The sequence below is a fragment of the Gymnodinialimonas ceratoperidinii genome, assembly GCF_019297855.1.
GTDB lineage: Bacteria > Pseudomonadota > Alphaproteobacteria > Rhodobacterales > Rhodobacteraceae > Gymnodinialimonas > Gymnodinialimonas ceratoperidinii.
In genome coordinates this window covers 1,612,611-1,668,982 of record NZ_CP079194.1, presented here as the reverse complement: position 1 = coordinate 1,668,982, position 56,372 = coordinate 1,612,611, and the positions used below count along the sequence as shown (strand labels likewise).

General features: G+C 58.0%; 54 protein-coding genes and 2 tRNA genes (2 of these 56 cut by a window edge). 18 read left to right on the top strand and 38 right to left on the bottom strand.

Annotated features, from left to right (window positions below; genetic code table 11):
* Positions 1 to 2,015 carry the 5' portion of a hybrid sensor histidine kinase/response regulator gene (locus KYE46_RS08165; RefSeq protein ID WP_219004827.1) on the bottom strand. It extends 397 nt beyond the left edge of the window, so only the first 2,015 of its 2,412 coding nucleotides appear in the window; the start codon lies at positions 2,013 to 2,015; its stop codon lies beyond the left edge, outside the window.
* A 555-nt stretch (positions 2,016 to 2,570) separates the two neighbouring features.
* Here KYE46_RS08165 and KYE46_RS08160 point away from each other — a divergent pair.
* The 3 genes from KYE46_RS08160 (at position 2,571) to KYE46_RS08150 (ending at position 6,902) form a co-directional block, all read left to right on the top strand.
* Complete coding sequence (locus KYE46_RS08160) at positions 2,571 to 4,004, top strand: T6SS phospholipase effector Tle1-like catalytic domain-containing protein (protein WP_219004826.1); 1,434 nt, start codon at positions 2,571 to 2,573, stop codon at positions 4,002 to 4,004.
* Between the two features lie 96 nt (positions 4,005 to 4,100).
* Positions 4,101 to 6,116 carry a cell envelope integrity TolA family protein gene (locus tag KYE46_RS08155; RefSeq protein WP_219004825.1) on the top strand — a complete coding sequence of 672 codons (2,016 nt, stop codon included), beginning with the start codon at positions 4,101 to 4,103 and terminating at the stop codon, positions 6,114 to 6,116.
* 333 nt (positions 6,117 to 6,449) lie between these two features.
* Positions 6,450 to 6,902: a DUF2267 domain-containing protein gene (locus tag KYE46_RS08150; RefSeq protein ID WP_247716955.1), complete on the top strand. Its 453-nt coding sequence runs from the start codon at positions 6,450 to 6,452 to the stop codon at positions 6,900 to 6,902.
* A 42-nt stretch (positions 6,903 to 6,944) separates the two neighbouring features.
* On the opposite strand, the gene KYE46_RS08145 is transcribed toward KYE46_RS08150, so the two are convergent.
* Both KYE46_RS08145 and KYE46_RS08140 read right to left on the bottom strand, forming a co-directional pair.
* On the bottom strand, positions 6,945 to 7,262 hold the full coding sequence (locus KYE46_RS08145) for a hypothetical protein (protein WP_219004823.1): 318 nt from the start codon (positions 7,260 to 7,262) through the stop codon (positions 6,945 to 6,947).
* A 152-nt stretch (positions 7,263 to 7,414) separates the two neighbouring features.
* A complete protein-coding gene (locus KYE46_RS08140; protein ID WP_219004822.1) occupies positions 7,415 to 7,729 on the bottom strand; it encodes a hypothetical protein in 315 nt (104 codons plus the stop codon).
* A gap of 603 nt (positions 7,730 to 8,332) precedes the next feature.
* Between KYE46_RS08140 and KYE46_RS17590 the strand changes: the two genes are divergently transcribed.
* Positions 8,333 to 8,725, top strand: a complete 393-nt coding sequence (locus KYE46_RS17590; protein ID WP_428845083.1) for a GFA family protein — start codon at positions 8,333 to 8,335, stop codon at positions 8,723 to 8,725.
* 259 nt (positions 8,726 to 8,984) lie between these two features.
* Here KYE46_RS17590 and KYE46_RS08130 read toward each other — a convergent pair whose 3' ends face one another.
* Both KYE46_RS08130 and KYE46_RS08125 read right to left on the bottom strand, forming a co-directional pair.
* Positions 8,985 to 9,275, bottom strand: a complete 291-nt coding sequence (locus tag KYE46_RS08130; RefSeq protein ID WP_219004820.1) for a DUF1330 domain-containing protein — start codon at positions 9,273 to 9,275, stop codon at positions 8,985 to 8,987.
* A 113-nt stretch (positions 9,276 to 9,388) separates the two neighbouring features.
* Entirely contained in the window at positions 9,389 to 10,996 is a 1,608-nt protein-coding gene (locus KYE46_RS08125) for an AfsR/SARP family transcriptional regulator (protein ID WP_219004819.1), read from the bottom strand.
* A 156-nt stretch (positions 10,997 to 11,152) separates the two neighbouring features.
* Between KYE46_RS08125 and KYE46_RS08120 the strand changes: the two genes are divergently transcribed.
* From KYE46_RS08120 to KYE46_RS08110, 3 genes are all read left to right on the top strand, one after another.
* Positions 11,153 to 11,371, top strand: a complete 219-nt coding sequence (locus tag KYE46_RS08120) for a hypothetical protein (protein ID WP_219004818.1) — start codon at positions 11,153 to 11,155, stop codon at positions 11,369 to 11,371.
* Positions 11,372 to 11,722: 351 nt separating this feature from the next.
* Positions 11,723 to 12,526, top strand: a complete 804-nt coding sequence (locus KYE46_RS08115) for a class I SAM-dependent methyltransferase (protein WP_219004817.1) — start codon at positions 11,723 to 11,725, stop codon at positions 12,524 to 12,526.
* 4 nt (positions 12,527 to 12,530) lie between these two features.
* Positions 12,531 to 13,058, top strand: a complete 528-nt coding sequence (locus KYE46_RS08110) for a cupin domain-containing protein (RefSeq protein WP_219004816.1) — start codon at positions 12,531 to 12,533, stop codon at positions 13,056 to 13,058.
* A gap of 359 nt (positions 13,059 to 13,417) precedes the next feature.
* On the opposite strand, the gene KYE46_RS08105 is transcribed toward KYE46_RS08110, so the two are convergent.
* Together KYE46_RS08105 and KYE46_RS08100 are read right to left on the bottom strand one after the other, a co-directional pair.
* The gene (locus KYE46_RS08105; RefSeq protein ID WP_219004815.1) at positions 13,418 to 14,299 is read right to left on the bottom strand and encodes a DUF6615 family protein; all 882 of its coding nucleotides are present in this window, start codon (positions 14,297 to 14,299) and stop codon (positions 13,418 to 13,420) included.
* A gap of 302 nt (positions 14,300 to 14,601) precedes the next feature.
* Positions 14,602 to 15,267, bottom strand: a complete 666-nt coding sequence (locus KYE46_RS08100) for a hypothetical protein (RefSeq protein WP_219004814.1) — start codon at positions 15,265 to 15,267, stop codon at positions 14,602 to 14,604.
* 381 nt (positions 15,268 to 15,648) lie between these two features.
* Here KYE46_RS08100 and KYE46_RS08095 point away from each other — a divergent pair, with 381 nt between their 5' ends.
* Positions 15,649 to 16,884: a HEPN/Toprim-associated domain-containing protein gene (locus KYE46_RS08095; protein ID WP_283095217.1), complete on the top strand. Its 1,236-nt coding sequence runs from the start codon at positions 15,649 to 15,651 to the stop codon at positions 16,882 to 16,884.
* Between the two features lie 1,196 nt (positions 16,885 to 18,080).
* A complete protein-coding gene (locus tag KYE46_RS08090; RefSeq protein ID WP_219004812.1) occupies positions 18,081 to 19,088 on the top strand; it encodes a site-specific integrase in 1,008 nt (335 codons plus the stop codon).
* A gap of 126 nt (positions 19,089 to 19,214) precedes the next feature.
* Here the strand turns inward: KYE46_RS08090 and KYE46_RS08085 are convergent, their stop codons facing one another.
* The 7 genes from KYE46_RS08085 to KYE46_RS08055 form a co-directional block, all read right to left on the bottom strand.
* The gene (locus tag KYE46_RS08085) at positions 19,215 to 20,051 is read right to left on the bottom strand and encodes a sulfotransferase (protein ID WP_219004811.1); all 837 of its coding nucleotides are present in this window, start codon (positions 20,049 to 20,051) and stop codon (positions 19,215 to 19,217) included.
* Between the two features lie 61 nt (positions 20,052 to 20,112).
* The gene (locus KYE46_RS08080) at positions 20,113 to 21,507 is read right to left on the bottom strand and encodes a sulfotransferase family 2 domain-containing protein (protein ID WP_219004810.1); all 1,395 of its coding nucleotides are present in this window, start codon (positions 21,505 to 21,507) and stop codon (positions 20,113 to 20,115) included.
* Positions 21,508 to 22,233 carry a hypothetical protein gene (locus tag KYE46_RS08075; protein ID WP_219004809.1) on the bottom strand — a complete coding sequence of 242 codons (726 nt, stop codon included), beginning with the start codon at positions 22,231 to 22,233 and terminating at the stop codon, positions 21,508 to 21,510.
* 1,044 nt (positions 22,234 to 23,277) lie between these two features.
* Entirely contained in the window at positions 23,278 to 24,129 is an 852-nt protein-coding gene (locus KYE46_RS08070; RefSeq protein WP_219004808.1) for a replication-relaxation family protein, read from the bottom strand.
* 19 nt (positions 24,130 to 24,148) lie between these two features.
* Positions 24,149 to 26,149, bottom strand: coding sequence for a type IV secretory system conjugative DNA transfer family protein (locus KYE46_RS08065; RefSeq protein WP_219004807.1), 2,001 nt, complete (start codon positions 26,147 to 26,149; stop codon positions 24,149 to 24,151).
* Positions 26,150 to 26,232: 83 nt separating this feature from the next.
* Positions 26,233 to 26,592, bottom strand: a complete 360-nt coding sequence (locus KYE46_RS08060; RefSeq protein WP_219004806.1) for a hypothetical protein — start codon at positions 26,590 to 26,592, stop codon at positions 26,233 to 26,235.
* A gap of 176 nt (positions 26,593 to 26,768) precedes the next feature.
* Positions 26,769 to 27,446, bottom strand: coding sequence for a hypothetical protein (locus tag KYE46_RS08055; protein WP_219004805.1), 678 nt, complete (start codon positions 27,444 to 27,446; stop codon positions 26,769 to 26,771).
* 144 nt (positions 27,447 to 27,590) lie between these two features.
* Between KYE46_RS08055 and KYE46_RS08050 the strand changes: the two genes are divergently transcribed.
* On the top strand, positions 27,591 to 27,905 hold the full coding sequence (locus KYE46_RS08050; protein WP_219004803.1) for an H-NS histone family protein: 315 nt from the start codon (positions 27,591 to 27,593) through the stop codon (positions 27,903 to 27,905).
* 212 nt (positions 27,906 to 28,117) lie between these two features.
* Here the strand turns inward: KYE46_RS08050 and KYE46_RS08045 are convergent, their stop codons facing one another.
* The 3 genes from KYE46_RS08045 to KYE46_RS08035 form a co-directional block, all read right to left on the bottom strand.
* Positions 28,118 to 28,597, bottom strand: coding sequence for a hypothetical protein (locus KYE46_RS08045; protein WP_219004802.1), 480 nt, complete (start codon positions 28,595 to 28,597; stop codon positions 28,118 to 28,120).
* Entirely contained in the window at positions 28,587 to 28,916 is a 330-nt protein-coding gene (locus KYE46_RS08040) for a helix-turn-helix transcriptional regulator (protein WP_219004800.1), read from the bottom strand. The genes KYE46_RS08045 and KYE46_RS08040 overlap by 11 nt, the downstream gene beginning before the upstream one ends.
* Positions 28,917 to 29,314: 398 nt before the next feature.
* Positions 29,315 to 29,848 carry a DUF3768 domain-containing protein gene (locus KYE46_RS08035; RefSeq protein ID WP_219004799.1) on the bottom strand — a complete coding sequence of 178 codons (534 nt, stop codon included), beginning with the start codon at positions 29,846 to 29,848 and terminating at the stop codon, positions 29,315 to 29,317.
* Positions 29,849 to 30,105: 257 nt separating this feature from the next.
* Between KYE46_RS08035 and KYE46_RS08030 the strand changes: the two genes are divergently transcribed.
* The 3 genes from KYE46_RS08030 to KYE46_RS08020 are packed head-to-tail and all read left to right on the top strand — an operon-like array spanning position 30,106 to position 32,895.
* Positions 30,106 to 31,194 carry a type IV secretory system conjugative DNA transfer family protein gene (locus KYE46_RS08030; protein WP_247716954.1) on the top strand — a complete coding sequence of 363 codons (1,089 nt, stop codon included), beginning with the start codon at positions 30,106 to 30,108 and terminating at the stop codon, positions 31,192 to 31,194.
* A gap of 49 nt (positions 31,195 to 31,243) precedes the next feature.
* A complete protein-coding gene (locus tag KYE46_RS08025; RefSeq protein ID WP_219004795.1) occupies positions 31,244 to 31,390 on the top strand; it encodes a hypothetical protein in 147 nt (48 codons plus the stop codon).
* The gene (locus tag KYE46_RS08020; RefSeq protein ID WP_283095216.1) at positions 31,387 to 32,895 is read left to right on the top strand and encodes a recombinase family protein; all 1,509 of its coding nucleotides are present in this window, start codon (positions 31,387 to 31,389) and stop codon (positions 32,893 to 32,895) included. The genes KYE46_RS08025 and KYE46_RS08020 overlap by 4 nt, the downstream gene beginning before the upstream one ends.
* Positions 32,896 to 33,453: 558 nt before the next feature.
* Here KYE46_RS08020 and KYE46_RS08015 read toward each other — a convergent pair.
* A complete protein-coding gene (locus KYE46_RS08015; RefSeq protein ID WP_219004791.1) occupies positions 33,454 to 36,534 on the bottom strand; it encodes an AAA family ATPase in 3,081 nt (1,026 codons plus the stop codon).
* Positions 36,531 to 37,667 (bottom strand): exonuclease SbcCD subunit D, encoded by a 1,137-nt coding sequence (locus tag KYE46_RS08010; RefSeq protein ID WP_219004789.1) that lies wholly within the window; start codon positions 37,665 to 37,667, stop codon positions 36,531 to 36,533. Before KYE46_RS08010 ends, KYE46_RS08015 begins: the two co-directional genes overlap by 4 nt.
* A gap of 72 nt (positions 37,668 to 37,739) precedes the next feature.
* Here KYE46_RS08010 and KYE46_RS08005 point away from each other — a divergent pair, with 72 nt between their 5' ends.
* From KYE46_RS08005 to KYE46_RS07995, 3 genes are all read left to right on the top strand, one after another.
* Entirely contained in the window at positions 37,740 to 38,531 is a 792-nt protein-coding gene (locus KYE46_RS08005; protein WP_219004787.1) for a BrxR family transcriptional regulator, read from the top strand.
* A gap of 63 nt (positions 38,532 to 38,594) precedes the next feature.
* On the top strand, positions 38,595 to 39,704 hold the full coding sequence (locus tag KYE46_RS08000; protein WP_219004785.1) for a hypothetical protein: 1,110 nt from the start codon (positions 38,595 to 38,597) through the stop codon (positions 39,702 to 39,704).
* A gap of 137 nt (positions 39,705 to 39,841) precedes the next feature.
* Positions 39,842 to 42,049: a hypothetical protein gene (locus KYE46_RS07995; RefSeq protein ID WP_219004783.1), complete on the top strand. Its 2,208-nt coding sequence runs from the start codon at positions 39,842 to 39,844 to the stop codon at positions 42,047 to 42,049.
* Positions 42,050 to 42,230: 181 nt separating this feature from the next.
* On the opposite strand, the gene KYE46_RS07990 is transcribed toward KYE46_RS07995, so the two are convergent.
* The 4 genes from KYE46_RS07990 to KYE46_RS07975 form a co-directional block, all read right to left on the bottom strand.
* Positions 42,231 to 42,422 (bottom strand): helix-turn-helix transcriptional regulator, encoded by a 192-nt coding sequence (locus KYE46_RS07990; RefSeq protein ID WP_247716967.1) that lies wholly within the window; start codon positions 42,420 to 42,422, stop codon positions 42,231 to 42,233.
* A 186-nt stretch (positions 42,423 to 42,608) separates the two neighbouring features.
* Complete coding sequence (locus KYE46_RS07985; RefSeq protein WP_219004779.1) at positions 42,609 to 43,751, bottom strand: tyrosine-type recombinase/integrase; 1,143 nt, start codon at positions 43,749 to 43,751, stop codon at positions 42,609 to 42,611.
* Positions 43,752 to 43,910: 159 nt separating this feature from the next.
* A tRNA-Phe gene (locus KYE46_RS07980) sits at positions 43,911 to 43,985 on the bottom strand.
* Positions 43,986 to 44,087: 102 nt separating this feature from the next.
* A complete protein-coding gene (locus KYE46_RS07975) occupies positions 44,088 to 44,270 on the bottom strand; it encodes a DNA gyrase inhibitor YacG (RefSeq protein ID WP_219004777.1) in 183 nt (60 codons plus the stop codon).
* Between the two features lie 136 nt (positions 44,271 to 44,406).
* On the opposite strand from KYE46_RS07975, the gene KYE46_RS07970 reads away from it, so the two are divergent.
* The gene (locus KYE46_RS07970; RefSeq protein WP_219005065.1) at positions 44,407 to 45,687 is read left to right on the top strand and encodes a lytic murein transglycosylase; all 1,281 of its coding nucleotides are present in this window, start codon (positions 44,407 to 44,409) and stop codon (positions 45,685 to 45,687) included.
* Positions 45,688 to 45,698: 11 nt separating this feature from the next.
* Here KYE46_RS07970 and KYE46_RS07965 read toward each other — a convergent pair whose 3' ends face one another.
* The 15 genes from KYE46_RS07965 to KYE46_RS07895 all read right to left on the bottom strand — a co-directional run bounded on the left by KYE46_RS07965 (position 45,699) and on the right by KYE46_RS07895 (position 56,135).
* Positions 45,699 to 46,736 (bottom strand): ribonuclease E/G, encoded by a 1,038-nt coding sequence (locus KYE46_RS07965; RefSeq protein WP_219004775.1) that lies wholly within the window; start codon positions 46,734 to 46,736, stop codon positions 45,699 to 45,701.
* Positions 46,737 to 46,758: 22 nt separating this feature from the next.
* The gene (locus KYE46_RS07960; RefSeq protein ID WP_219004774.1) at positions 46,759 to 47,331 is read right to left on the bottom strand and encodes a Maf family protein; all 573 of its coding nucleotides are present in this window, start codon (positions 47,329 to 47,331) and stop codon (positions 46,759 to 46,761) included.
* A gap of 12 nt (positions 47,332 to 47,343) precedes the next feature.
* Complete coding sequence (locus KYE46_RS07955; RefSeq protein WP_219004772.1) at positions 47,344 to 47,892, bottom strand: hypothetical protein; 549 nt, start codon at positions 47,890 to 47,892, stop codon at positions 47,344 to 47,346.
* Between the two features lie 6 nt (positions 47,893 to 47,898).
* Positions 47,899 to 48,117, bottom strand: coding sequence for a translation initiation factor IF-1 (gene infA / locus KYE46_RS07950; RefSeq protein ID WP_011455993.1), 219 nt, complete (start codon positions 48,115 to 48,117; stop codon positions 47,899 to 47,901).
* Between the two features lie 69 nt (positions 48,118 to 48,186).
* Positions 48,187 to 49,077 (bottom strand): carbon-nitrogen hydrolase family protein, encoded by an 891-nt coding sequence (locus tag KYE46_RS07945; protein ID WP_219004770.1) that lies wholly within the window; start codon positions 49,075 to 49,077, stop codon positions 48,187 to 48,189.
* Positions 49,074 to 49,655, bottom strand: a complete 582-nt coding sequence (locus KYE46_RS07940) for a GNAT family N-acetyltransferase (RefSeq protein ID WP_219004768.1) — start codon at positions 49,653 to 49,655, stop codon at positions 49,074 to 49,076. Before KYE46_RS07940 ends, KYE46_RS07945 begins: the two co-directional genes overlap by 4 nt.
* The gene (locus KYE46_RS07935) at positions 49,652 to 50,053 is read right to left on the bottom strand and encodes a ketosteroid isomerase-related protein (RefSeq protein ID WP_219004766.1); all 402 of its coding nucleotides are present in this window, start codon (positions 50,051 to 50,053) and stop codon (positions 49,652 to 49,654) included. Before KYE46_RS07935 ends, KYE46_RS07940 begins: the two co-directional genes overlap by 4 nt.
* A 48-nt stretch (positions 50,054 to 50,101) precedes the next feature.
* Positions 50,102 to 51,034, bottom strand: coding sequence for a DMT family transporter (locus tag KYE46_RS07930; RefSeq protein ID WP_219004764.1), 933 nt, complete (start codon positions 51,032 to 51,034; stop codon positions 50,102 to 50,104).
* Position 51,035: 1 nt separating this feature from the next.
* On the bottom strand, positions 51,036 to 51,626 hold the full coding sequence (locus tag KYE46_RS07925; RefSeq protein WP_219004762.1) for a TetR/AcrR family transcriptional regulator: 591 nt from the start codon (positions 51,624 to 51,626) through the stop codon (positions 51,036 to 51,038).
* Positions 51,627 to 51,716: 90 nt separating this feature from the next.
* Entirely contained in the window at positions 51,717 to 52,175 is a 459-nt protein-coding gene (locus tag KYE46_RS07920) for an arsenate-mycothiol transferase ArsC (protein WP_219004760.1), read from the bottom strand.
* Between the two features lie 4 nt (positions 52,176 to 52,179).
* On the bottom strand, positions 52,180 to 52,653 hold the full coding sequence (locus KYE46_RS07915; RefSeq protein ID WP_219005064.1) for a UPF0262 family protein: 474 nt from the start codon (positions 52,651 to 52,653) through the stop codon (positions 52,180 to 52,182).
* A gap of 5 nt (positions 52,654 to 52,658) precedes the next feature.
* Positions 52,659 to 53,969: a histidinol dehydrogenase gene (gene hisD, locus KYE46_RS07910; protein WP_219004758.1), complete on the bottom strand. Its 1,311-nt coding sequence runs from the start codon at positions 53,967 to 53,969 to the stop codon at positions 52,659 to 52,661.
* 103 nt (positions 53,970 to 54,072) lie between these two features.
* Positions 54,073 to 54,537, bottom strand: coding sequence for a DUF2948 family protein (locus tag KYE46_RS07905; protein ID WP_219004756.1), 465 nt, complete (start codon positions 54,535 to 54,537; stop codon positions 54,073 to 54,075).
* The gene (gene murA, locus KYE46_RS07900; RefSeq protein WP_219004755.1) at positions 54,530 to 55,792 is read right to left on the bottom strand and encodes a UDP-N-acetylglucosamine 1-carboxyvinyltransferase; all 1,263 of its coding nucleotides are present in this window, start codon (positions 55,790 to 55,792) and stop codon (positions 54,530 to 54,532) included. The genes KYE46_RS07905 and murA overlap by 8 nt, the downstream gene beginning before the upstream one ends.
* Before the next feature lie 73 nt (positions 55,793 to 55,865).
* Positions 55,866 to 56,135, bottom strand: coding sequence for a hypothetical protein (locus tag KYE46_RS07895; protein ID WP_219005152.1), 270 nt, complete (start codon positions 56,133 to 56,135; stop codon positions 55,866 to 55,868).
* Between the two features lie 195 nt (positions 56,136 to 56,330).
* Between KYE46_RS07895 and KYE46_RS07890 the strand changes: the two genes are divergently transcribed.
* Positions 56,331 to 56,372 (top strand) — tRNA-Thr (locus tag KYE46_RS07890) (it continues 33 nt past the right edge of the window).

The following is a 56,372-nucleotide window of genomic DNA, read 5'->3' as shown; positions in this document are numbered from 1 at the left end:
GCGGTTTCCTCGGTCGATCCCGGAGGCATCTTCGCGGCGCGGCGCTCCAATACTTCGTGGATCTTGCGCGACAGGCGCTCACGCGAATAGGGCTTGCTGAGCAGTTCAACGCCGCCTTCAAGCCGTCCGGCGCGGATGATCTCGTTCTGCGTGTAGCCGGAGGTGAACAGCACCCCGATGTCAGGCAGCCGCTCTTTGGCAAGCTTGGCCAATTCCGGGCTTCGCAGGTTTCCGGGCATTACCACGTCGGTAAACAGCACATCGATCTTCACGCCGCTGTTGACGATGGCCAAGGCGTTATCCGCGTTCTCCGCGGTCAGGACCGAGTAGCCGAGGTCGCGCAATTGATCGACCGCCGTCTGGCGGACCGCGTCTTCATCCTCGACGACGAGCACGATCTCGCCGTTGCCCTTGGGCGCTTCGCCCTCGGAGGATGATTGCTCGACCTCTTCTTCCCGGTCCGTCTTGGGCAGGTAAACGCGGACGGTCGTGCCGTCCCCCTCCTCGCTCGCAATCTTCACGTGGCCGCCCGATTGCTGGATGAAACCATAGACCATGCTGAGGCCAAGGCCCGTGCCCTCCCCCGGTTCCTTCGTCGTGAAGAATGGATCGAACACGCGCTCGATGATGTCCGGGGAAATCCCGCTGCCCGTGTCGGTGATCGACAGCATGACATATTGCCCGGGCACCACGCGGGGATCTTGCTCGGCATAGCTCTCATCGAACGTGGCATTGGCCGCCTCGATGGTCAGCTTGCCGTGATGGGACATCGCATCGCGCGCGTTGATCGCGAGGTTGAGGATCACGGTCTCCATCTGGCTCGGATCGACGAGGCAATTCCACAGACCGCCCTCGATGATCGTCTCGATCTCGATGGCTTCACCCAAGGTCCGTCGCAGCATGTCGTCCATGCCATACAACAGACGCCCGACGTTCTTCGGCTTCGGCTCCAATGGCTGCTGGCGGCTGAACGCAAGAAGCTGCGCCGTCAGGTTGGCTCCGCGAGAGACGCCGATGATCGCGTTCTCGGCAAACCGTCGCTTGGGATCATCGCCGGGCATTTCCTTCAGGAGCAACTGCAGATTGCTCCCGATCACCTGCAGCAAGTTGTTGAAGTCATGGGCGACGCCGCCCGTCAGCTGACCCATGGCTTCAACCTTCTGGGACTGCACCAGACGCGCCTCGAGCCGATCGCGCTCCGCCATCGCCTCGTCGACGCGGGCCTTCAGGGCATTGCTGAATTCCTTCTCGGCGTTGCGCGCTCGCAGCTCATCGGAAATCTCGCGTACTTCGATGACGGTGCCCACGGTCTTTCCCGTCTCATCCTCCATCGGAGAAGCGGTGAAACCGACCGGGTAGAAGCTTCCGTCCTTGTGAACGAAGGTCTCCTCGCCCTGCACCTGATGGCCCTCGGGGAAGGCGCGGTCGATCTCGCATTCCTCGATCGGGAACGGCCGCCCGTCCGGGTGCGTGTGATGGATCACGTCGTGCAGAGGCCGCCCTTGGGTTTCCGCAAAGGTATAGCCCGTCAGGGCCTCTGCAGCCTTGTTCATGAAGACGCACTGCTGGCGTTCATCCATCATGAAAATCGACATGGTCGTGTTGCTCAGGATCGCATCCAGCCGGGACGAGGCCTTCGTCAGCGCGGCGGCCGTCGCCTTCTGCTTCGTGATGTCCTGGATCGCCGTGTAGAAGACCCGCTTGCCATCTGCCGAAATCAGCTGAAGATGCACCCAGACATCATAGCGAGAGCCGTCTTTGCGCTGGTGAACCGTCTCGAACTCCCGCTCCGTGCGCTCTCCCTTGAGCAAGGGTTCGGCCAGCGCGATGAATTCCTCCTTTGAGAATTCCACCTTGATGTCCCACGGCGTCATCTCGCGGAGTTCTTCCATGGAGAAGCCGAGGTTGTCTCGTGCGCCCTTGTTGACCAACGAAAACCTGAAGTCGTCCACGGAGAAGACGTAGACCTCGCTCACCGCGTCCTCGACGATGCGGCCCAACTGGTCGCTCGTCATGCTTTCAACGTTCCGCACTTCAATCCTCGCATTTCTTGAACCGAGACCGAGCCCAACGCTCCATCTCTGAATCACAGAGATGATTCAGTGTAGTACGCCGTTGGGACGCGACCAGCACAATCGACGCATTTTTAGGCAGCCAAGTCAAATATATGCGGCGTGAAGCGGAGAGGTTTGTAGAGCTGCGGAGGATGGGACGTGGGGCGCTTGGCCAAACGTGCAACAGTCTCGGCGACGGTGTGCAGCTTACCTGTAGGGAATGGTGCCCGGGGGCGGCACAGACACCACACATAAAACATTGATAATATGAGAATAAAAAATAAGATGGTTTACAGACCACCTTCTAGGCCACCGCTTCCGGCGTGCTAATTGGTTCCAGCCGTCACGCAGGCCATCAGACGCTCCAGCGCGATACAACGAAGAAAACGTTCGCTGCGCAATCAACATCAAGAGCTGCCCCAAATTGCAGAACGCAGACTTTTTGGGCCGTAAACGTTGACGCATTGCGCCGACTACTAGACGCTGGAACAAATCGCGAACTCGAGGCCAGCTATCATGCCCAAGAACATCCTAATCTTTTCCGATGGGACCGGCCAAATCGGTGGGCTACGACCCGACCAGCGGCTCTCGAACGTCTACAAAATGTATCGCGCGATGCGTCCCGGACCGTCATCCCCGATCGATCCGAAGGAACAGGTCTGTTTCTACGACGCTGGTCTTGGTGCGGGTGAGGTGGGAGGCCTCACGCTCCGGCGGGTTAGAAACATACTGTCGGCTGCGGTCGGTACTGGGATCGACGAAAACGTCATCGATTGTTACGAGAAGATCATCTCATACTACGAGCCCGGTGACCGCATCCTCCTCTTCGGGTTTTCAAGAGGCGCCTACACCGTCCGTGCCGTAGCGAACGTATTGAACCTCTGCGGTATACCGACAAAGATGCCGGATGGGTTGCCGGTTCCACGCTTTGGACCACGGCTGAGGAAGATCGCGAAAGATGCCGTAGACTTCGTGTATAACCATGGAAACGGCTACCCGCGCGGTCAGAAGCCCTATTATGAGCACCGCGAGGAGTTAGGTCGGCGGTTCCGGCAAAAGTATGGAAGCTTCGTGCCGGATGCGGAAGAAGACGTCCAGGGTAACGTGCAACCAACATTCATTGGTGTCTTCGACACAGTTGCGGCGCTCGGAAATGCCCAGGTCAGCCTTCTGGCCGGAATGGTGATCTTCGCCCTTTTTACCACTTTCGGCGCTGCGCTCTGGTTCTCTTGGCCCTGGTACGTCTGGCTCCCTCTCCTCGGCCTCCTTGGTCTGATCGGGTTCTGGTACGTGAAGCTGAAGTGGTCGCAGTGGAAGTACTTCTCTCCAGATGAGAAGAATCCGCTCAAGCTGACCCGTCTTTCCGACTGGCCCAAGATCTGGAAATTTGGCCACTACGCAAAGTGGAACCTAGATAACTATGACCAATGGCTGGATTCCGATGTAGGCCACGCCCGCCATGCTCTTGCGATAGACGAGCATCGCAAGAACTTCCCCCGTGTGAAGTGGGCGACGGTCGCGGAAGCGAAGAAGACCGAAGGCCGTGATCCGCTCTGGTTAAAACAGGTCTGGTTCGCAGGTTGTCACAGTGACGTTGGCGGCAGCTACCCCGAACCAGAGTCTCGTCTGAGCGACATCGCGCTCGGCTGGATGCTCGAGGAATTGAAAGCCTGTGTGCCAGATATCCAAGTGAACGACCACAAGCTCTATGTCATGCCCGACCCAATCGGAATGCAGCACGAGGAAACCTTCATGTTTGCATACGGCCCAATTCGGAGGCGGTGGCCGGTGGAGCCGCGCGAGGTGAACGCCGTCTTCTCTCTCCATCCATCAGTTATTGAACGCCTAGAAGCTGAGCAAGTCTCCCACGTCGGTGAGATGCGACCATACCGACCCGAACAACTCCGCAACCATCCCTCGGCGGAGTCATACTTTGATGACGGACAGTGATTAAATTAGCTGCCTTAAACGTGTGGGTTGGTGAGTCACGTAATTGCCGGTGTGTCTGGCCCTGAACGGAAATTCACCACGATCGACTGCGCTGCAATGCAGCGTCCCGAAAGCGGACCTCAGCGCGTTTTGCCGCCGGTTTTTTCCGGAGACGGCCTGAGTCTTGACGCATGTTCAATACTGCGACGTAATCCCGAAATGAGATCAGATCAAATTGAGAACGGCATCAAGCTGCTTGTGGGATTGGTGGGCTTTGCCGCCAAGCCCGGCTTTCTTGGCGCCTTTACAACTGCTCTGTCCTCCAGAGACCTTGCGAAGAAGATTATTGCCGATGCGCCGGCCGACATCAAACGACTGGCCGATCAGTTGACCGACAGCGCCCAAGAGGTCTTCGACGGCTTCAAACATGACCTGCCTCCGGATGCAGATCTGCTCTATGCTCAAATGGTGGAGTTTGGCCTTCCCACACCGCAACAGGTTGTGACCGAAAGAATGAATGCGGGAGATGTCACGGATGCAATGCTCGAACGTCTTACTCTTACCGAGCACGTCAAAGGACACATGCCGGGTCTGTTTCGCGATATCACCAAACCGACGCTCGAAAAGCTACTTGCAGACAGATCTTTCGCAGACAGTCTGACACCAGCCTACATGGCAGAAGTGCTGCAAGACCTGGAGCGCCAGGCGAAACTGATTCAAGATCTAGAGGCAAAATTCGGGTCTTTGGCAAAGGCATTGGACCACTTGTCGTCCGCCAAACGTGATCAGCTCGAACTACTGGCGGAACGCTTCCGGCTTGAGGATGTAAGGCAGAGCTCCAATGACGCCTTGATGGCAGTTCTGTCCGAAAAGGCCGAAGAACTGCGCAAGGCGCGCCTTATTTTCGCAAGCCTTGACCCGAAAGACGCCGCTTTGGCACGGCTCAAAGCTGAGGCAGATGCGGCCGCAGAAAGGCTCGATTTCGCTGCGGTGGAGTGGGCGTTGGCACAGGTGGATCAGGCACGAACCAAAGACGCCGAAGCCGCAAAACTCGCACGCGCCGAAAACGCGCTTTTGAATGAGGAAACCGCGCTTGCGGCGCGTCTGCTTGTGGCGGCGGCTGAGAGTTTCGGCGGAAAAGATCCCCTGGCGCCGGCAAGAAAACGTCTGGAATACCTGCCGGTCCTGCTCAACCATGGCGTACGCTTCGGCCTGCCCGCCCTAAAGGAGGCACGTGGGGTCGCCGAGAATGCCGCAGAGGCCTTCGCTGCAGACCTCAAAACCAGGCAAAGCACCGATCAGGAGCGCTATTTTCGCGCGCTCCATGCTCAGGCTCTAACGTTTCTCGGTATCGCCCAGTTCGAGATCGGACAGAAGGAAGATCATGAGACGGGCCGAACGGCCATGAACCAAGCGATTGACCACTATCGATCGGCGATCCACACCTTTGACGCGATCGGCCTAGACGGCGAGGCGGCCATCGCCCGCAACAACCTTGGCACGGCGCTACGCACCTTGGGCACACGCACCGACGGAGACGCGGGCACCGTGCTGCTGCATGAGGCGGAGCAGGTTCTGATTACCGCCTGCGGCCACAATGACATGCCGGAAAACATGGCCGTGCGTAAGAGCAATCTGGGCGTCACACAAACCGACTTGGCGATGCGATTTAGCGGGAAGATTGCGCTTGATAGGTTCAAGGAGGCGCATGCGACGCTTTCGGCGGCCATGGATCTTGAACGCGCATCGGGCCGAGACAGCAGCACGAGTTCGACAAACCTGCCCTTCGCGGTGGTGCGGATCGAACAGGGGAGGCGCACCTCTGGCATGACCGGTCGCGATTGGTTGACGGAGGCTTTGGGATTGCTCGAAAATGCCGAGGCGGCTCTTCCGCGCAAGAAGACCCCGCAACTCTGGGCTCTCGTTGCTTTCACGCGCGCGACGGCTTTGTATCACCGAGCGATGCACGACACGAGCGACAACCCATGTTCCGATCTTCTCGCCGCCCGCACCCATTTGACAGATGCTTTGTCAGAGTTCACCGAGGCGCGCGCTCCGTTTAATCGGAAACGGGCCATGCTTCGAGAAGACCAGATCACTGCTGCGCTTTTTGATGCTGGTTGCGTTGACTGAACACCGGCTGAGCGGTGGAGGCGATCAAGGGCTCGCCGATGCGATCGTTCGAGACGCAGGATGATGACGGCAGCAGCTGAAATCTCTTGGTAGACGCGGGGCGACGCCAATTTGTTCGAGATTGAATTCTGCGTTCGGCCCGCACCGGACATTGCCCCAACCTCACGTCGCCGCGCCGCAGCTTCCCCGAAGCGGACATTGGTTGAAGAGCATCTTAGTTAGTCGGATGGCGGTTCGCCGGACCTTTCTGCCTTTGGCTTCTTCGACAACCCTTGTGAACGTCGATAAGGTTTTCAGCGACAATGCAGACGAAGGATGGAGCTTCTAATGCCAATGCCCTGGACATATCGGCACGCCTCCAAGGAATGGCGCGCTTTCCTTGATGACGTGAAAGAGCGCATGTCCCTTGAGTCAGACAACATGGCTTACACAGCGGTTGATGCGGTATTTCAGGTTTTCAGGCGCCGCTTGAGCGCTCAAGAAGGTTTGCAATTCGCAAGTGTTTTGCCGAGCGTTCTTCGCGCAATTTTTGTTCAAAAATGGGATGTTACGCATCCTCGCGCGGCATCTGATGACCGAGAGACGCTCACTTCTGAGGTCAAAAATGTGCGTGTGAACCACAACTTAACGCCCGACAACGCGATTGAGGCTACGGCATGGGCGGTCCGGCGCTGCACTAACGGAAGAGACTTCGAAGGCGTTTTGGCCAAGCTACCAGTTGAAGCGCGCGCCTTTTGGCATGTCGACGTTGCTGATCCTGCCGAGCTGGAGCAGCGGATATTATAGGTATGTTGCAGCATCCGATAGGTTGGGCGCGAATAACTGCGCTCATGCTTCTTCTTCGCCATCGTCTTTGGTAGGGTTAGGTTCAGGCGGCACCGAGTTGACCACTTGAGGAGCCGGCGTTGTTCGAGGGGACTGGCGATGAATTATCCCTTCGGACAGCTCAGTGGCAAATTCAAACACAAAAGCGTTGGGCTGTTCCGCAGCATCGGCAACGAGCCGATTTGCCATTTTGAGAGCAATTTTCTGATCGAGATCTTCGATTGCTTGCACAATGTGCTCCAAGACAAATGCTTTGGCGGCGACCGCACATTCAAGCGTTTCCAGGCGCTCAAGCATGTCGCGATTTATCGTCGTCTCCATGGTCTTCTCCTGTGGGTTCACACTTAGAAAATTCGAGCTGCAATTGACTTGATAAAAATTGCGCGGTCAGTTGCTCTTCACATATGTCTCATAGTTACTATTAGACCGCGTATCGGTTGCCAAAACATCATGACGTCACCGCCTGGATCGGCCTATCGCAAGCCAACTGCGAGGCGAATTCTATTGCTTAAATCCCGTTGGACTTTGAAGCACATCGACGCTGCTAGCTCGCCAGTTGGCAACCGTTCCTTCTTCTCCATTTGGTGTCCCTCGAGTTCCAGTTCTGCCAGAATCGCCTGTGCAATTCCGGGGGTCCTGGCATCGAGGTGCTCGATGATTTTGACGATAGTGAATTCCAACGTTTCAACATGGACGAGCAGTTGGCCGATTTCGGCGCTTCCGGGTTCGACGCGATGAGCCTCGACCGACTTCGCAATATCAAGTAGCTTTTGGGCTTCTCCATTCACCCTTGGTCTCCTTTCGCGATCTCTAACTGAGAATTTAAGGGTAGCGCACGTCCTGGCGATTTCCAGCCTCTAGGGGGCTGAAGTTTGTGAGGCGTCGAACTTACGCATTACGATTTCTCCGAGTACACGAGGCCAACTACTTTAGCTGTTCTCGGTGTTCTCAGTTGTCGATGACAACTGCAGTGCGGCGTGTGCTGGAGCTCATTCTGGACATCCGGCCTGTTGCAGATCTCCCGCCCATGAAGACAACTTTCCCTATGCGTTGATTACGTTTTTCTGCGGGCGAGCCTGTCACTTTGAGCGGCTTGCGGTCCAACAAAAAAAACCGGTAAAGGTTGACCATCGGGCAATTCGCAGCACCAAAAACGTGAGCTCAAGGCTGTCGTTCTCCGTGTCGCACTAACTCAACAACTAGTCTATGAGCCTCGCGTAGCTCACGGCCCTAAGCGGTCATCCAGAGCGACCGACAGAGCTGCACCGCAGCTTCATCGATGCCGACATGCGCTGCGCCTGCGAACCCCTTCGAGGGCGGAAAGTCCGGAACGCGGACGGAGATGACATTGCGCAGACTTCATTGTATCCTTCTGAGGCGGAGGGATTTTTATGGCAATGCGCTTAATAGGCGGATGTAAATGTGGATTGGTTCGCTATCAAGGCACCCGTCTGGAAGCTCCCATGTTCCGATGCCACTGTCGTGATTGCCAGCAACTTACTGGCTCGGGGCATTCGGAGATGGTTCCCCTTGCGATCCAAGACTTCACGATAAGCGACACCTCCAAAACCTATGAAATGGTGGGGAAATCGGGTCTATCAACGTTCAGCGGTTTCTGTCCGAATTGCGGATCACAACTTACGCGCAACAGTCAGCGGATGAGTGATCGGATATATGTGCATGCTTCTTCTCTCGACGATCCCAGCATCTATAAGCCAAAAAAGTCAATCTATTCAGAGGCTGCTCAGGCGTGGGATGAAGCCGCGATCCTCAAGGAGCAATAAGGGCTCGTTCCCGACCTTCGCTGCGCCGCAGGGCCAAGCGCCTCGTCGCCCCTCGCGCTGCGTCGCTCTCGGCCCAGAGCCGCCATTCGGAAAGCCCGAAAATCGCATCTCGTATTGGCACTAAACCCGCCGTTCGGGCCAGTGCAGCACGCGACAAGTCGGGCCAGAACCCAGCAGCCGCTGGCAGTAGCAAAGAATGGTGTTAAGCGCCGAAAAGCCGTTATTCTATGCCTTTCAGAAGATGTTCATGTCTCAGGAGTCAAATCGAGCCGACAAGAATAGCATTTAGGGTCGATCCGGACCGCCGCAGGTTCGCGAGTGTCCTGAATTCTGTTGACGACCAGAACGCGTCTGCATGAGCCCGGTCGGGGAATTCGATGATGAAGGCGGCATCCGGAACCGGGGCGTCGCCCTCCAGGCGTGCCGGATCGCCGCCGCGCACTCGGAACTGGCAATCGTGGCGAGCGACGAGATCTGGGATCTTGGAAAAATACTCTTCCATCCAGTCACGGCTGTGAATTGTCATCTGGCCAACCACGAATGCGGACATACCGAACCTCCCTTGAACGGCGCGTAAGCGGATAATCCCCAAAGCGTCACCGCACCGGCACGCGAGGAAGCGAGCCCCTTACCTCAAGAGTAACGCAGAACGCGACCCCGCGGCTATTTTTCTGCAAGAAGCGTTTTGAAGTTACGTAGGACATCCAAGTAATCAGGATCATGTTTCCACGAGGGGAGGCCATCGAGCAGAATCTCTGTCGAAAGGCCGGGATGGGTGGCCAGCCACTTATGTCCGGCCTCAATTGCCCTGTCTCGCTCTCCCATCAGCCAAAGCGTTCCAAAAAGCATACGATACGCCCAATGTGCTTTGGGTGCCGCGCGCATGCCCTTCTCGATATGCGCGAGCGCCTCGTCGAGGCGTCCGATCGCGCGCTTCGCCGCAGAGCGGCCAAAGTCAATATTGAAGAGGAAAGGATCGAGCGGACTGAGATCCTCCGCACGGTCAAAATGACCCAGGGCCTCTTCCTGCCGGCCTCGATAGACCACAACCCATCCAAGGCGCAGCCAGCCCCATGCATTGTTCGGATCAAGATCAAGAGCCCTGCGCGCAAGGTCTTCAGAGGTTGCGAAATCCCGCAAGCCGAGTGCGGCTGTTGCACTGAGCGCCGTGATCGTCGCCGAATGGTCCTGAGCCAGCGGCAGCGCGCGCTCGAAGGCGGCGCGACTTGCAGCCCTGGCCCGCTCAGGTGTCAGCGACCACAGATAGCAGCATTCCTGCGCATGGCACCACGACTTCATCGCGAGTGCATGTGCTGCATCGGGATCCCGCCCAGTCGCCTGGTCAAGGAGCGCCAGTGCGCGGCGATTTTCATCGGGGTCATGGATCCAGAAGTGCGGCAAGGCCGTCAGCACGAGGTCATAGGCGCTGCGCACTTCGGGTGGTTGCCGACGCGCCCGCAGGATCTCGGCGGCACGAAGGTTCGGCGAAAGCTGCCCTGCAACATGGGTTGCGATGCGATCCTGCAGTTCGAACAGATCGTCCAGCCGATCATCGAACCGTTCGGCCCACCGCGTGTGTCCGTCTTCGCCATTGACCAACTGCACCGAGATACGCACGCGGTCGCCTGCCCGCTGCACCGATCCTTCCAGCAGGTATTGTACACCGAGCTGCCGCGCGATGTCGGGTAAAGCCGTGGGCGTCATCTGCAACATGAAGACCGATTGTCGCGCAATCACATCGAAATCCCGGCATCGGCTGAGCGCGCCGGTGATCTCTTCGACGATGCCGTCTGCGAACATGTCGGGCGCGGATGTGCCAATTTCTTGAAATCGCAAAACGGCCAGCGATGGCCGCTTTCCCTTGGCGGCCTTTTCTGGGCGCCCCAGAGTCGGTATTTTCCTTTGCCGCATGGCGCGTAGCCAGTCCTCGAAGGCTTCGGATGGTAGATCGAAGCCTTGCAGGAAGTCTCCCGGCCCGTCCGCGCACGCGACCGCATCGGGATCGAGCCAGACCCTATGCCTGTTGGCCGCGATCACGTCGCCCAGCGTTTTTCGCAGGACAGACAATTCCTGTCGCAGAGATGCGCGTGCCTGTGCCTCGCCCCGATCCGACCACAAGAGATCCGCAAGAGCCCCGCGTTCGGCGCGCATCCCCGGCTGACACGACAGGTAGGCAAGAAGCCCTTGCGCGCGCCGGCTGAGGCCATTCAGCACGTCGCCGCCACTCTCGGCACGAAAAGGACCTGTAAGATGCAGAACAAGCTGAGCCATTGCCGATCCGAATGTGTGATCTGCCGCATTTTACACTATGCGCGCGATTTTTGACGGAATTATTGCATTTTGGACGGCCCCTCGCAGCCCGAAATTGCGCTAAGTTTGCGGCGGCCGGCGAAGATGCCTCATCGAAACCTCAAGATGGAGACCCCGATGACCCGTAACTTCGTCGTAACCCACACCGAATTCCGTAACCCGATGCCGGCCCTTCTGCGCCGGATCGCTCGCCAACTTCGGATGCGAAAGGAGATTGAGACGCTGAAAAACCTTCCTTCCGACCGCTTGCAGGATCTGGGCATCTCGCCACGCACTGCGGCCAATCGCCGGAACAGCGGTGAGACTGGAAAGCTTCCGCCGACGCTTCTTTGGTGAGACGATTGAAATTAGAATAGGCATGACCTCATCGCATCTTGCTCTGGATGTGCCTGCAAGACGGTGCGGGCCACTAGTCCCGTATGGCTGCGCTGGTGGGGCCATAAACAAATGGCCACGCCGCGCGTCAGGAAAGTCTTCTTCGAAGGCCAAAGGTGCCTGCGCACCGAACGAAGGCTTCCAGCCCGGGCAGTCGGCACGTCGGGAACGGCCCATACCAAACGTTTAGACTGATCGCGACAAACGACCACTCCGGCTCCAAAGCTGACGTCAAAGCCACTTCATGCTATTGTCTTGCGAAAGGTGCTCAGCTTCACACGGGTGCCTTTATGAGCCAGGAGGCACTGCAAGATGTCCACCAACTCAGATTTCGACGCTTGGAGCGCGGGCCAAAGCTACGAGCACTACATGGGCCGCTGGAGCCGAATGGTCGCGAAAGAGTTCCTGACCTGGCTTGATCCCAAAAAATCGGCCGATTGGCTGGAAGTCGGCTGCGGGACAGGCGCTCTAACCTCCGTGATCTTGCAGGATTATGAGCCGAATTCGATCCTCGCCACCGACGCGTCCGACGACTTCATCGATCACGCACGCAAGACCATCGATGACCCTCGGGCAAGTTTCGAGCAGGCTACAGCTCAGGAACTGCCAACAAAGGATGCAAGTATCGATGTCGTCACGTCAGCGCTCGTCCTGAACTTCGTTCCGGATCGACGTGAGGGCCTGATTGAGATGCAGCGCGTTCTCAGACCGGGCGGCACCCTGTCTTTCTATGTCTGGGATTATCCAGGCGGCGGAATAGGTTTCATCGACGCTTTCTGGAAAGCTGCGGCCGCGCTCGATCAAAAGGCGGCCGAATTGGACGAAGGCGCGCGATTTCCCTTCTGTTCAGAACCGGGTCTGAGGCAACTGTGTGCCGACGCAGGTCTTCCAGACGCGGAAATCACCCCAATCGAAATCGTCACGGAGTTTACAGATTTCGAGGCATTCTGGAATCCATTCACCTTGGGGGCCGGCCCTGCACCCGGCTATTGCATGAGCCTTCCGAATGACCACCGCGCCGCCCTGAAGGCGCGCCTTGCAGAGACCCTCGATCAAGGTGGCCCCGTGCGATTGACCGCCCGGGCATGGGCAATGAAATCGGCTACGGAGGGCTGAGACCATGGTCCCGCCTTCCCGCGCCGTCAGCCATCTTTCGGCAGCGGCCGTCCAATCGCTGGAAGAAGCGCACATTCGACATCCGCTGAATCCTGCGTCGGACGTTTTCTTGAGACGCCTGGCGCCTATTTTCGGCTTGCAGCGCTTGGCCCTCTACGTTGCGCGTGTGCCGCCTCGCAAAGAGAGCTTTCTGTTTCACCGTCATGAACGGGATGAAGAGTTCTTGGTTATCCTGTCGGGTCGTGGGCACGCCGAGATCGGAGAAGACAAGATCGAGGTCGGTCCGGGTGATATCATGGCTTTCCCCGCGCCGCACGGTCCACCACACCATGTAACCAATCCGTTCGACGAAGATCTCATCTACCTGATGGGCGGTGAAAGTTCAGGCTTCGACATTGCGCACTTTCCGAGGATCAATAAGCAATTGGTCTTCTCGAGTTCGGATATTCAGTTGGTGGATGGCGAGGCGAGCGAGAAAATGTGCTTTGCTGATTGGCAGGTGCCGGCATCGACGGGCGACGTAAAGACGTGAGCTATGGCCGCTTTAGTCGTGAATATGGTGAGGAAAACCGAGCGCTTTTCCTTACCGCTCGACTCCCATTTCGGACCTTGGTTCGAAACGCAGCGAATGACGGCATTCCGCCCAGGTAGACAATCGGTGCGCACGCGCAGCGACGGTCCGCCCTTCGTGCGCCACTGCCGGCCCGAAGCGGACACTCAGACCCTACTTCAATGCCGCACTGCGGCTTCCCGAGACCGACCATTCACACATTGTGCAGCATTCTCGTTTGGTGAAAGTCAGCTGTGCGGACTTAGTGGACTTTCGCTGCATCTGCGCCATTGTCCGGATACGAGCAGCGTGTCTCAGTTGCCCCCCACTTTTCAAGCGTTCTAGATTTCTCTGCCTTCAAACTCCCTTACGTCAAAAATTAAACGCTTCGAGATTCTTCTAGTCCGATAGTCGTCTGTCTCTTCCGCGGTTCGGACACGGAAGACTTCATCAGGGTTTGCATCGATTAAGCCACTTCGGAATAATTTCCGTTCACCAAAGCCGTTCAGATAATCGATTGTCGGCAGATCTTCCGGCCTTTGACGTTGCTCGGTATCACTAAAAAAAATTCCAGTGCCGAAACCACTTGGTGGCGAGAGCTTAACAATAAGCCCACGCGATGACCCATTATAGGTCTCTTCGTCATATGAGATTCGAAGGTCATCATCGAAAGTTAAGAAATGCCATGGAAAGCAATCCTGTTCAATGTCCGACAACTTCTTAGGGGATTTATCCTTAACTTTGCGTGCGTCCACCATGAGGCAGCCGTACTCAGATACCCTCCGCAAGCTCCCCCCCTTCATCGGCGTGGCCCAAATCACGCGGTCTCTTTCTGAACAGTATATGCAATAAAATGCGTCTAAGTTGTAAGCTCTGGCATCATCCAATAGTAAATCGATTTGTTGAATCTTTTTATTTCCAACTTTGTGATTAATCCTCAATGCTCCATTTCTCTGAATGCGTTTCGCTTGAACACGCATAGAGTATTGGTACTTTTTTCCGATAAAAGTCCACTCCCAATCGGCTCCATTCTTGGATTCCTTAGCCTTCGAAAATGTCTCAACACTTATGATATCAGGATGCCGGCGCAAGAGTTCAAGCAGGTTGGTTTCAGTAATTGTTTCTTCACCGAAGCTGACTAGATAATTGGATTTGTGCGCGAAGTCGAGGTTGCGCGAAGTCGCGTCACCTAAATCCAAAAGTGAATGCAGCAAGTCTGTCATGCCAAATATTGCTCCCTACTAATTATGCGTATTGAATGTCGTGCGGCACCTTGGGCCGCTTTCTCGCATCAGCATATCGCTAACTATCGGCGGTTTGAAAAGGGTTACGACAGCCTAAGCAGACGTGCGCGAAACATGGAGCAACCTTCAATTGGGCTCGAAGCGGCTATTAGATTGATCGCAACATGTTCGCACAAGTCGCACTCGAACCGCGACGCGAACGGCCCATACCGGACATCTAACGCTTGATGTCGATGCTGCGGTGCGGTTCGCCGAACCGGACGTTCGCTGCAAGCGCGCCACTAGCCGGTGAATAGTTGCTGTAGAACAGCTTGAGCGATGTCCAAGGTGGGAAGTGCTAGCATGGCATATCCCCCGGCTCCAAACACAAGGGAAGATATCCTCGCAGGCCTATGGGTATGCATCATTCCAACCCACCATTCTCTTGCGAGAAAGCCTATATAGTCGCCATGCTTCGAGAACATGTGCACCCTGACGTCTGGCCGATAACCTGACACCACGGGCTTCCTCGGCCGCCGTTTGCCCAACACCATCCAAAAAGCGGCTGTTCGTTCAGTCCACGTTTCAGAGTGAACGTGCTCTTCCATCTGGACGAGTTCGTAGACGCTATACCGCTGCCTCACTAGTTCAGAAAACTCCAAGTCGTTTTTGGAGGCCTCCAATATTCCTGGACGAAACAACCTGTAGATTAGGAATGAGCAGAGCACAAAGAGGCTGCCGAAGAACACCAATCGAAGTTTCGTCAGACCGTCCAAAAAGAAAGGCGACCTGTCAGCTTCGCCAACGCCAGCTAAGGAATCGAAAGATGCCATTGCAGCGATCTCATCGTTAAACAGGATCAGGTAACCGGCTACAGGTATCAGCGCCACGACCCGCGTGAAGTCGTTGTTTGCAACACCCTTCACCGATTCCCAACGCACACCTTTCCAGTCTGTGCTCGTCTTCATCGGCAAGTCACCTCCGCAAAATTCTCCTCACTATACAACCCGATGCACCGAGCGCCATCTGAAACGAAGTCGGCCCAGAACGGCCGCTTGACCAAGGGAGACGCCGCTGTGGTGCCGCCCGTCAGACCGGCCGCTGCGTTCGCGAAGTTATTGGCGCAGTGTGTATCGGAACTGCTCCTACCCTTTGCACCGCAGTTTTGCTGCTTTGCGGTGTTTCATAGATCCGGTGAACGAAGGCCTCAGCGGAACCTGATAGCGGCCAGAGCTGGCATATTGCGATAGCAATCTCAGGGCGTCAGAGGTGGGCGCGCGCGATTGATCACCGCTACCCGTTCCATTTTTCACCTTCATCGCAGCTAGCTCACTGTGCTACTCAGCAGTATGGGTAGCTACTGCGAACTTAGGTTTGACGACCTCCATGTGGACTCTTGGAAGTCGAGTGTTCCTGATCACATGATTTCGTTATTCCAAGAGAATGAGCGGGACAAGTTCCCGAACAAGGATTACCCTGAGGAAGAGTGGACGACCACCATCTATAAGGCACGAAAAGAAGATGTACTTCTTAGACTTGAGCTAATGGGTGTAACGCTCGAGCGCGCAAAGGCGGTCTTTGAGCAATGGCGTTTGGAAGAGCTCGACATGTATACAGAGTGGCTCTCTGAAGGCAATGATTGGGCGACAGATACCAAAGAGGCACTCGAACAATTCACCATTAACGAATGGATGCGGCGTGTTCCGGCAGTCATCCGGGATCGATACAGCTCGGACAGAAAAAACGAACCTGAAGACGAAATTGAGCGGCGAATGCACAGCACCTCGTATGATGACGGATGGCTGTTTTTTGCGTGCGAAGATGTCAGGTTCGTCTACAGACTTATTCTTGAAGCCAGACCCGAAACTGAATGGATTTCACTCGATATATCTAACTTGCTTGACGGCGGCTATTACGACGAAGATGTGAAACTCATTTCCGAATCTCGCAAACCGGATGCTCTAGAGCGTTCCATCCTTGAACCAGTGGTCATTATGGCCGAGGGGAAGACAGACATCCGAGCACTTCAAGCATCACTGGAAGCACTTTACCCCAGTGTTGCAGAGCTGTTTTCTTTCTTTGACCACGACACCCTTAGTGTGGATGGTGGAGCAAACTTTCTGTCCAAGTTCTTGAAGGCATTTGCAGCTGCCCGCACACCGGTCAAGATTGTCGCGGTATTTGATAACGACGCTGCAGGACGTATGGAATTTCAGAGGTTAGAGCGGCTGACATTGCCATCCAACATCCGCGCGCTTTGTCTGCCAGAAATTGAATTTGCTCGCGCCTACCCAACGGTCGGCCCCCAAGGCACACATAAGATGGACATAAATGGAGATGCCGTTGGAATCGAACTTCTTATGGGCCAACACAATCTTTGTGACGGAGACGGTGAGCTATTTCCGATTAGGTGGACCCAATACTATTCAGGTTCAAAGTCATATCAAGGCGAAGTCTCCGACAAGGATGCGGTGCAAAAAGCCTTCTTCAAAGACATCGCCGCGCCTAGAGATAGTATGGCCGCGAGGAAAAAATTCCCTGAGTTAGATCTCTTGTGGCGGACCATTTTCGAGCGGCTGAATTGAAAGCCAGAAATCAACCGCGATGCAAAACTGCGTCTTCAATTTAATAGGATTTTTGGGCTGTCTGGAGGTTGTGGTTCCGCATTCGCATCAGTTGTGAAGTATCGTAGTCGTTTGTGAGAGCGACACGCGATATCTCCAAAAGCATTGCGCCTCTGGAATGACTGCTTATTGGTCTGCAGTCGTTGCATTTCCGACATGTGGCGAACGACCGCTTCCCGCCCCTTGTGTCGATCTGTGGGTAGAGCAGACGTTGGTGCACTTCGCAGCGAACGTCCACTCTCCGCCCTTTGCGTTGGCTGACGCAAACGGCTCTTTGACGCCATCCGGCAGGCCAAGGCCCTCGTCATCGCACGTCAATCCTGACAGACGTGCCCCTGCCAATAGCGATCCCACCGGGCCGCCCAGCCGCCCTCAACCATCGCGCAGTTGATATCGCCGTGACGTGGTGAGATGCACCACGCCGCAGTGCGGTTTCTGCCAGCAGAGCCGTCGGACAAGCATCGGAGCGTAGGGCCATCTACCAACACATGGCCGTGTTGCCCGACGCCTATTACTTCACCAAGTATGCATACCAGCACATCGCGCGCTGTGTACGGGTTGGCAGTCGTGCAGGGGCTATTAGAGTTACAGGTCCCATCCATCTCTCGGGTGTTTATTCCGGAAAGCCGAATCCGAGGCCCCTCCTCGCACCAAATGGGTCCGTCACCGTCCCATACATGTGTGGGAGTGCAGGCAAATTCCTCTCCCGCAGGAACGACGGGAACTGAAGCATCAACTGAGGCTCCGGTGACAAAAGAAGAAGAAATCACTGCTAGGAAGAATAGTTGGTTCAAAAGCTTCATTGTGATGCGTTACCCGTGACGGAAATGATGGAAGGTCAACTCTTGCTAAAGTCACCTTCGTTGCACAAGGTCAGATACCTTTCCTTAGTCACCGATCAGGTCCATCCCCGTCGCACAGACCAGGCGTTTGTCTGATACGCTCCGCTGGAGATGCGAACGCTCTGACCGCGAGGTCGGTTACGCCGTAGCGAGCTATGTATTCAAGCAAAGCTGCCTCGAGCCGCTCAATGCGAACAAGTAGATCTTCGTCTGCCATTGATACTCCACCCAAACATTTACTAAGCCTCCAGCTCAATAGTTAATAAGTGGTTAACATCGAGGGTATGATGCGGCTTTTTTATGGGGAGCATCATCATGGCCAAGGTATTTGACAGAGAAGTCGAGCGAGCAGAAGTTCTTACCCTGTTGTCCAGCCAATCAAAGCAGAAGCGTCAAGCCATCATTGACGAATATGAACGTCGATCTTTGGAGGCCTTCGCTCCTGAAACCCTTAGAAACTTACGGCAGATCAAAAAGTCGTTTGCACGCTGGTGTGAGGGACGCGCCTATGATCCGATGCCGCCAGTCGCGCCGGAAATCGTCGCCGAATATGTCGAGGCACTTGGCGGAAAACTCAGCGCCAACACAATCGCGACCCGCCTATGGGCCATCAGCGAGCACCATCGATCACTGTTCCTACCGTCTCCCTGTAGGCATAGATTAGTCGAGCTAGCCCTCAAGTCAGTAAAACGGAAGTATGGTGCTTACACCCGACAAGCGCCACCCCTGTCGAAAGCCGAGGTGCTTGGGGTAGTGTTGAAATTAGGTGTGAGCCGGCAGGAATTACGGGACAAAGCCCTAATCTGGGCGGCGTCAGATTCTTGGTGCCGAGTATCCGAGCTTGTGGCCTTTCAAGTGCGCGATATGGAGCGACAGGACGATGGATCGAGCTTGCTATTCGTGCGCCGGTCTAAAACCGATCCCTACGGCAAGGGCGACTACGCATTTTTGTCCAAAGGTGCCTCCCTCGCTGTCCTGGCATGGATCGAGGCCGCAGGTCTTAAGGCGGAGGATCCAATGTTTACAAAGTCTCAGCGTGGCGGAAAGCGAACACCACTTGCCGCTGCAACTGTCTCAAGGATCATCAAGCGCCGCTTTGATCGTAGTGATGTTTCCTCCCACAGTATGCGCGTAGGCGGCGTACACGATGCATTCAGATTGAACTGCAGTCTATCGTCGATCATGGTTGCTGGACGCTGGAGATCACCAGAGATGCCTGCACGATACGGACGACGAATTCTTGCTAGTCAGTCTGCAGCCGCCGAAGTCGCTAGGGCATTCGAGAGTGAAACAGTCCCGTTGACCGACGATGTTGCCGACTGAGGTCGCACTTCGTTCGCCAAACCTTAAATTTCTAAGGAAAGCACTCCAAACGCGACCAGCTGGTTAATCTTGACAGTCCCTTTGGTATGGCGATGAAGCCATCGGAGGGGGCGTATCAGGCTAAATTTAACACATGTCGTAAAATTCGCTTCCGAAGCGACCCTTGATGAAATCACACTGATCCCTAAATTTTTCGCCAAAGAAGTCTTCGACGTCCATGGGAACATTCATTTTGGGGGAAGCAAAAACTCGCTGTTCAGCATTTACGTAATCAAACTTCCCCACGCCTAGAAAACTTTCGACCGAACGAAGCAAGCCAATTGGGTTCTTTCGGAGCAATCCATACGGTAAAAGTAGTAGTGATCCCTCGTTAAAAGCCTGCGACCATCTAGGGATGTACTTCTGGTAGTCTCCACGCTCTGCAATCACAGGCGCATCAGCGAACTCCAACCAGTCATCCAAAGTTACAGGTTTAGCGCTCTGACGTGAAACATTCATCTTCAGTTGTGACACAGCCCTATCTATCGGATTCCGAATAATATAAATAACCTTTAAGTCTCGACCAAGAAACTTTTTGATAAATTCAATTCCCTCACGCGACACTTGACAATATTCTGGGGTTATATCCACTCCCATCTTAGTCTCAGGACACTTAGAGAAAATATGTTTGTACCATTGCCCGTTAAACATTGGTCTCTCTTGAATCCTATCAAGATAATCCGAGTTCTCTATCGACAGGACGTTCTTTTCTTGCCATCGCGCTCTAGTCTCTCGAACCCCCTTGCGAATATGCCACTCAGTCCATTTCCGATTACTCGGCACAAACTTATGATCGAAAAAATGGAGCTCCTTAAACGGTGGCACCCAGATTTCACTGTGCTGACCCAAGGTAGAGTGGAGCCATGACGTTCCAGCCTTCTGCGCCCCAATGCCAAGCAGCTTAGGAAGTTTAGCTTTCCCCATCCAGCGGACTCCATTGTGAGTTTTTCATGACCCTATAGCATACCTCGGCTCGGCAAACCATTTATCCGTCCGATGGGCTATCATTTGTCCCGGGTCCATCGGTCGGCTTGTCATTCAATGGAATGTTCTGACCATGCAGAGCCCACATGCGCGAAATGACGGTATTTTCTTCTACCACTCGTTCTATGATTTTACCCACAAAAGGAGCAGCGGTGCTATCTGATTCCACCGTAGAAGAGATTCTGTGCAAGAGGTTGTCGATCATATCACCGCCTTCGGCCCAATAGGAGATAACCCCATCAAACAAAACGCCACCTCGCGAGTAACGAACTCTCGGTGGCCATTTCATTGGTGGGCAAAACAATCTACGTTCAGTCTCCGCCAGCTTAATGAGGCCAGCAATAATCGAACCGTTCAATGCAAGTGCGCGATCTAACTCGGTTTTCCCAGTATCTACAAGCGTATCGCACACGGAAGTCAGCCACCTGAGATTAAGGTCTTCGGCCAACTCTGCGCCGTATTCCTCTATCAGTCTAAAAAAAAGTCTGCGAGCCTCTTCGCAATCTTTCTCACGTCGCAGAACTACTACTGTACATGCCATCAGATGAGAAAGGCGCATTCGTCCGGAAAATTCGTTCTCCAAGCGCTTAAAATGCTCAAGCAGGTCCTTTCGACGGCCGGGCCACGTTTTCTCCGGCTTGACCTCGATACGTTCATCAAGGAACGCCGCAAGGTCCACCTCCGGATCTGGCAGAACTTCCGAGCCTGAAAGTTCGCTCGCTTCAACGTTCTCGAAGTACACTCGCCACAAAATACGCAAAGGGTTTGGATCTTGCCGCACCATTATTGCCGACTCTGGTGCAGTTTGACGCTCATAATTCAGTCGGTAGAAATCAAGACTATAAAATTGCTCGAGGGCGGAGAGTTCTTCATTAGTCAAATCACCAACGACGAGACGGTTGGGGTTATTTGCTGTCACGCGGAGGTGCGGCAGCTCAACCGGCACACCGACGGATACAAGAAATTTTTCTGCATCAGATTTTAGGTTTTCGTAGCGCAACAAATCTGTTGCGGATGACAGACAGTGAAAGTCTGAAGTTTGAGGCCAAACATGGTGCTTGAAGTTCGCTACATCGTTCCGCTCCGTACGATCGTATGGAATACCTTCATCCACCAAAATTTTGAGAGCGTCAGCTACGGACAAATCAGGCAAACGCGGGATGCCGTAATAACCACCCGTGTCGGGCGCACCGAACTTGAACATATTAAAACCCGATAAAAATCGATCAACCGGGTTTCGCACAGCCGCGACAACATTTCGAGTGTTCCACGCTGCAGGAATTACACCCTGCGCCATAGACAGGGGGCTATCTCCCAAAGCACGACGGATAGACGTTCCGCCCGTCTTCGGGATATGTATAAAGGCAAGCCTGTTTTCTTCAAAGTAGAAAATCATCTATCCAGGCACGCCACTGAGCAATACACCCTTAAGCTGGCGAATTGCAGAAATATCTGACTCGTAAAGCTGCTCAAGGTATATATCAATATCCCTTTCCTGCCTGCTAGGTTGAGTAACTGGCGCAGCAATTCTCTCCTTACGAGAGAGCTTCTCAATTCGGAAAGCTTCATCTTCATCCAAATCGATTCCAAAAACATTAGAGACAATATGGATACTATCGAAGTTAGGGTATTCTATCGGCCAAACATCAATCACAGCATGAGGAACAGCTTGTCGGATCTTGTTTATGACATGAAGCCAAGATACAGAATCATCCCCGACATTAATGAAATCTCGCACCGGCCCGTAAGTCGACTGGGGGCGGATAAACAAAAAAATGGTAACCGGCAACCCAACAAATTTCTGCTGAATCTTTGACGGCGTCTTCCCAACGTTGTTATACAATCCAGATGTAGTGAACACCTTTGCAGGCGGGCAAAGCAGACCATGGCCCGATGTTACTACCCTACGAGTCTCCGGTGAAATAGAGAAATATTCAACGGGGCTGAATAAATGGCCCTCAAGTAAGCTTTTCTCATTAACAAAAGATCTCATTTCTTTTGCGCCAATGTACCGCACGCCATTTTTGCGGCTCGCCTCCGCCAGCACTTCTGATGCCTTCTTTAGTAGAGTTGGGAAGATTTCGTGCGCGCCAATGTGTAAGTGAAACTCGGGTGGTGCCATTTTATTTATACCGCTCGTCAAACTCCGGAAACCCGTGGTCTCCAATATTCTCATCTCCGTTAACGATTGAGCAAAGAAGCTCGGCCCTTTGAAGGGCTAAGGCCCGCGCCGCCTCGCACTTCATGTTCATCGCTAAATATGCGGCGTGACGATCCCGTTGAGTGGCTGGATCAAGCTTAGCCCAAAGCTCTTCAGCGTGAAGGAGCGCGCCTAGAAGCGGAGCGACGTCACTGACACAGCTTTCGACAATGTCGTCATCCAGGGCAACATTTTCGCAGCTAACTGCTATGCTCAACCCCTGTACCTGTACCGTGCTATCCATAAGTTAGTCCTTTAGGTTGTCTAGCTCCTGCGTGTTGTCCGTATGGTGGACTGCCCTTCTGACCAAGAGTTATTGTAACGGTCGTGATTGGTCCACAGGCTTCCATCCTTCAATAGCATGTGCATGCGCGACTGTAGTGAGTACGTGGATCCTGGGCGGCAACATACATGCTGACATCAGCAGTCTCCGCCAGAACGCCACACCAAGGTGTGACGCGTGCCTTATCCAAGCGTGCTTCTATCATGATAGCATTATGGAGGTTGCATCGTCGTCATCCGGTCGCCACTGTACGCTCATCATAGCCACGTATCTGACCCGTACCCTTGGTTGCGCCGTAGTGACTTACCTACAGTTCAACGCACTTCTACCGGTCATGGCCGTCACCCGCGGCAACGATGCCTCCGGTTTTTCGCGTTGTAGACAGGAGTTTCGCCGCGGAAGGCGCCAAGGCAGACATCGGGCCAGCCGGGCTGCAAGCTCTGATCGATACAACCTACACCACGCGCACGATCTAGGTAGACCGCAACCAGCGCTCACCTAGTTATTTGCTCGAAGAATCCATGCGCATCCGCTGTGCAGATACGATTGTCCGGCAGCGCCGGCAGCGGATCGGTGCATATGCGAGGTCCTAAGGCTCTCTATTTCACGCTTTCGGCGTCGCGGTTTTCAGATCATCGAAACGTCCAGTTTATGGCCGCAACAAACAACCGCTCTCCGCCGATTCAGGTCACTACCCGCAGCACTTGCCTCAGTCCGTCGTGTTCCTCTAATGCTGCTTTGCCCGATCCCAGTCTCGTTGAAACATATCGAGCCGCTAACATGCGCGTCGCATCTTTTAGCAATCGCGCAAAAGCGCCGCACCGTGCTTCGGTCCGATGTCCCCACAGTACTTGCACCGGAGCCTTCAAACCATAGTGCCGGTTTGGCAGCCCCAGCCGAAACGCCTCGTCGTATTGCGTCAGCGCTGATGCCCAGCTCTTCCGCGTGCTGGTACTGGCAATCGGCTCCGTCCCACGGTCCACTTCAACCATGAAGGCGCGGAAACGCCCGCCGTAATCGATGGCAAATAGCTGGTCCGGGATCAGCTTGCGGCGTCCCATCGGGATCGCAAGAGAGGTCCCTGCCCGCTTCAGGATCTCATGCGCCGGAATGTAGCGATAGCCGCCCTGCCTGGCCCTCAAGTCAATCTGAGCGGTGAACATCGCCGTGTCGTGCAGGTGCCACCAGTGGCCGGTTGGCCGCACGGTGTTTTCTTTTAGGCCTGCGTCTTTCAGAAACAGCTGCCCCTTTGGTGCCAGGTCATAAACGTAAGGCCTAAACTCCGCGCGTTCACAGGCGCGCTGTTGCTTGGGAAGGAAGAGTAGACCTGCCGCTCTGAGAGCCTGCAGTCGCCGCAGGGCGGTGTCTTTGCAGCGATGGGTGTCCTTGGTCATCTCATAAAGATGGACGGACGTCAGCGGTCCGTGGCGCTCAATGTGCTTCAGCCAACAAATGTCCCGCCCGTTTGGAGCAATATCCGCCCGAGGGCTGATGAAATGGAACGTGGCACGGCCAAGGGCATCGGTGTCAGGCATGCGGGAAGCATACGCCCCGTCACAACTCTGTCGAGGGTTTCAGAGGGTCGTCATCCGGTTTTTCTTCATCCTTTTCAGCACCTTCATCTTCTCGTGGCGAAACATCGCTACCCTTGGGCTCCCATGGTGCCGCATAGGCGTTCCGGCTGTATTCTCGGATGTCAGCCAGCATTTGCGCATCCGCGCGCTCCCTGCTCTCTAGGACGAAGAATGGGAATGAAAGCGGCACCGCTCGATTCGTCACGCCTCGGATCGAGGTGGCGAAGGTGCCTTTGGAAAGGCTGGTGATCAAATCCGGGGCGCAGCTCATAGTTCCGGACAACGTTCGCGCATCTCGCGCCGAAACACCGCCCGCCATCTTGATCGAGGTATTGGCCTCAAAGGCCTCCTGCAGGCCGTGGGTGAGTTGCCCGAGGTATTGGTGGGCCATGGTCATACCTACGCGATATTTGCGTGCCTGGCTTAGGATCACGCTAAGGGTTTCATCGAAATAATCCTGGGCTTCGTCGATGTAGACGTGAACGGGCAGACGGTCGCTATCCTTGAGCGTTGCCCGCTCCTGGGCCGCTTGCGCAATCAGCGCGATGAAGAATCGTCCGAAGATCTGCGTGCCCTGTTCCTTCAGCAGGGATTTCGCGGTGTTGATGAGGATCAGTTTGCCCGCGTTCATCTCCGCGAACATGTCGAACTTGGTTTTTGGGTTTGAGAACATCCGCTCGAAGGTTTGGTTCTCAAGCACACCATATAGCCGCCGAAGCACTTGAGACTTGGTCGACGCGAACTCCTTGCCATCGAATTCCGTCTCAAAGAAGCGTTTCGTCGATCCACCAAGTTGTGAGATTTCATCTTGGAACTGTGCAGTGCCTTTTGGCTCCAGCAAGTCGCGCAGGGTGTGTATGGACGCGCCGTCGATGTGGAACATGAGGCGCGTCACATAGCGGAAGACGACAGATTGCTTGGATGTCATGCCCGCCCCAAGCAGAGAGCCAAGAACGAAGTCATAGAGCTCGATGATGGAGTTGGTGAGGCGTTCCCGCTCTAGGGTGTTGTATCCCGCCAGACGCTCCTGTCCGGCCGAGAAAAGGTTCAGGCTCACCGGCCATTCGATGTCCTCCGGATCGATCAGCACGATCCGCTCTGGCGGCAGGCCGGAATGCTTGAGGATGGTTTTGATCAAATCGCCCTGGCTGTCGATCACCACAGCAGAGCGATCACCGGAAGCGATGTGGGGCAGATCCTGCACGATCAAGTATTGCAGCGTCTGGGTTTTGCCATGACCGCTGCCGGCCACCATGTGAAGGTGCTCAAAGCGTCGCTGGTCTGGGATCGTGAACGGCGTTCGCAGCGAGAACAGCTCCAGGAGCGGCGTGCCGTTAAGATACGTTTGCAGAACATCTTCGCCTTTGTGGTGCCGTGGGAAGATCGGATTACCGGACCGCGTCGTGGATTGCAGGTTATCGTTCAACTGCGCCTGTATGGACCGGAAGAGCGGGTAGGAGTTGTCTTCAAAGAATGGGGCAACGACTGCTTCTACGGAAGCTCCAAGCGGATCGAGGAACTGCGTGATCTCGACCAGCACGTCGCCATCCAGCGGAGGCGCGGCCTGCGCAATCGGGGCCAGGCTGCGAGAGATCATATCAAGAGCCGCTTTGGCCATCCCACGGTCATGACGAACCTGTCCCAAGCGGGCGAGTTGATCGCGATAGCGTCCTCCTTCAAGCGTGTTGCAAAGCGCCGGTGGCGGAGGGATCTCAGGGCTCAGCCCTTCGCTTGCATAGATGGCGCGGCCATGCTGCAGAAGCTGGACCTTCAGCGCACTTGGGGTGCTCGTAGGCCAGTGTTTGGAAAGGGCTCGGTCGATGTCCGCCTCGCTTAGCGTGACATGGCCGTCCAGCGCGTGGTTGTAAAGAAGCTCCGTCTCGGCACGAGCCAGTTTTTCCGCCCGTGCCGGACTGTCGCGCCAGAGGCGGAAACCGATGTATGCCGGGACGCCAAACAGCGCGATGGGCGTGAGGATCATAGCCGCTAAAATGAAACAGGCAATGATCGCAGACGTGATTAGTATAGCACCCTCGAGACTGTTCCCGAACGATCGTCCAGCCATCAGAACTCCACCACGGTGCGGGAACCCACTTCGGCGTTATCGCCAATCCAAAGCTTCACCTGGGCCAACGCCGCCAAAAGTTCCTCCTCATAAATCTTGGCGGCCGATGGGGTAGCGCAGAGAAACGTGTCAGCGCTAGCACGCATCAGATCTTGCAAGCGCAATTCAAATTTCTCATCGCGATCATCAACGCGCGCATTGGCCGGACGCCGATCGAGAAGTTTCGTCTTGGCGAGTTTGCGTTGCCGGATCACCTGCAATTCCTCATGGCTGAAGAACACGTCTAGGTGCACTTGGTAGTACGTGGTCTTGAGAATGAAGCCCTTCCGGACAGTATGGTGGGAGATGGAAATGCGCATTCTTTATGACTGCATCTGAAACACGGGCGCGAGGCAGTCCGAGCGCCTTAAGTCTCTCCCAACGGGAAGGGATGTCAGGCGGAACGCTGCACGTATTGCGTTCTGAATTGAGCGGGTATGTCCAGCCACGCACCCACACACTGGACCCCCATAGAGGTTGGGGTTGACTATGGGGGTCACAAGGAGCCTCCAGAAGGGCCATTCATGCGGAGCCTGAGGGCCTCTCCGTCCACGTATAACTTGGCGAGTTCCAGTGAATCGAAGTTTTTCCCATCCACCAAGAACCCGAGGTCGGACCGGTTGATGCGCATGCCCCGGTAGTCCCAATTATCCTTGTTCAGCTCAGGGTCTTTTGCCGGCACGGGTGTTGGAACGGGGACCGGCTGCGCAGCCTGGCGTTCTACGGAGTTAACGGCTTGATCGGCGTAGGTCGTCGGTGCTGATGCCGTGGAAAGACCTTGCTTGGAAACTGCCAACTGATCCCGTGCCACACTGAGCATTTGATAGCTGTAGTCTGCGGTATCCACCGATGCCTTTCCCATTTGCACCAGCACCACACCAACGAAACAGAAAATCGATATCGAAATACCTGGAACGGCCGCCAGAAGACCGGACGACCCATAGCCACGCGAGGCTGCCCCGCCGGCTAAGATCGCGACGATGATACCCCACCCCACGCCGCACCACAGGATGAACTCAGAAAAGCCTAAGACGCCACGAGCGGCTCCATAATTTGTTCTGTTGAAATTCATGATTGCCCCCAATCTGAAAGAATGTGTTTCTGAGGCTGCCGTGTCTAGTTGGATTGAGTCAAACAAAATCCAATTGAGGTTCGTATCGATCAGACGCTTCACGCAGGAAAGGGGGTCACTAGCTTGGCGAGCACCTGCCTCAAGCGGTCAGTTTCGAGATGGCGATTGCTCCGCTTTTGATCAGAGGATAATCGGAAGCACGATCTCACTGGAAGAGACGATGAATACATGGGAAGAGACGGCACAATGTCAAAAGTAGATCTGGACAAACTCTCGGTGGACGAGCTGCAGAAACTGCAAAAAGATACGGCAAAGGCGATTGCGAGTTTTGAAAAACGCAAACGTGCAGATGCGCTGGCGGAGCTGGAAGCGGTGGCACAAAAGCACGGCTTCAAGCTGGCTGATTTGGTTGTCATCAAAAAGGATGCGAAACCCGCCTCTCCAGCAAAATACCGTCACCCCGAGAACGCGGCAATGACTTGGACGGGGCGCGGTCGGCAACCAAATTGGATCAAGGAAGGTCTGGCTGCTGGCAAGACTTTGGAAGACTTCGCCATCTAGTTCATCTGCGGGCACAGCCATGAAGACGCCACCGCTTCTCTTAAGCGGTGGCGTCTTCATTTGTTGCCTTGCTCATGAACCCTGCCAGATTCTCTGGCGGGGGCATTGATTCATCAGCAGCCGGTTCTGGCAAGCTGGCTGTCAAACCCTGCCGCCTATGTTTCGGCCTATTCGAAGAGCAGCACCGGTCAGATGGTCACTTCTCTCCTGTATCAGCCGAGCGCCCCGGCCAGATGTCTCATCGGATCTCGCAAGATCTGCGTGGCCAAGGCCACCGCCTCGAATATCGCGACCGAATTCGGCTCATTGTCATAGAAATGCGGGCGTTCCGGTCGCCACGGCTCGAGGATCGGAAAGCGCGCAATCAGGTGTTCTGCCTCGACGTATTTTGTCCTGTGAGGGCGCTCCCGAATGACCCGCACCTGCAAGATGCCCTTTTCCGCCAGAAGGTTTTCGATTGCATCCAGCAACAGCAGCGTCCGCCCGCGTTTCTTGGACTGCGGCGTCAAGGCTTCCGTAACAACCGCATGTGGCGCGAGATCCTCTAGCCATTTGCCAAGAACCTCTTTGACGGAATCCTCAGACCGGGCAGCCTTGCGCGAATTCGCCCAGTCGACCAAGACATCGCCGTCAAAGACCGCGTATCCGATCCGCCCGCTCATTACAGAGAGCGACAGGAGCCTAATCGTCATAGGTCCCGGCCTCATTGAGTAAATCGTCCTCGATCCGCTCCAGCGTGTAGCGCCGCTTTTGGAAATTGACCTGATCACTGACCTTGTCGGGAAGCTGCGGCAGCCCCGCCCGAACCGTCGCGCGTGCCGAGGCCAGGCGTTCGGCGAAGAAGGCTTCGAACGTCCGGTTGTAGATGACTGACAGCATCAAGAGATCGTCGAGCGAGGGGTGGCGCGCGCCTTTCTCGAGCCGGAGGATGTATTTCCGACTGCGGTTCATAAGGGTGGCGCAATCGTCCTGGGTCAGCCCTGCGATCTTCCGAGCCAGACGAAGGTCCATGGCAAATTGTGTGAACATAAGATGATGGTTTTATTGGCTAAGGCCGCATCATGGTATGTTGTCTGGAACGGTCGCTCTAGGAGACGCAATGTCCCCAGTCTGTCGCTTTGGGTCGGCTATGCGCGCAAATCACAACTGGGACCGGCCTTTCTCGCCAGCTCATCGCCGGAAGGGTGAAACCCTTCCGGCGCTGCGGAAACCGACCATGTGGTGAATTGCACCCCGACCCTTTCGGTTAGTCTGTCAGGCAGGATAGCAGTCGCTGCTACCTCAATGCTAGTCCACGCCAAGCGGCGCAGACGGCCATTCGGTGGGACATACATTCGGTGACGTTCGAGTTGCCCGTTTCTTACAAGGTGGCAGAAGAAAACCGCTCAGCCCGAAGGCTGAGCGGTGGCTCAATACTCGCTCGCGAGCATGATGGTCAGGACCCGGTAGGTGACCGCCGGGTTGGCGGGGTTCGGAGAGCCCGCGGTCTTGTCGAGATTGTAACAATCAATTTTCCAAAAGATCCGATCATCCCCTACATCAAACGCTCCAAAGTCATGCTCCCCCCACGGATCGCTTTCCGGCGGGAAGTCCGAGAAGCCCCGCACCGTTGCCGCGATCGACCGCATAGCGTCTGGTCCCAAAGCCTCGATGCCGCGCGTGATCAGCACGGTACCGTGCCCCTCCAAAGTGGTCCTGAACAGATCATTGAGCTCAGCAACTCGCTTAACCGGCTCGTTGGCATCTGACGGACGCCAGACAAGCTCGGTCCGACCATCGCAGGCGTGACAGCGCGCTGCATCTCCTGTCGTTTCCAGTTCCCAAAGGCCGAACTGACGGTTCCAGCAGGCGAAGGCCTGTAACACAACACGTTCTGAGCCACATGTGCCGCAGATCGGCACCGTGCCGACATCTTCGATGCCACTTCCCAAAAGATCACCCATCTCAGTCTCCTTCCGTTGGGTGGCCGCCGGACCCTATGTCCGACGCACCCCGCGAAAGGCGACCTCGACGTCTGCCACCAGAATACGGCGTCAGCCTATCCGGGCACGGGTGACCGGCGTGCAATCCGGTCCCATGCTGTTGCCCTGTCAGACCAACCCGGGCTCCGCATGATGGGCCGATGCGGTCTGTCTCATCTCAGTTTACCACCTTGGGCGTGGCCTCTGGCCGTTATAGGACTGTCCCGGTCGCCCAGTCTATGTCCGACCGGCTCCAGCATCTGTTTGCCATAGGACAGACGGGCACCGGCAAGTCGACCCTGCTTCGCATCTTGATCGAGCAAGACGTCGCAGCTGGCCGGGGCATGATGCTCATCGATCCCCATGGGGACCTCGCGCTCGCGCTGCACCACTCGCTGGAGCGGCCGCATCATTATTGGGATCCCGCTGATCCGGCCTGTCGCCTCGGCTACAACCCCCTCACACCTGCCGGACCGGCCGTCCGGCCGTTGATCACCGGCGGCCTGATTGATGCGCTCAAGAAGCAATGGGCTGATGCCTGGGGCGCCCGCATGGAGCACCTATTACGCTATGCGGTGCTCGCGCTGCTCGAGAGTCCTGCCCCGGACCTTCGCGACATCATGCGGCTCTATCTTGAGAAAGATTTTCGGGCGCAGGTTCTGTCCTGCGTCTCTGATCCCCAAGTACTCAGCTTCTGGCGCGACGAGTTCCGGGCGATGAACTACACCAATGCCGTGGACGGCGTCGCACCGATTGCCAACAAGCTCGGGGCCTTCCTGGCGCATCCGCTTGTGCGCCGAGCAGTCTGTGAGCCGGACCAACCGCTGCGGCTCCGGCAAGTGATGGACAACGGCGAAACCCTTGTCATAAACCTTGGGAAAGGTCGTTTGGGCATCGACACTGCAAAGGTTCTTGGCGGGTTGATCCTCGCCAGCGCCATGCATGCGGGGCTGTCCCGGCAAGTGCTCGCCGAAGCCGCCCGTCGCCCCTTCATGCTCTATGTCGACGAGTTCCACAGCTTTACCACCGAGGCCTTCGCAGACCTCCTGTCGGAGATCCGAAAATACGGCATCGCCGTCACCTTGGCGCAGCAATATCTGGGGCAGAGCGAAGACGCGGTCTTTGCCGCCATCATGGGAAATGTCGGCAGCATGTTGGCGTTCCGGGTGGGTCCTCTCGACACGCCCCTCCTCAGCCGCCAGCTGACCGACATTCCAGCCCGGGACCTGATCTACCAGCCGAACTACCGCGCCTTTGCGCGGCTCTTGGTCAACGGCACGCCACGGGCACCCTTCACGCTGGATACTCTGGCTCCGGGCGCTGACTGACCCCATGCACCGAACGTGCCTGGTCGAGGTGACTTTGTAGACTGAGGCCATGAAAGAGGACGACCACATCCAGCGCCATCTGGAGCTGTGCCAGCGCATCTTCGACCGCCTTTTGGCGGAAGGCATTTGGCCGTGGCCGGATTCGCAAAATCCTGAGGATCTGGTAGAGTCCAAAGATACCCCAACCGACTTATGAAACCGTGTTTTGGATACATCCGAGTGTCCACGCAGAAGCAAGGCGAAGGCGTCTCACTCGAAGCTCAAAAGGATGCAATCCAGGCTTTTGCCGCGCGCAGCAATCTCACCGTCAGCCAGTGGTTTGAGGAAAAGGAAACCGCCGCGAAATCCGGGAGGCCGATCTTCAACGCGATGCTGAAGGAACTGCGACGTGGGCGGGCCACCGGGCTGATCATGCACAAGATCGACCGCTCGGCCCGCAACCTGCGGGATTGGGCAACCATCCACGAGCTTTCGGATACAGGGATCGACGTGCATTTCGCTACCGAGACGTTGGACTTCCGATCCCGCGGCGGGAGGCTGACGGCGGACATTCAGGCGGTGATCGCCGCTGATTACATTCGCAACCTCCGCGAGGAATGCATCAAGGGCCTGCAGGGACGTCTCAGGCAAGGGTTGTACCCGTTTCGGGCCCCGATCGGGTATCTCGACAACGGGCGCGGAAAGCCTAAGACGCCCGATCCGATCAAGGCGCCACTTATCCGCAAGTTATTCGAGCTCTACGCCTCGGGCCAGCACTCATTGCGAACGTTGCAGACAGAATCTCAGCGTATCGGATTGACCAATCTCGCAGGACACAAGTTGAGCCTGCATGGCGTTGAAACCATCCTGAACAACCCCTTCTATACCGGCCTGATCGAAATCAAGCGCACCGGCGTAACCTACCCCGGCAATCATACGCCGATCATCTCGGCGCGGCTATTCAAGGATGTCCAGGACATCAAGTCGGGGAAGTCTGGGCCGAAGTTAACCCGTCACAATCACCTTTTCATGGGGCTGTTTCGCTGCGGCCATTGCTCCGGCCCGATGTCCCCTGAGAAGCAAAAAGGGCAAGTCTATTACCGCTGCCAGCGCCCGCTCTGTCCAACCAAAACACTCCGGGAAGATGTCATCGAAGGACAAGTCCTTCAGGCGCTTTGTGACCTGCAGATAGATCAAGCGGAAGCGCAGCGGCTCGAGGACCTCTGGTTGTCAGAAGCGGAAAAAAACGCACATCGCGATCACTTGCGGTCGCTGGAGCTCCGGCTGGCTGAAACCGAAGCGCGCCTCAATCGGCTCACGGATCTACTCATTGATGGCTCCGTCGACAAAGATACCTTCAACGAACGGAAAAAGAGCCTGACACTTGAGAGAGAACGATTGCGCGAAGGCATCGCTAAAACCCCTCAATTGGATGAACGTCGCCGCAATCAGCAACAGTTCCTCGAACTCATGAAAACCCTTGCAGGGCTTTACGAAATCGCGAAACCGCCAGAAAAGCGTGTGTTAGTCGAAAATGTATTCTCGAACCGACGGGTCATGGGAAAATCCGTTGAACTAGAGCCGCAAAAATGGCTCCGGAACGCGGAAAGCACTATGCCTGTCCCCTTGGGTGAACAGCAACGACACAGAGATCGAACTCTGGATACGCTGCTCGACCTGATCAAGCAACCACAGGAAATTGCCGAACGGCGAGGGCACTAAAAGCCACTTCAGTCGGGCTAGATCGCCACATGACGTCCTCGACACTAAGGGCGGCAAGCAGACATTCGCTGCGTGTGCAAATAACTTCAAACCAATAGCAAAAGCTGTCATTCAACTGAGGAGCCGCGCGGAGCATGGGAACAAGAGACCGAATTCTGAAATGCAGAGCCAAAGCTCATTAGCATTGTAAGCACAACTGAGTCGCAGAAGCAGGCTCCTTCGGGAAGCAGGCCAATATTCTAAAAGCCTCACGAGCTATTCACGGCAAACCGAAAAGATCTGGAGTGTCCTCGTCGCGTCGCCTACTCAAGCCTTCACCGAGATGCAGGCAGGGGTGCTTAATGCGCGTCAGGCCTTCACCGCCCTCGAAATGAACCCAGCCTCCTTTAGGCATGCCAACGCTTACGATCAGTGCACCGCATATAGGACAAGTTCGCCTGAAGGATGCGCCCTTTCCACTTCCACGATCGCCCAGAAGAGCCCAGCCACCGCGGACAAAGACAGTTCGCCCCGCTGATAGTCGGCGGGTGTGGGCTTTCCGATAATACCACCGCTCCGTCATCCCAGACCTCTTCTTTCCTCGACCCGACTGCCGCTTGGGTTCGAACGTACGTAGAAGCCTTGTGGTATGGCCTCCTGCACCAGCCCGACATGCGAGATCAGACCCACAGCCCGACTGCCCTCCGTCAACGCAGCAAGAACCTGGATCACTTGGTCCAGCGTGCCCGCCCCATTCTCGGTGTCGAGGCTACCGAAGCCTTCGTCGATGAAGATTGTATCCATCCGGATTTTGCCAGACAGGCTCTCGACCACATCGGCGAGCCCAAGCGCCAGGGCCAGTGCCGCGATGAATGTTTCACCACCAGACAGGGTGGCCGTTGGACGCGTCTTTCCGGTGTTGATGTCAAAGACCTCGATTTCGAGCCCGCGCTTGCCACGCCCTCCCGATGCCTCGAGCCCGCGTGCAAGCCGGTAGCGCCCGCGTGTCATAGGGTCGAGCCTCATATTCGCCGCCTCGAGCACCTGGTCGAACATGGCGCCAATCGCGAAGGTCTCGAGCGTCATCTTGAAATCGTTCTTGCCATTGGCCAAATCGGCCAGTCCCCGAAGCGGACCGGTTTCATATTCAAGCCGCTCAGTTTCGGCCAAGGCTTCGGCCAGAGACTTCTTGAAGTTGGTCAGGGACGATACATCTGTCCTGGACGAAGAGAGCCCATCGTTGGCGGCGTTCAATTCCTGGGTAGCGTTGTCGAGTGCCAGCTGAAGCGGGGCGAGGTCCGGGCGCTCGCGATCCACGCAAGCAGCCGTAGCGTTCTGCCATGTCGTGCGCGCTGCGATCAGGCTCTCACGATGATCGGACACCGTCTTTCGGTCGCTTTCGAGGGTCGGGAAATGCGCTTTGCAAGCCTCATATCCTGCTCTGTCCAGCCCGACATCGGCCAGCCGAGCGCCAAAATCCCCTAGCGCCTTTTCCACGCGCTGCTCCTGCACGTCGCGCGCCCGCTTCGCTGCTTCAAGTTGCTCTTGCGCACGGGTAAGGGCTTCGCTGGCCGCTCGGTCCATCTGCGTCGCCAGTTCCAGCGCCTCGGAGAGTTGCCTGTGCTCGCTTTGCAAAGCCTGCCGCCGTGCGAAAACCGCCTCGGGCGTGCGCAGACCTTCCGGCAGGGCCTCGACCACTGTATCGCGCTTGGCGCGCGCGCCAGCAAGAGCGGTCTCAGCCTGTCCTGCCGCAGTGCGCGCCGTAGCCTCGGCAGCTTCGGCCTTGGTCACTTTCCGTTTGAGATCGGCCAAATGCTCCGACATCGCGTCAAGATCGACGGCTTCTCCAAGCGTGGCGATAGTTCCTTCCAACCGAGTGATTTCAGCGTCGAGTTCCGCCATCGTACGCTCAGTCTGTTCCTGTTCGTCCAGCGCCCGCTTCTTTTCATCCAGCCACGCTCGGCAATTGCCGAGTTCAGTTTCCGCCCGAACGCGGGCCTCGGCTGCAGCTCTCGCCTCAGCCTGCGCGTCGCGAAACGCTTCGGTCAAACCAGATTGTTCGGGCGCGCCATGAGCCGGCCCAGGATGATCGTGGGAACCACAGACAGGGCAGGGAGCTCCTTCGGTCAACTTTTCGGCCAGAATGATCGCCTGCGTGCGCGAAAGCCGTTCTTCTGCATCTGTCAGGGTCGCCTCGGCAGCCTGTGCCGCAACAGTCTTAGTCGCCAGCTCGCTCGATGCCGCTTCGACCTTTCGTTCCGCATCCGCGACAGCTCCTTGCGCCTTTGCATGCGCCTCTGCCATGACCCGTTCCCGGTTGACCTCGTCCAGTTGACCAGTTAGCTTGCGTCGCTCCGCCTCGGCCTTTCGCGCCTGTTCAAGCGCCAGATCGGTCGCGTCGCGCTGAGATTGGAGCCTTTCGCGTGCCGCTTCGGCCTCGGTCAGCGCCTTCTTCGCGGAGGCTTCGTCCTTGGCAGCCTCATCAAACGCTTTCTGTAGCTCCGCTGCCTGCCTGACCTGGTTCTCGATCGCCTCCAGCTTTGTCAGGTCGGCCTGAACCTGCTGCCGTCGCTCCTCGCCCGACTGCACCTCGACCAGTTTTTGCGCCGCTTCCTCCTTCGCCCCAGTAGCGGTGCTGAGCTCCCCTTCAGCCTTTGTCACGGCATTCACCGCTATCCGGCTCTCTTGCTCCGCATCGTGCCAAGCCAATTCAAGATCACGGGCCTGCACCGCATTCTTGACTGTCTCAACTCGACTGGCCAGAGCATCGACCTCACCCGTTTTCGCTTCGAGATCGTCGAGTGCCTGCTGTGCCGTATCGACGGCAGAAAAAGCCTTTTCGATCTGCTCGCCTTCGGTCAGAGCTTTGCGAGCGGCTTCGTTAGCCATCTCCGCGCCCTGCTGAATGCCCTGCTTTTCTTCGACTTTGGCCTCGGCTGCGGCAATCCCTAGTTCCAGTGCTTCGGCGCTCTCGAAGCCGCGTTCTTCGAGTCTAGCCACGTAGAGCGCGCGCTGGTCGCGCAACGCTCGTTCCGCCCCTGAAGCTTCTTCCTTCAGCCGTGCGGCGAGATCGCGATAGATCTTCACGTCGAAGAGATCACGTAATATCTCGACCCGCGCATCCGTTTTTGCGGCTAGGAACGTCTCGAACTTGCCTTGCGGTAAGAGCACGATCTGTCGAAACTGATCTGCCCCGTAGCCAAGCAGCGCCTCGACCTGCTGCCCCACTAGCGATACCTTCTTTTCCGCAATGACACGGCCAGACTGACCCGGACCAAGAGTTTCCACCGGAATCCCCGTGACGTCGAATAACGAGGCTTCCGCCGCGTCCTCAGTGGTCCCTTCACCGCGTGCCTTCGGACGTTCCTGCGCCGGACGACGACGGATCAGGTAGGTCTTGGCGCCCAGCTCAAAGACAAATTCGACTTCGGTAGGTAGATCCGACGCGGCGTGATCCGAGCGTAGTGAACGTGGTTCCTGATCAGTCTTGGTCGGCGCCCCGAATAGCGCGAAGGACATCGCCGAAAACAGCGTCGACTTTCCCGCGCCGGTCTGACCATAGATTCCAAACAGACCCGTCTCGAGCGCGGACCGGAAATCGACTACCTCGGTTGTCGCAAATGGCCCGAAGGCTTGAAGCGATAGGCGAATGGGTTTCATGTCTGCTCCTCCCCGGAGGCTACTGCGTGGAGCTTTTCCGCGACGATCGCGACTTCGGTGGCGTTTGGTTCCCGGCCGCGCACAACCTTCACGAAGTCGCCAATCATCTCGATCGGCGTGACCGCTGCCCGCCCGCTGCCGAGCGCCTTGGTCTCCGCAGCGCGCTCCTGCCGGGCATAGGCCAGATGGCAAGCATTGGGATAGGTCGCGCGTAACCGCTTCATCGGATCGATCAGAGGGTTTTCATCCGTCAGGATGGCCTGGATGAAATCGTCAGACGGCGTTCCCTCCAGAAGTTCCGAGAATTCCCCGGTAAGCGAGCGCACTTGCCGGATCGGTCGGAACGGTACGGTGCGGATCTCGGCCCCTTCAGCCAGCAGATCGACGACAGTCATGGATTTTTCGTTTCCTGCCTCGTCGAACCCGAAAGCGAGCGGTGCGCCGGAGTAACGAATATGGCTCGCGCCCACTTCCTGCGGCTTGTGCAAATGTCCTAGTGCAACATAGTCCGCCCCGTCGAAGACATCGGAGGGAACAGTTTCGATACCCCCGACTCGCGTCAGGGCTCGCTCGGTCTCGCCAACCGCACCCCCCGCGACGAAAGCATGGGCCACGACGACCCAACGCGCCCCATCAGGCACCTGCCTCCTCGCCGCAGCGATTTGAGCGGCCACGACTTCCGCTGGCGCGTTAATGCTTTCATCCCCGAACACCTCGCGTGCGGCGTATTCATAGGAAAAGGGCAGTGCGGAAAAGGCGATCTCGCCTTGCGCGTCACGCAGCACCAGCGGCGCCTCTACCGCGTCGGCAATCCCGCGCACCAGCACACGAGACGCGGTGGAAAAGACAGACATTGCCTCGATCCGGTCGCCAGAATCGTGATTTCCAGAGATCATCACCACAGCGGCATCGGTCTCCTCCGCCACGCGCTTGAGAAAACGATTGAACTGCCGGATCGACGAATTGGGCGGCGAGGCACGGTCAAAAACGTCCCCCGCAATGACAAGAACATCGGCCCGTTCGACCACAAGCGCTTCAAGGATCTGACCCAGGATAACCTCATGATCCTCCTCGAGGTTCAACCCCATGAACTGCCGCCCCAAGTGCAGATCTGCCGTATGAAGTATTCGCATCAGATCAATCCATTTTCTATACGTATAGTAAATGTATGGACTATGCGAGCGGAGTCAAGTATTACTCGGCGTATGAGCCTGAAAGCCCTCAAGCACGCGCAACGTGAGCGAATTTTTTTCCTCGACCAATGTCTGACTTGGAGAGGTCAGGCGAACCGCCGCGACTTGATCGAACGCTTCAATATCTCGATGGCACAGGCTGCCGTTGACTTTCGAACCTATCTTTCTCTGACGAATACGCCGCCAGTCTACGATGCCGCAGAAAAGGCCTATTTCTCGACCGGCGACCACAGCGCATTGACTGAGGCTGGCCCGGAACAAGTTTTCGAATTACTTGATGGCAAGGCGACATCGCTAGGCGCGAGCATCCCGCTTCCCACTCGCGTGATGGATTCCACCGTTGTCGCGCAGCTCTACCGCGCCAAGATGGGCGAACGCGACATCCAGATTACTTACACGTCGATGACAAGCGGCCTATTCGACCCGCAGTGGATCAGTCCAGTTCAGTTTCATTTTGACGGAGAGGCAATTTATCTCCGCGCCTGGAGCTATAATCACGAGGCATACCGCGATTATCTCCCAATACGAATAACGAAACAAACTGAGATGAAAATGCGGGAGCGGCCTGCTCCCCTGCCTTTTGACACGGACTGGAACAGCTTGGTGCGCCTGTGGATACGTCCGCGTTCAAATCTATCTGATGCACAAGCGCGAGCCGTCCGGCTGGAGTACGGCTTTAAAGACAAGACGCACATTACGATCGAAACTCGTAAGGCGCTTGTGTTCTATGTCGTTAGAAGATGGCGGCTGAACCAGGAAAATTCTCGGCTTGAATTGGAACGGATTGAAGTGGTGGACGGATAATGGCCTGTATGTCCGTAGATGTGATCGCTTAGCGGTAAGAAACTTCGCAAACGGAGGAAGATTGTGAGTATTTCGTTCTGGTGGATTATTGGCGGTCTCGCTTTTTTCATTCTCGCAGTCTGCTCACGGAAGCAAAGCAAGTCGGACCAAACACGTAAGCAACACAATGAGAGCCTGTCGTCAATTAAGGTGACAAAACCCAAGGGTCTTTCAAGCTCGCAACAGCGCGGATTGCGGTCTCCAGCCGTTCACGGCTGGGAAGTCCATAGGTTTGGCGACAATGCACCTGTTGGAGACTGGGTGCAGTGGAAGATCGGGAGCGGGTGGTTCGAAGTCAAAGGTCTCTTCCATCGGACAGAGGAAGCAAGAGAGTTTCTCCGGCTGGCAGCCCGCGCCGACGCGCGAGGGGAACCTTTCGGTGCATTGCTCAATCCCGAGCCTGACAACGAGCATGACAAAAACGCTATGCAGGTGGTCGGGATCCTTGGGTCGCACCAAGCGCCAACATCACGGGTTTTCTTGGGCTATGTGCCCGCCAATGTGGCAGCTAAGGTCGCCGGCTTTCCAGACGGGATGCCAATTGCCGTGGAATTGAAGAAGTCTCGTATCGGAGAGGTCGACGTCATACTAAACTGCGCAGGTCTTTGGCCACCGGCCAAGCAGCGGCGAGAGGTGGGACTAGAAACTGCGCCGCCGAAGCCCTTCACCAAAGTGGATGAAAATGCCCTCCAAAAGCTCGATGCCTTGATAGAGCGGATGAATGCAATGCCTGCCCTCACAGTGAAGCAAGCGGTTACGAGACAGAAAATGAACAGGATCGATTTCATCGAGGACGACGAGGCTACGATTCAGCGCAAGATGGCCGAACTGGAGGCCGACCGATCGTCTTCAGTACTAGAGGACCCCGGAGGCATCAAACAATACGACAACGATCTCGCGAAGCAGGTTGAGATCGTTAACGAGGGGCTGGATGGATGGGAACGGTCTGGCATGACGCCCGCGCCCTACTATTCTTACAGGATTGCTGTGATCCTCTCGAAACAGAAAGAGGTTGAGCGCGAAAAAGACTTCTTGGCCGCCTGGTGCAGGCACTTTTCCGAAGTCGGTATCGGGCAGCGCTATGCGGATCTGGTTGAGCGCGCTCGTAAGAAGGGTGCCTTTCCGGTGGCCTGAGAACTCGAACATGCAGGCTGGCTCGCTGAGCATTAGCGGAAAGCGGCAATTGTGCCGCCATTCGAGCTCAACGGATAGAACGGCAGGTTCAAATGCGATATTCATCGCAGAGGCAGACCTATCTGGTGGAGAATAAGGTGGCTGACAAGCTCAAACTGAATCTAAGGCATTGTTACGGAATAGGAAAACTAGAGGTCGAGCTAGAGTTCAAACACAAAGGCTACGCCATTTATGCACCAAATGGCGTTATGAAAACGTCGTTCGCAAAGACGATGATGGACCTTTCGTCCGGGAAGACACCAAAGGACCTTCACTTTCCTGATCGAGCGCCCATCATTGATGTCACACTAAATGACGAGGCGATAAAGAAGGAAGAAATCTTCGTTGTAAGGTCTTACGATGACAATTTCTCTTCCGATCAGATCTCCACACTTCTTGCGAACGCCGAGCTTAGAAAGAGGTACGAGGAAATTCATCGTTCTATCGGTGAAGCCAAAAAGACCTTGGACAAAGCTCTGAAACGGCAGGCTGGGTTTGGTGAAAAGTCGCGGGAGAGCATGGAACTGATTATTGAAAGCCTGTTTGGCTCGAGCTACTACGACGCGCTAGTTGGCATCGAGGATGAGCTAAGCGAAACGGAACTGTCCGACCTTTCCGACGCAAACTTCAAAACCCTGTTTGATCCGAAGGTACAGCAGTTTCTAGCGGCGGAAGATGTCGCGGCATCTGTTGAGGATTTTGCGCAGACGTATGACGAGATCACCGATCAATCCCCTATTCTTCGCAGGAACTTTCAGTACCACAATGTAAAACAGGTCCAGCAACAGCTTGAGGCGAATAACTTCTTCAGCGCCGGACACAAAATCAGTCTCGCTGATGAAAAGTCTGATGCGTTGGAGGAGGTCTCATCGGATCAATCCCTCAAGGAGCGCATCGAAGAAGAAAAACTTCGAATACTCAGCGATGAAGAGGTGGCGAAGAGATTTGATGCCTTTAATGCCAAGCTTAAGAATAAGGAGTTACAGGCATTTCGGGATTACATCACCGAAAACAAGCATCTCTTGCCAATGCTTGATGATCCGGAAAGTCTAAAACGGAAGTTGTGGATACAATACCTTTTGGCAGCAAACGACGAATACAAAGCGCTGGTTTCGGAGTACCGGACCGGGCAGCAAGCACTGGCCGAAATTATCTCAGAGGCAGAAGGCAGCAGAGGCGATTGGGACGAAGTCGTTGCGGATTTCAATCGACGCTTCTTATACCTTCCATTTGAACTCTTCGTTGAAAACAAGGCCGACGCAATCCTGAAGGGCATTGCTCCTTCTGTCGGCTTTATTGTTCGAGATGCTGGCGACGAACGAAGATATGCTCCCTCCGAAAAGCAGGAGTTGCTTCGCGCTTTGAGCACCGGAGAGAGCCGAGCGCTGTACATCTTGGACATCATGTACGAGGTCTTCGTCCGGTGGAAAGAACGCAGGAAGACCCTTTTCATATTCGATGATATTTCGGACTCGTTCGACTACAAAAACAAGTTCGCTATCATCGACTTCCTGGAAGACGTAACCAAGGTAGAGGGCAATAACTTCCTAGCGATCATCCTGACGCACAATTTCGATTTCTTGCGAACGATCTCAAGCAGAAAAATCTGCCCGGCCCATCAGTGCAGGTTGGCGTTCCGTTCAGAAGCCGGGATCAAGCTAGAGCCTTTCAAGCAATCGGACATTCAAAGCCCGTTTCATAAATGGCAAAATCGGTTAACCGAGCCATCTGTCTTGATCGCCTATGTCCCTTTTTTGCGGAACGTAATCGAGTACACCTTGGGTGGCAAAGATGCCGAAGGAAACGACAACGAAGACTACCTGCAACTCACCCGGATGCTGCATTTCAAGGACGAAACGGACGCCCTTACTGTTGGCGACTACAAGGCCGTGTTTGAACGAAATCTGCCAAACTGCGGTTTCCCTGAAGTCGAGCCAGATCAACGAATTCTCGACCATGTCTTCGCTACCGCCGACGCTTGCGAGAATGTCAGCGACGGCGTGAATCTAGAGCAAAAGATTGTTCTCTCGATAGCGATCAGGCTTTGGGCTGAGCGCTACATGATTGCTAAAATCCGCAGCAACGAGCCGGAGTATGATGTGGCCCAGAAGCAGACTGGAGACTTGTTCCAGACCTTCAAAGAGCAATTCAACAACCAGACCCAGGAAATTGGGCTGCTCCGCCGGGTCAACTTGATCACTCCTGCAAACATTCACATCAACGCTTTTATGTACGAGCCAATCTTGGACATGGGCATGGGAGAGCTGTTGGCTTTGTACAGTGAAGTTAAGGCGAATCTTCAGTAGCGATTAGCACGCTTGGGGGGTGATGCATGAATTTGCTCGCCTCTAGATTTTGCATACGCAGCGAATGACCTCATAGCGGGCTGCAGCCGCAGCATCCAGATGGCTGGTCCGACGACAGCTTGGGGCCGCAAGCGTAGTTGGGTGGCCGAGCTGTGCACGCCCGACCACCCTGCTCCTGAGATCAGGAGTGCCGGTTGGGAACTTCTCGACAGTCCAGGCGCTTCTGGAGCCAGTCGTACACTTCCTCCTCAACCCAGCCCACCCGGTTCGGGCCTAGCTGTACCCGCAAAGGGAATAGGCCTGCCTTCTCCAAGCGTGCGATGTGTTGTGGCGAGTACAGAACCAACTCCTTCAGCTGGCGTTTTGAAAGCATCCGCATCACGATATCTCCTCGATTGAAGAGCATCGCGATGCCCTAGGGCTGACAAAAACCTAGGCCGCTGCATGATATCACATTTGATGAGCTTTACGAGAAGGTAGTCACAGTACGCTCCAGCCTCATAAAATCGTTGCTTGAACCTTTCACAGCCAGTGAAGTGACCCGCCGCTTGATCTGAAATCAACTCGTGAGGAAGGTTGCCCACTGCAGCATCAACTCACTCCGACGCAGTAGCAGATCGCTCCTCTGGTACGCCCGTTCCACATGACTCCCTACCTGATGCCCCAACGCAGTCTCCTTCACCTCAAAACTGGCATCTGTGCACTCTTCTGCCCACGACCGAAACGTTGACCTGAACCCATGCGGACGCGCCTCATAACCTTCACGCTGCATGAACCGGCTCATAGCAGCGTCGGACATGGGATTCCCACGTGCCGTTGGGAACAAAAGCTGCTGTCCTAGGCCTTCCCGTGCATCTCGAACGATCTTTAGGGCCTCTTCAGGCAATGGAACGCGGTGCTCTCCAGAAGTCTTCCTCCGGCTGGCCGGTATCGTCCAAATATCGCCATCGATCTCATCAAAGGTTGCGAACCGCACCTCGCTGGTCCGTGCTACGGTCAGCACGAGAAAGCGGAGCGCCGTGGCGGAAACGAACGGCTTGGTGCAAAGCCACTGATGGAACGCCGGAGCGTCCTGATACGGCAGCGACGGAATGTGTGTCGTCGCATGCCTACGCTTCCCCAGCAACGCCTGTGCCTTCATCACGGCCTGCAGATCTACGTCCAGCCCCAACGCCGCTGCGTGCTTCAACGTCAGGCTCATGCGGTTCATGGCTTTGCGGGCTGTATCAGCCTTCGTGTGCCAGATCGGCTCCAGCACCCGTTTCAACTCATGCTGGTCGACGTCTTCAATCGCCATCATCCCGATCTTTGGCAGCACATGCACAGATAGAGGAGACATCCACCTCCCGGCCTGCCCATCATTCTTGAGCTCAGCTTGCCTAGCTTCAAAGCAGCCTTGGATCGCTTCAGCGACTGTAAGGCGGCTAATTGCCCGCCTGGCCTTCTGCCGTTCACTTACGGGGTCCACACCGTCCCTGAGCTTGCTACGGGCTTCACGAGCCCTCTCACGGGCCTCAGCGATAGACACATCAGGCCATCGTCCCAAGCCCATCTCACGGCGCTTGCCATCTACTACCAGCCGCACAATCCACTTCCCAGAATCCTTGCGGCTCTTCACCAAAATGAGGCCTTGGCCATCGAAGTGTTTCCCAGGACCAAGATTCTTCGCCTTCAGTTGGGTCAATGCGTTCGAAATAGTCATAGCCCACCTTCTAAGGCATCCACCCAGTCCACCGTTTAGACCACCCTAATATGTGTGAAAGCATGTGTCACCATGTTCTGCTCCATTTGGGTAGGGCCAGATTTTCCATAGAACACAGAGACCTATAGAGGCTATATGTTCATTTATGAGGAGGGGTAATGGTGCCCGGGGGCGGAATCGAACCACCGACACGAGGATTTTCAATCCACTGCTCTACCCCTGAGCTACCCGGGCACGGGTTCAGGGGCTTCAGGTAAGCCCCTCGGGTGGGCGCGTTCTAGGGTGTTCGCGGGGCGCTGTCCATAGGGGTTCGCGGGTTTTTGCAAGCCTTTGTGGTCAGTGTATTTTCGGAGCGGCTTTTGCGGCTTCTGATGCTGCCTGCTCCACATCCTCGGGGTCGGACGAAGGGACGGCGTAGGAGCCGTTCAGCCAGCGGCCGAGGTCCACGTCGGCGCATCTGCGTGAGCAGAAGGGGCGGTAGGCTGCGACGGTTTCTTTCTCGCAGATGGGACAGGGCATGGACGGGCCTCCGATAAGGTCTCGGTGCCATTTTGCGCGAGCGGTCTGCCGCCCGCAAGTCGTTGGCGCAGGGTGTTTCCTTGCAATGTGACACGCACCGCCGCTAGGTCTGAAACAACTCATGAGGGCGAGCGAAATGCAGATCACACGGCGGAGTTTCGGAGCGGGTGCGGCGAGTTTGGGCCTGTCGGGCTGCGTTGGCGGCATCGGGGGCGTCTCGCTTGGTGGGGGCGGCATCGGGGCGATTGGCGCCTCGGGGGCCAGCGGGCCGTCGAATGACCCGGATTTCCGCCCGCAGCCCAATGCCTCCTACGATGCCTGGCTGACTGGCTTCCGCAGTCGCGCGCGGGCCGCGGGGATCTCCGAGGATGCGGTGAGCCGGGGTCTGCGTGGCGCGGGGTATCTGCCCGGCGTGATCGAGCGGGACCGCAACCAGACGGAGTTTCGCCGCTCGACCGAGGATTACCTCGCCCTCGTCGCAGGGGAGGATGACGTGCGCAGCGGTCGGTCGCGCTTCGCGTCGCAGCGCAGCATGCTGGCCGAGATCGAAGGGCGCTACGGCGTCCCGGCGGAAGTCTGTTGCGCGGTCTGGGGCGTCGAGAGCCGTTATGGCACGCGGTTGGGCGATATTCCGGTGATCTCGGCGGTGACGACGCTTGCGTGGGAAGGACGGCGCGGGAACTTCTTTGAAGCGCAGGCCATCGCCGCGCTCAGGATCGTTCAGAACGGTGACACGACGCCCGAGCGGATGCTCGGGTCATGGGCCGGTGCGATGGGACATACGCAATTCATTCCAACGACTTACGAAGAATATGCCGTCGATTTCCGCGGCGACGGACGCCGCGATATCTGGAGCAGTGACCCCACGGACGCGCTGGCCTCGACGGCCAGTTACTTCAATCGGTTCGGGTGGCGCACGGGAGAGCCTTGGGGGATGGAGGTGCAGCTGCCCTCGGGTTTCAGTGCCTCGACCGGCCGCGATACCCGTCGGTCCGTGGCCGCGTGGCGCGACCTCGGCGTGCGGCGCGCAGGCGGCGGCGCCCTGCCCGACCATGGCTCGGCTGCGATCCACGCGCCGGGGGGCGCCGGGGCACCTGCCTGGATCCTGTTTCACAACTTCGGCGTGATCCTGCGCTACAACAATTCGATCAACTACGGGATCGGCGTGGGCTATCTCGCGGATCGGATCGCGGGCGGCGGGCCGCTCCGGCAGAGCTTCGGCGCCGACGCGAGCGGGCTGACCCAAGCGCAGCGGCGCGAGTTGCAGGAGTTGCTGAACCGCGCGGGTTATGACGCGGGCACGCCGGACGGCGTCGTGGGTTCAGGCACGGAGGCGGCGATTGAGGCCTATCAGGCGGCCAACGGCTTGCCGGTGACGGGAGAGCCCTCTGCCGCACTGCTCCGACGGTTGCGCTAAGCGGACCGGGTTCAGCCTTTCGGCCAGACCTGCGAGAGCGGTGCCCGGTCGCGTTTGCGGGTCAGCTCCAGCATGCCAAGCGGTGTCCAGCCCGCCACGACCACGTCGCCACCACCCTGACGGAAGGCTTTCTTCACGGCATCCTCGACCTGCTTGCGGTCTCGCTTCGGCATCGGCGCGAGATCCAGCGTGATCTGCCCGCCAAGCCCTTTGATGCGGGTCAGGCGCGGCAGGTCGCGGACCAGCGCGAGGTTGGCCTTCAGCCCCGCTGCCAGCGAATGATCCGTGCCGGTGTTCACGTCGATTGCGACCAGCGCACGGGTCGGCTCGACGAAGGCGTAGGCTCCGCCCGTAAGCGGTTGGCGCGCTGCAAGCGCGGCATCGACGGCCTCAAGCACGCCGTGATCCTCGAAACCGCCCTCGATCAGCTCGTCAGGGGCGTCCCACTCGCGCCAGGCGCGGGTGTGAGCGTCGTCGGCGTCGAGCAGCCATTCGGGCTCGCCCTCAGGCTCGGCAATCACCGCCGTCGCGGTTTCACACATCGTAGAGATGTCATCGAGCAGCGCGTCGGCAGAGACGCCTTCCGCCGATGACCGAACGATCAGGCCGTAGCCGTCAGAGGCGGCAGCGCTTTCGTGGGCGACCTCCAGCAGCCGGTCGCGTTCATCCTCGTCTCGGATCGCGCGGCTGACGTTGAGGCCCGGTTTGTGGGGCGTCACGATGGCATAGCGCGACTTGAAGATCAGATCGGGCGTTACCGGGGCGGCCTTGCCGGGCTCTGCCACGCCCGAGACCTGCACGAGGAACACGTCGCCCGGCGCAATATCCTTGGCGCGTCGCATGTAGCCCTTGTCGCCGTCGCCCAGATGCAGGGTAATCCCTCCCTGCCCTTTCAACGGCCGGTCCGCCCGCGCACGGGAGATCGCGCCGACGCCCGGCGTTGTCCCTTCCGGCGGATCAATGAAGATATCGTGCAGCTTGCCATCCACCATGAGAGCGGCAGCACGGCGGCCGGCCACCTCATCGAGCAGAACCACGGTGCCCTTCATTGCTGCTCCCTCGCGCAATCCATCATGTTTTCCAAACTTCGATCCCGGCCGCTTGCAACAGTTGCGCGGTTTCCACCATCGGCAGGCCGACGATGGCCGAATGACTGCCTGAAATCCATGGAAAGAAGGCACCCGCCGGCCCGTGGATGGCGTAGCCACCCGCCTTGCCCTGCCAGTCGCCGGTCGCGATATAGCCGTCGACCTCAATCTTGCTCAGGCGTTTCATCTTCACCCGGCTCTCCACAATCCGGGTTGAAAGCCCGCGATCGGACTTCACCGCGATGCCGGTGAGCACCCGGTGACGCCGCCCGCCAAGGAGGTCGAGGAAGGCGCGCGCCTCCGCCTCGTCCGCCGGTTTCCCGAGGATACGCCGCCCGACCGCCACGGTGGTATCGGCGCAAAGCACGACATCGCCGGGGTCAGACGCCACAGCCGCCGCCTTGCCCCGAATGATCCGGTCGACATAGGCACGCGGAAGCTCGTCCTTCAGAGGGTCTTCGTCGATGTCGGGCGGGCGAATATCATCCGGCACGAGGCCGAGGGTCGCGAGGATTTCCACGCGGCGCGGGCTGCCGGAGCCGAGGATGAGCTTCATGCCGCCCCCGATCTACTTGGCAAGCGCCACGCGGGCCGCCGCGTTGTAGTCGCGCTGCAGGCGCTCCATCCGGCGCATGTCCTTGCCCTCGGGGATCACCAGTTCGGACTTCTCGCCCCTGAACTTCGTGTGGCGCCATTTGAAGGCGTCCACGTCGTCGGCGAGCTTGGCCCATTTCACCACGTCGGCATCATCGGTCAGAAGATGCCGCTTGGCTTTACGCAGGGGCTTGGGATCGAGGTAGTCGAACGACCAGCCGCTGTCGCGCACGAAGAGGATACGCTCCTCCCCGTCCAGTGGCGGCGTGATATCGATCAGCTTGCCGTCACGCTCGATCACCGCGTGGCGCTGTGCTTCCAGCCAGTAGCCGGTCAGCTCCCACACGAGCCAGCCGAAGACAGGCGTCTCGCCCGCGAGGATCACGTTGTAGAAGGGTTGGTCCTCGATCGCGCCGTCGGTGGGCGCGACCTCGACATATTCCGCCACACCGTCGCCAAGGGTCGCGGCATAGGCCTCGACCGCCTCGGACATCTCGGGCGTCGTGATGGTGCGTTCCGTCACGGGCGGTTACTTGAAGCGATAGTTGATCCGGCCCTTGGTCAGATCATAGGGGGTCATTTCTACCTGAACCTTGTCGCCTGCCAGAACCCGGATGCGGTTCTTCCGCATCTTTCCTGCCGTATGCGCGATGATCTCATGGCCATTCTCGAGCTCGACCCGAAATGTCGCGTTGGGCAGGAGTTCCTTAACGACACCAGGAAATTCGAGCATCTCTTCCTTAGCCATGGTCACTCCATAATATAGGCCCCGTGGATGGGGCTGATTTTGGGTAAATGCGCCTATTGCCCAAAGGTTTCAAGGCAATTCGCGCGCTTTCCGGCTTATGGCGGCGCGATCGTGGCTCTCGAGCCAATGGGCGTGATTGAACACGGCACCCTCTGCGCGGACCCGTGCGATGGCAGCGGGGTCGATCTCGGCATAGGTCCAGCCGGGGGTGTCGAGCTTGCCTTCAGCGATGATCCCGGTGGCCGGGAAGCCCAGATCAGGCGGGCCGTAAACGCTTGCGATACCGACGTTTTCATCGGTCGCCGGAGACCATTGCGCAGAGCCCACGGTGGGCGATTGGACGGTGACGCATTGCCCCTCCAACGCGCGGGCCATGGCACCGATCCGCACGCGGGAATAGCCCGCGAGGCTATCGGTGCAGGACGGACAGAGGAGGATTTCAGCCCCCTGCTCGATCAACTCGCGCCCCAACAGCGGAAATTCCGCGTCGTAACAAATCAGGATGCCGATCTTGCCGAGCGCGGTATCGATGGCTTCCAGCGGTTCCCCCGGCACGACGTCCCATTTCTCGCGCTCGAAACGGGTCATCACCTGCTTGTCCTGCTCACCGAGAAATCCGTCGGGGCCAAATAGCGCCGCGCGGTTGACGGGGCGCTCTGCCCCTTCTTCAAAGACCGGTCCGGAGGCCGCGAGGATGTGGAGGCCGTAGCCTTCCGCAAGGCTCGCCATCAGGGCGTCGACCTCTTCCGTATAGGCATGGGCGGCGTGGAGGCTGCCCTCCAGATCGCCGGCCGCCTCCATGCCTGACAGCGCAGCCAGTTCCATGCGACCATACTCCGGGAACACCAGCAGATCGGCCCCCTCCCGCGCGGCCTCCCGCACCCAGTTGATCTGCTTCTCGGCATAGGCGGTGAAATCAGTCAAAGGGTCGAGGGGGTACGCGGCGGTGGCGATTTTCATAGCGGCTTCATCCAGAATTGCAGGGTCTTCGGCGTCTCTTGTGTAGCGCCAACGTCCACCCAGTGAAACTGCGCGGTAACGCCGGGCAGAGGCTCGTATCCACGGGCGCGCCAGAACGGGTCGAGGGGGCGGTAATCGGCGGGCCGCGCCGGGTGATCTTCGGGTCGGATCACGGCGCAGAAGGCTGACCTCCGGAAGCCTGCCGTCCGGGCGTGGGCTTCCCTCAGGTCGAAGAACCGATGTCCCAGGCCCTGGCCCCGGTACTGCGGCAGCAACACGCTTTCGGCGCAGTAGAAGACATCCTCCGGACGCGGCATCGGCCCGTCGATCTGCGAGGCATCGCCGTGGGCTGCAAGCGGCATGCCTGTCGCGGCCCCGACGATCCGCGCGCCGTCTTTCGCGGCAACCAGAATGGCGCCGGGAGTATCGCCGTAGGATCGGAGGTACTGGGACTCGTAGGCCGCATCCCCCTGATAAAGATAGGGAAACGCCTCGAACACCGCGATGCGCAATTGCGCAAGGTCGGGCAGCGCCGCCGCAAGCGCGGCATCTGTCAGGGCCTCGACCCGCAGGCTCATGCGCGCACTTGCGCCATCCAGTCGGCGAGATTGTAGTAGGTGACGATGCGGGTGATCTGGCCGTCCTTCACGCTGAAGAACCCGCCCGCAGGCAACCGATACGTCTGGCCGTTGGCTTCGGGCAGCCCCTCGTCCGTCTCCAGATACGTGCCGTTGACGGTGAACTCCGCCGCCGCGCGGGAGCCATCCGGGGTCGCCATCACCACGATGTCGGTCAACTGCTCGCGGTAGCAGCGGCTCATGTGGGTGCAAAAGGCGGCAAACGCCTCGGTACCGACACGCACTTCGCCCTCATTGACGTGGTGCGCCACATCCGGGGCAAGGCAGGCGATCATGGCGTCGGTGTCGGCCGCATTGAAGGCCGCGTAATAGCGGGTGATGAGATCAATCGTGTTCATGGCCGCACGATAGGGCGCGGATCTGGCGGAGGAAAGAGGGGCAATGGCTCACGTGAGCCCCCGCCCCGCCCGGAGCCTAAACCAGCCCCGGAGCGATCCCGGCGCGGTGATGATCACGAGGCAACCCACCACCAGCGCCACGCCGATCCAACCGAGCGGTGGCAACCGCTCTCCGACGATCAGCACGGCCAGCACCGCCGCGACGACCGGCTCCAGCAAGGTGATGACGGTCGCCATGCTCGCCTGCACCCGCGCGAGGCCGTAGCCAAACGCGATATACCCCAGAAACATCGGCACGAGCGCCATGTAGAGGCCCACCGCCGCGTTCTCCCAAGAGGCAAGGAACGGCCCGCCGGTGACGAAGAGGACAGGCATCAGGAGCATCCCGCCGAGGCCGAAAGTCGCCCCCATCGCCACCGTGGGCCGCGTACCGGCCAGCATCATGCGGCGCGCGCTCCAGGAATAGAGCGCGTAGGTAAAGCCCCCCAACAGCCCGAGCGCGACACCTAAGGGCACCTGCTCTCCCCCGATCACGCCGCCGTGGGAGGCCGTTTCTGCCACGCAGATCAGCCCCATGCCGATCAGCCCCACCAAGGCACCGGCCGACCAGCGCAGGGTGAGCCTTGCGCCATCCATGACGTATTCGATGACCACCGAAAGCAGAGGCGCCGAGCCGATGGTGATGACGGTGCCGATTGTCACGCCCGCCAGACGCATCGAGCCGTAGAAGGCCAAAGGATAGATCGCCACGGCAAGCGCACCAATGACCAGCAAACCGCGCTGCTCCCACAGGGCCGCCCGCGCGCGGATGATGCCGCCTCCTGCCATGAGCGCTTGCAGGATCCCGCCCACGCCCATCGCAGCGGCGCCGATCGCGGCGGCACTGACGCCCGGCGCGAAGGTCGCAGCCGTCCCGGTGGTGCCCCAGACCACGGCGGCGAATACAATGGCCAGAACGCCCCACCCTTGAGTTTGCCGCATGTCAGAGAGCCTTCAGCATGTCGTCAACCATGGTGCGCGCGGTGAGAAGCCTTGCACTGGTCCCCTCCAGCCCGGCGCGCGCCATTGCGCCTTCCAGAAGATAGGCAACATGGGCCGCCACCCGCTCAGCGCGTGGCGCGTCGTCGGGCAGCATCTTCGCCAGATGCTCCGCGAGAATGGCCTCCACCTCTTCCTTGTGACGCCGGACCGCCGCACGGCCGGGATCGCCGACCTCCAACTCCGCTGCCGCGTTAAGCAATCCGCAGCCGCGGAACCCGTGGGAATAGGCAAACTCCGCGTGGTCTCGGTAGGCGTCGAAAACTGCGAGCACCCGCGCATGGGGCGTGGCCGCCGACGCGACCCGCGCGGAATAGAGCGCCAACCATTCTTCGTGGCGGGCTTGGAGGTAGTGGTGCACGAGGTCGGACTTGCTGGCGAAGTTGTTGTAGAGGCTCTTCTTCGCCACGCCTGCCGTCGCCGTGATCGTGTCGATACCGGTCCCATTGATACCGTGGTTGTAGAACAACTCCTGCGCTGCCTGCAGCAGCCGGTCACGCGCGGGTTGCCGAGCGGTCTGGTCGGATTGTGTCATAGGCGCCTCCATGTAGGTAGACCGGTATACCTATCTCGCGCGTAAAGCAACGTGAGAATGCAGCGCCAGCACGACAACCACCCTACGGCGTTATTCCTCTGTCGGCTCGCCGAACCTTGCCGTCATGCGTTCAACGATCTGGTCGCGAGCCTGACGGTAGCTTGTGAGCTTGGCCTCTCGCGTCTCTCCCAACCCGGTGGGGTCGATGATCGGCCAGTATTCGACGTCGATGTGAAACGTCCGTGTCATCTCCAGCGCGCGGCGCTGGCTGGCGGGCGAGAGGGCCACGATCAGGTCAAAGCCGGTCAGATCGTCGCCCCATTGCTCCATCTCGTCGAAGGAGCGCACACGGTGACGCTCCAACTCCACCCCGAGCTCGGCGCAGACGGTGACGGCGAAGCCGTCGATCTCCAACTCGTGCTTCACCCCCGCCGATTGCACGTAGGCGCGGTGGCCATAAAACCGCTTCATCAGACCCTCCGCCATCGGTGACCGGGTCGAGTTGTGGTCACAGCAGAAGAGGACAGATTGAGGGAAGTCTTTCGCCAAGGGCTCAGGCTCCGAAGTGCAGGACGCAGATCAGGGTGAAGAGGCGCCGGGCGGTGTCGATATCAATGCCGGCCTTGCCCTCCAGTCGTTCCTGCAACAGCCGCGCGCCCTCGTTGTGGATGCCGCGCCGGGCCATGTCGATGGCCTCAATCTGGCTCGGGGGCAGCTTCTTGACGGCGTCGAAGTAGGCCTCGCAGATCTGCCAGTAGTCCTTCACCGTCTGCCGAAACGGCGCCAGCGAAAGGTGGAACTCGGCCGCGTCAGAGCTGTCTTCCGTGTCGATATCGAAGACCAGACGTTTCTCGCGGATCGCAAGTGTCACGCGGTACGGGCCATCGGGGGCCTCGGCATGCGGCAGGGCGAAGGTGTTTTCCTCAAGCAGATCGAAGATCGCGACCTTGCGTTCCTGCTCGATCTCGGGCGTGGGGGCGGGAAGGCCGTCGGTATCGATCTCGATATGGCAGATCCGCATTGTCATCGTCGTCATCCCTCGTCCGAGTTGAGCCGCGCCAACCGCGCCGCGACCGAGGCGCCATGGGCACCCAAACCTTCCGAGGCCGCGAGGACCTCTGCCGCCGGACCGATCGCCTTGAGCGCATCGGGCGTCATTCGCGCCAATGTCGTGCGCTTCATGAAATCGAGCACGTTGAGCCCGCTTGAGAACCGCGCAGAGCGGGCCGTGGGCAGCACATGGTTCGGCCCGCCGATGTAATCGCCGATGGCTTCAGGAGTCCATTGGCCAAGGAACACCGCCCCCGCATGGGTGATCTGCGCGAACAGCGCTTCGGGGTCGCTCACGCACAGCTCGAGGTGTTCTGGCGCGATCCGATCCGACAAGGCCGCCGCGCGGCTGAGGTCATCGCAGATGATGATGGCCCCGAAGTCGCGCCAGCTCGGCCCGGCGATCTCGGCGCGCGGCAGGGTCTGAAGCTGCCGCTCCACCGCCTCGGCCACGGCCTGACCGAAGGCGGCATCGGTGGTGATCAGGATCGACTGCGCGCTCTCGTCATGCTCTGCCTGACTGAGCAGGTCCGTTGCGATCCACTCCGGGTCGTTATCGGCGTCCGCGATGACGAGGATTTCCGAGGGGCCGGCGATCATGTCGATGCCCACCTTGCCGAAGACCCGGCGCTTGGCGGCGGCCACGAAGGCGTTGCCGGGGCCGGTGATCTTGTCAACCGGCGCGATCGTGTCGGTCCCGTAGGCCATCGCCGCAATCGCCTGCGCGCCACCGATCCGGTAGACGGTATCGACGCCCGAAAGCCGAGCCGCCAGTAGGACAAGCGGATTAACCACACCGTCGGGCGTCGGCGCGCAGATCACCAGCCGCTCCACCCCTGCCACGGCGGCGGGGATCGCGTTCATCAGAACCGATGACGGATAAGAGGCCAGCCCCCCCGGCACGTAAAGGCCTGCGGCCGAGACCGGACCCCAGCGCCAGCCCAAGACGGCACCGTCCGGGTCGGTCCAGCGCGCGTCCTCGGGCCGTTGGCGCACGTGGTAGGCGCGGATACGATCCGCTGCCAGCTCCAGCGCAGCGCGCTCGGCCGCCGGGACTTTCGCGATCTCAGCGTCCGTTTCCTCGACACTGAACGCCATGGTCTCGGGCGTGAGGGTCAGACGGTCGAACTTCTCCGTCAGCTCCAGCACCGCCGCGTCCCCGCGCTTGCGCACGTCGGCGATGATCTCGGCCACGACGGTATCCACATCGGGCGCATCCTCGCGCTTCATCTCCAGAAGTGCGGCAAAGCGGCGGTCGAAATCCGCGTCGTTTGTATTGAGAAACTGCGGCATGGGCCCTCCTCGCGTTGCAGGGCAAATAGACCGCGCGGGCGCCAGCCTCAAGCGCCCATGGGAACGGCCGTCAATTGAAGCGCGCGGCGGTGGCCTGCACCGGTCACACCTTGTGGTCGGGCGCCTTGCCGGAAATCGCGCCGTAGGGCTGCGTCACATCCTTGAGGGTGATCTCCAAAGCCTCGACCTCCAGCGCGATGGCGCCGTCGCCTGCCAGCACCAGTTCCAGCCGCCCCATGCCGTCCTCGGACGGGGTCCAGATCAGCGCGAGGATCGAGAAGACGAGGTCGGGGTCCTTGCGGTCGATGCCCTGGCTCGAGACCTTCAAGACGTCTTCCACGGCCAGAACCGCCTGCACCCGCTCGGGCGCGCCGTCCCGACGCTCCCACCGGAAGCGGTTGACCAAAAGGGCAAAGCGACGCCGCGACCGGTCCCACCGCATTTCCGCCGCCGGGAAGATCGCGTCCTGCACGAGGGCCGAGATGACCGGAACGTCGTCGGCCTCCAGCGCGCGCAAGGCGACGGGTCCGTCGCCGGCATCTTCGAAACGGGCGTCCAGATCAGCCATCGCTCAACCGCTCCACCTTGGCGCCCACGCCTTGCAGCTTGCGGGCGAGATGTTCGTAACCACGGTCCAGATGGTAAACGCGGTTAACCACAGTTTCTCCGTCGGCGCGCAGCCCGGCGAGAATCAACGACACCGAGGCCCGCAGGTCCGTCGCCATCACCTGCGCCCCGCGCAGACGGTCGACGCCGGTGACATGGGCCGTGTTGCCATGAACCTCGATGTTCGCCCCCATGCGCAACAGCTCCGGCGCATGCATGAAGCGATTCTCGAAGATCGTCTCCTCCAGCACCGAGGTGCCTTCGGCAAAGCACATCATCGCCATGAACTGGGCCTGCAGATCGGTCGGGAAACCGGGGAAAGGCGCCGTGGTCACGTTGACCGCCTTCAAGCGCCCCCCGGGGTGGCGCACCTTCAGACCGGCGTCGGTCTCGGTGATTTCCAGCCCCGCCTCTTCCATCTTGTCGCAAAGCGACGCGACAAGGTCTCGGGTGCCGCCGATGCATTCGACCTCACCGCCAGCGATGCCCGGCGCGCACATATAAGTGCCCATCTCGATCCGGTCGGCGATGACACGATGCGTCGCGCCGTGCAGACGATCAACGCCGCGCACCACGATGGTGTCGGTCCCTGCCCCTTCGATATCCGCGCCCATGGCGATCAGACAATCGGCCAGCGCCTTGGTGTCAGGTTCGCGCGCGGCGTTCTTGATCACCGTGGTGCCCTTGGCGCGCACGGCGGCGCACATGACGTTCTCGGTCGCCCCGACGGAGGGGAACGGAAACTCGATCTCGGCACCTTTCAGATCACCGGAGGCGTGGACGTAGCCATCCTCCAGCGACACCGTCGCGCCCATTTTCTTGAGCCCTTCAAGGTGGAAATCCACCGCCCGCGCGCCGATCGCGCAACCGCCGGGCAGCGAGACAATCGCCTCTCCGGTCCGGCCGAGAAGCGGGCCGAGGACGTTGAAGGAGGCGCGCAATTTGCGAACGATGTCGTAATGGGCCAGATGCGAGGACAGAGAATTGGCCGAAAACGCCAGCGTCTGACCGTCGTCCAACCGTCCGATCTGCACGCCGAGGCTTTCCAGAAGCTCCGACAGCGTCGCCACGTCCGAGAGGCGCGGCACATTCGTCAGCGTCAGGGGCTCGTCGCTGAGCAGCGAGGCGCACATCAGCTTGAGGCAGGTGTTCTTGGCGCCCGCAATCGGGATCTGGCCACTGAGCGGGCCGGAACCCTTAACGACAATTCTATCCATCTGCCCTGCCCTTTTTCATTTCCTGGCACCACCGGGGGTCGGCCCCCGATCACTCGTCCCACCGGACGGTGCCCTATTTTTCGTCCGTCTCATCCGCCGCGGGTCCTTTGCCGCCTGCAGCACCATCCGCATCCGCGCACCCGTCCAACGAGGCCGATCCCGCATCGGTTCCCCCGACCTCGGGCGACGCCGCGTTTGAGGTCGATTCTGTCCGCGCGCGCGCCTGCGCCTTGCGACGCGCCATATTGGCCTTCAACGCGGCTTTCAACCGGTCCTCGCGTCCCGGCTTCGCGGTTTTGCGCGGCGTGGCCGAGCTTGTGTCATTGGTGGTTTTCCGTGCCATGGCCCTAGCCTTTACCCCGCGCAGGCATAGGCGTCCAGATTGCGCTTGCATGGCAGCGCTTCAACGTCTAGGACGCGGCGAAATGTTGCGAAGCAGCCGCCTTGGTGGGTCTGACCAGTGACATTTTTCTGACGCGGGTCCCGCTCGACCCACTTGCCACGGCCCAAACACCGCGGCTAATAACCGAGACGGAATGCTGTGGTAGCTCAGTGGTAGAGCACACCCTTGGTAAGGGTG

Excerpts from the sequence above, each read along its gene's own strand:
- KYE46_RS08160 (WP_219004826.1), top strand. The coding sequence starts at position 2,571 with ATGCCCAAGAACATCCTAATCTTTTCCGATGGGACCGGCCAAATCGGT.
- KYE46_RS08155 (WP_219004825.1), top strand. The coding sequence starts at position 4,101 with ATGCAGCGTCCCGAAAGCGGACCTCAGCGCGTTTTGCCGCCGGTTTTT.
- KYE46_RS08150 (WP_247716955.1), top strand. The coding sequence starts at position 6,450 with ATGCCCTGGACATATCGGCACGCCTCCAAGGAATGGCGCGCTTTCCTT.
- KYE46_RS08145 (WP_219004823.1), bottom strand. The coding sequence starts at position 7,262 with ATGGAGACGACGATAAATCGCGACATGCTTGAGCGCCTGGAAACGCTT.
- KYE46_RS17590 (WP_428845083.1), top strand. The coding sequence starts at position 8,333 with ATGGCAATGCGCTTAATAGGCGGATGTAAATGTGGATTGGTTCGCTAT.
- KYE46_RS08130 (WP_219004820.1), bottom strand. The coding sequence starts at position 9,275 with ATGTCCGCATTCGTGGTTGGCCAGATGACAATTCACAGCCGTGACTGG.
- KYE46_RS08125 (WP_219004819.1), bottom strand. The coding sequence starts at position 10,996 with ATGGCTCAGCTTGTTCTGCATCTTACAGGTCCTTTTCGTGCCGAGAGT.
- KYE46_RS08120 (WP_219004818.1), top strand. The coding sequence starts at position 11,153 with ATGACCCGTAACTTCGTCGTAACCCACACCGAATTCCGTAACCCGATG.
- KYE46_RS08115 (WP_219004817.1), top strand. The coding sequence starts at position 11,723 with ATGTCCACCAACTCAGATTTCGACGCTTGGAGCGCGGGCCAAAGCTAC.
- KYE46_RS08110 (WP_219004816.1), top strand. The coding sequence starts at position 12,531 with ATGGTCCCGCCTTCCCGCGCCGTCAGCCATCTTTCGGCAGCGGCCGTC.
- KYE46_RS08105 (WP_219004815.1), bottom strand. The coding sequence starts at position 14,299 with ATGACAGACTTGCTGCATTCACTTTTGGATTTAGGTGACGCGACTTCG.
- KYE46_RS08100 (WP_219004814.1), bottom strand. The coding sequence starts at position 15,267 with ATGAAGACGAGCACAGACTGGAAAGGTGTGCGTTGGGAATCGGTGAAG.
- KYE46_RS08095 (WP_283095217.1), top strand. The coding sequence starts at position 15,649 with ATGGGTAGCTACTGCGAACTTAGGTTTGACGACCTCCATGTGGACTCT.
- KYE46_RS08090 (WP_219004812.1), top strand. The coding sequence starts at position 18,081 with ATGGCCAAGGTATTTGACAGAGAAGTCGAGCGAGCAGAAGTTCTTACC.
- KYE46_RS08085 (WP_219004811.1), bottom strand. The coding sequence starts at position 20,051 with ATGGGGAAAGCTAAACTTCCTAAGCTGCTTGGCATTGGGGCGCAGAAG.
- KYE46_RS08080 (WP_219004810.1), bottom strand. The coding sequence starts at position 21,507 with ATGATTTTCTACTTTGAAGAAAACAGGCTTGCCTTTATACATATCCCG.
- KYE46_RS08075 (WP_219004809.1), bottom strand. The coding sequence starts at position 22,233 with ATGGCACCACCCGAGTTTCACTTACACATTGGCGCGCACGAAATCTTC.
- KYE46_RS08070 (WP_219004808.1), bottom strand. The coding sequence starts at position 24,129 with ATGCCTGACACCGATGCCCTTGGCCGTGCCACGTTCCATTTCATCAGC.
- KYE46_RS08065 (WP_219004807.1), bottom strand. The coding sequence starts at position 26,149 with ATGATCCTCACGCCCATCGCGCTGTTTGGCGTCCCGGCATACATCGGT.
- KYE46_RS08060 (WP_219004806.1), bottom strand. The coding sequence starts at position 26,592 with ATGCGCATTTCCATCTCCCACCATACTGTCCGGAAGGGCTTCATTCTC.
- KYE46_RS08050 (WP_219004803.1), top strand. The coding sequence starts at position 27,591 with ATGTCAAAAGTAGATCTGGACAAACTCTCGGTGGACGAGCTGCAGAAA.
- KYE46_RS08045 (WP_219004802.1), bottom strand. The coding sequence starts at position 28,597 with ATGACGATTAGGCTCCTGTCGCTCTCTGTAATGAGCGGGCGGATCGGA.
- KYE46_RS08040 (WP_219004800.1), bottom strand. The coding sequence starts at position 28,916 with ATGGACCTTCGTCTGGCTCGGAAGATCGCAGGGCTGACCCAGGACGAT.
- KYE46_RS08035 (WP_219004799.1), bottom strand. The coding sequence starts at position 29,848 with ATGGGTGATCTTTTGGGAAGTGGCATCGAAGATGTCGGCACGGTGCCG.
- KYE46_RS08030 (WP_247716954.1), top strand. The coding sequence starts at position 30,106 with ATGTCCGACCGGCTCCAGCATCTGTTTGCCATAGGACAGACGGGCACC.
- KYE46_RS08025 (WP_219004795.1), top strand. The coding sequence starts at position 31,244 with ATGAAAGAGGACGACCACATCCAGCGCCATCTGGAGCTGTGCCAGCGC.
- KYE46_RS08020 (WP_283095216.1), top strand. The coding sequence starts at position 31,387 with ATGAAACCGTGTTTTGGATACATCCGAGTGTCCACGCAGAAGCAAGGC.
- KYE46_RS08015 (WP_219004791.1), bottom strand. The coding sequence starts at position 36,534 with ATGAAACCCATTCGCCTATCGCTTCAAGCCTTCGGGCCATTTGCGACA.
- KYE46_RS08010 (WP_219004789.1), bottom strand. The coding sequence starts at position 37,667 with ATGCGAATACTTCATACGGCAGATCTGCACTTGGGGCGGCAGTTCATG.
- KYE46_RS08005 (WP_219004787.1), top strand. The coding sequence starts at position 37,740 with ATGAGCCTGAAAGCCCTCAAGCACGCGCAACGTGAGCGAATTTTTTTC.
- KYE46_RS07990 (WP_247716967.1), bottom strand. The coding sequence starts at position 42,422 with ATGCTTTCAAAACGCCAGCTGAAGGAGTTGGTTCTGTACTCGCCACAA.
- KYE46_RS07985 (WP_219004779.1), bottom strand. The coding sequence starts at position 43,751 with ATGACTATTTCGAACGCATTGACCCAACTGAAGGCGAAGAATCTTGGT.
- KYE46_RS07975 (WP_219004777.1), bottom strand. The coding sequence starts at position 44,270 with ATGCCCTGTCCCATCTGCGAGAAAGAAACCGTCGCAGCCTACCGCCCC.
- KYE46_RS07970 (WP_219005065.1), top strand. The coding sequence starts at position 44,407 with ATGCAGATCACACGGCGGAGTTTCGGAGCGGGTGCGGCGAGTTTGGGC.
- KYE46_RS07965 (WP_219004775.1), bottom strand. The coding sequence starts at position 46,736 with ATGAAGGGCACCGTGGTTCTGCTCGATGAGGTGGCCGGCCGCCGTGCT.
- KYE46_RS07960 (WP_219004774.1), bottom strand. The coding sequence starts at position 47,331 with ATGAAGCTCATCCTCGGCTCCGGCAGCCCGCGCCGCGTGGAAATCCTC.
- infA (WP_011455993.1), bottom strand. The coding sequence starts at position 48,117 with ATGGCTAAGGAAGAGATGCTCGAATTTCCTGGTGTCGTTAAGGAACTC.
- KYE46_RS07945 (WP_219004770.1), bottom strand. The coding sequence starts at position 49,077 with ATGAAAATCGCCACCGCCGCGTACCCCCTCGACCCTTTGACTGATTTC.
- KYE46_RS07940 (WP_219004768.1), bottom strand. The coding sequence starts at position 49,655 with ATGAGCCTGCGGGTCGAGGCCCTGACAGATGCCGCGCTTGCGGCGGCG.
- KYE46_RS07935 (WP_219004766.1), bottom strand. The coding sequence starts at position 50,053 with ATGAACACGATTGATCTCATCACCCGCTATTACGCGGCCTTCAATGCG.
- KYE46_RS07930 (WP_219004764.1), bottom strand. The coding sequence starts at position 51,034 with ATGCGGCAAACTCAAGGGTGGGGCGTTCTGGCCATTGTATTCGCCGCC.
- KYE46_RS07925 (WP_219004762.1), bottom strand. The coding sequence starts at position 51,626 with ATGACACAATCCGACCAGACCGCTCGGCAACCCGCGCGTGACCGGCTG.
- KYE46_RS07915 (WP_219005064.1), bottom strand. The coding sequence starts at position 52,653 with ATGACAATGCGGATCTGCCATATCGAGATCGATACCGACGGCCTTCCC.
- hisD (WP_219004758.1), bottom strand. The coding sequence starts at position 53,969 with ATGCCGCAGTTTCTCAATACAAACGACGCGGATTTCGACCGCCGCTTT.
- KYE46_RS07905 (WP_219004756.1), bottom strand. The coding sequence starts at position 54,537 with ATGGCTGATCTGGACGCCCGTTTCGAAGATGCCGGCGACGGACCCGTC.
- murA (WP_219004755.1), bottom strand. The coding sequence starts at position 55,792 with ATGGATAGAATTGTCGTTAAGGGTTCCGGCCCGCTCAGTGGCCAGATC.
- KYE46_RS07895 (WP_219005152.1), bottom strand. The coding sequence starts at position 56,135 with ATGGCACGGAAAACCACCAATGACACAAGCTCGGCCACGCCGCGCAAA.